The organism is Nocardiopsis potens DSM 45234 (assembly GCF_000341105.1).
Taxonomy (GTDB): domain Bacteria; phylum Actinomycetota; class Actinomycetes; order Streptosporangiales; family Streptosporangiaceae; genus Nocardiopsis_A; species Nocardiopsis_A potens.
This window is the reverse complement of sequence record NZ_ANBB01000042.1, coordinates 57672-114739: the sequence shown is the minus strand read 5'-3', so window position 1 is coordinate 114739 and position 57068 is coordinate 57672. Positions and strand designations below refer to the sequence as shown.

45 protein-coding genes and 2 pseudogenes (2 of these 47 cut by a window edge) are annotated in these 57068 nt (G+C 76.7%); 24 read left to right on the top strand and 23 right to left on the bottom strand.

Annotation, left to right across the window (positions count from 1 at the left end; all coding sequences use genetic code 11):
• From D459_RS0117045 to amiA, 4 genes are all read right to left on the bottom strand, one after another.
• Nucleotides 1–1242, bottom strand: the 5' portion of a protein-coding gene (locus tag D459_RS0117045; protein WP_017594221.1) for a YcaO-like family protein. Its footprint begins 201 nt before the window's first position; only the first 1242 of its 1443 coding nucleotides appear in the window; it begins with the start codon at nt 1240–1242; its stop codon lies off the left edge, out of view.
• Nucleotides 1239–2234, bottom strand: a complete 996-nt coding sequence (locus D459_RS0117040) for a CocE/NonD family hydrolase (RefSeq protein ID WP_017594220.1) — start codon at nt 2232–2234, stop codon at nt 1239–1241. Before D459_RS0117040 ends, D459_RS0117045 begins: the two co-directional genes overlap by 4 nt.
• Complete coding sequence (locus D459_RS0117035; RefSeq protein ID WP_017594219.1) at nt 2231–3061, bottom strand: hypothetical protein; 831 nt, start codon at nt 3059–3061, stop codon at nt 2231–2233. Before D459_RS0117035 ends, D459_RS0117040 begins: the two co-directional genes overlap by 4 nt.
• A gap of 100 nt (nt 3062–3161) precedes the next feature.
• Complete coding sequence (gene amiA, locus D459_RS0117030) at nt 3162–3353, bottom strand: streptamidine family RiPP (protein ID WP_017594218.1); 192 nt, start codon at nt 3351–3353, stop codon at nt 3162–3164.
• A 117-nt stretch (nt 3354–3470) separates the two neighbouring features.
• Between amiA and D459_RS0117025 the strand changes: the two genes are divergently transcribed.
• The 5 genes from D459_RS0117025 to D459_RS0117005 all read left to right on the top strand — a co-directional run bounded on the left by D459_RS0117025 (nt 3471) and on the right by D459_RS0117005 (nt 9619).
• Entirely contained in the window at nt 3471–4673 is a 1203-nt protein-coding gene (locus D459_RS0117025; RefSeq protein WP_017594217.1) for a hypothetical protein, read from the top strand.
• Between the two features lie 3 nt (nt 4674–4676).
• Entirely contained in the window at nt 4677–6572 is a 1896-nt protein-coding gene (locus D459_RS0117020; RefSeq protein ID WP_020380222.1) for a prolyl oligopeptidase family serine peptidase, read from the top strand.
• A 154-nt stretch (nt 6573–6726) separates the two neighbouring features.
• On the top strand, nt 6727–7752 hold the full coding sequence (locus D459_RS0117015; protein ID WP_017594215.1) for a FecCD family ABC transporter permease: 1026 nt from the start codon (nt 6727–6729) through the stop codon (nt 7750–7752).
• Nucleotides 7749–8579 carry an ABC transporter ATP-binding protein gene (locus tag D459_RS0117010; RefSeq protein ID WP_017594214.1) on the top strand — a complete coding sequence of 277 codons (831 nt, stop codon included), beginning with the start codon at nt 7749–7751 and terminating at the stop codon, nt 8577–8579. The genes D459_RS0117015 and D459_RS0117010 overlap by 4 nt, the downstream gene beginning before the upstream one ends.
• Nucleotides 8576–9619, top strand: coding sequence for an ABC transporter substrate-binding protein (locus D459_RS0117005; RefSeq protein ID WP_017594213.1), 1044 nt, complete (start codon nt 8576–8578; stop codon nt 9617–9619). Before D459_RS0117010 ends, D459_RS0117005 begins: the two co-directional genes overlap by 4 nt.
• A gap of 54 nt (nt 9620–9673) precedes the next feature.
• Here D459_RS0117005 and D459_RS0117000 read toward each other — a convergent pair whose 3' ends face one another.
• Nucleotides 9674–10603 carry a LysR family transcriptional regulator gene (locus D459_RS0117000; protein ID WP_017594212.1) on the bottom strand — a complete coding sequence of 310 codons (930 nt, stop codon included), beginning with the start codon at nt 10601–10603 and terminating at the stop codon, nt 9674–9676.
• Between the two features lie 75 nt (nt 10604–10678).
• On the opposite strand from D459_RS0117000, the gene D459_RS0116995 reads away from it, so the two are divergent.
• Complete coding sequence (locus D459_RS0116995) at nt 10679–12058, top strand: MFS transporter (protein ID WP_152523013.1); 1380 nt, start codon at nt 10679–10681, stop codon at nt 12056–12058.
• On the opposite strand, the pseudogene D459_RS31945 reads toward D459_RS0116995, so the two are convergent.
• The 3 genes and pseudogenes from D459_RS31945 to D459_RS36960 all read right to left on the bottom strand — a co-directional run bounded on the left by D459_RS31945 (nt 11970) and on the right by D459_RS36960 (nt 14009).
• A pseudogene (locus D459_RS31945) lies at nt 11970–12538 on the bottom strand (BCCT family transporter). The gene D459_RS0116995 and the pseudogene D459_RS31945 overlap by 89 nt on opposite strands.
• 126 nt (nt 12539–12664) lie before the next feature.
• Nucleotides 12665–13300 (bottom strand): carbonic anhydrase, encoded by a 636-nt coding sequence (locus tag D459_RS0116985; RefSeq protein WP_026120470.1) that lies wholly within the window; start codon nt 13298–13300, stop codon nt 12665–12667.
• A 154-nt stretch (nt 13301–13454) separates the two neighbouring features.
• Nucleotides 13455–14009, bottom strand: coding sequence for a CGNR zinc finger domain-containing protein (locus D459_RS36960; RefSeq protein WP_017594208.1), 555 nt, complete (start codon nt 14007–14009; stop codon nt 13455–13457).
• 85 nt (nt 14010–14094) lie between these two features.
• Here D459_RS36960 and D459_RS0116975 point away from each other — a divergent pair, with 85 nt between their 5' ends.
• Complete coding sequence (locus tag D459_RS0116975) at nt 14095–14967, top strand: alpha/beta fold hydrolase (protein ID WP_017594207.1); 873 nt, start codon at nt 14095–14097, stop codon at nt 14965–14967.
• A gap of 154 nt (nt 14968–15121) precedes the next feature.
• Here D459_RS0116975 and D459_RS0116970 read toward each other — a convergent pair whose 3' ends face one another.
• Entirely contained in the window at nt 15122–15655 is a 534-nt protein-coding gene (locus D459_RS0116970) for a DUF4240 domain-containing protein (protein ID WP_017594206.1), read from the bottom strand.
• A gap of 399 nt (nt 15656–16054) precedes the next feature.
• Between D459_RS0116970 and D459_RS0116965 the strand changes: the two genes are divergently transcribed.
• From D459_RS0116965 to D459_RS0116940, 6 genes are all read left to right on the top strand, one after another.
• Nucleotides 16055–16876 carry an SAM-dependent methyltransferase gene (locus D459_RS0116965; RefSeq protein WP_017594205.1) on the top strand — a complete coding sequence of 274 codons (822 nt, stop codon included), beginning with the start codon at nt 16055–16057 and terminating at the stop codon, nt 16874–16876.
• A gap of 184 nt (nt 16877–17060) precedes the next feature.
• On the top strand, nt 17061–19670 hold the full coding sequence (locus D459_RS0116960) for an outer membrane protein assembly factor BamB family protein (protein ID WP_026120469.1): 2610 nt from the start codon (nt 17061–17063) through the stop codon (nt 19668–19670).
• A 394-nt stretch (nt 19671–20064) separates the two neighbouring features.
• Nucleotides 20065–21048, top strand: a complete 984-nt coding sequence (locus tag D459_RS0116955; RefSeq protein WP_017594204.1) for a GlxA family transcriptional regulator — start codon at nt 20065–20067, stop codon at nt 21046–21048.
• A gap of 128 nt (nt 21049–21176) precedes the next feature.
• Nucleotides 21177–21779 carry an isochorismatase family protein gene (locus tag D459_RS0116950; protein ID WP_017594203.1) on the top strand — a complete coding sequence of 201 codons (603 nt, stop codon included), beginning with the start codon at nt 21177–21179 and terminating at the stop codon, nt 21777–21779.
• Between the two features lie 83 nt (nt 21780–21862).
• Nucleotides 21863–23761, top strand: coding sequence for a WD40 repeat domain-containing protein (locus D459_RS0116945; protein ID WP_152523011.1), 1899 nt, complete (start codon nt 21863–21865; stop codon nt 23759–23761).
• A 682-nt stretch (nt 23762–24443) separates the two neighbouring features.
• Entirely contained in the window at nt 24444–24785 is a 342-nt protein-coding gene (locus D459_RS0116940) for a hypothetical protein (protein ID WP_017594201.1), read from the top strand.
• A gap of 514 nt (nt 24786–25299) precedes the next feature.
• Here D459_RS0116940 and D459_RS0116935 read toward each other — a convergent pair.
• Entirely contained in the window at nt 25300–26064 is a 765-nt protein-coding gene (locus D459_RS0116935; RefSeq protein ID WP_206540782.1) for an ankyrin repeat domain-containing protein, read from the bottom strand.
• 459 nt (nt 26065–26523) lie between these two features.
• Nucleotides 26524–27387, bottom strand: coding sequence for a helix-turn-helix domain-containing GNAT family N-acetyltransferase (locus D459_RS31940; protein ID WP_017594199.1), 864 nt, complete (start codon nt 27385–27387; stop codon nt 26524–26526).
• Nucleotides 27388–27480: 93 nt separating this feature from the next.
• Here D459_RS31940 and D459_RS0116925 point away from each other — a divergent pair, with 93 nt between their 5' ends.
• Genes D459_RS0116925 through D459_RS0116915 form a run of 3 tightly spaced genes read left to right on the top strand, consistent with a single transcriptional unit; the run spans nt 27481 to nt 31174 of the window.
• The gene (locus D459_RS0116925) at nt 27481–28839 is read left to right on the top strand and encodes an FAD-dependent oxidoreductase (protein WP_017594198.1); all 1359 of its coding nucleotides are present in this window, start codon (nt 27481–27483) and stop codon (nt 28837–28839) included.
• Complete coding sequence (locus D459_RS0116920; RefSeq protein WP_017594197.1) at nt 28836–30137, top strand: MFS transporter; 1302 nt, start codon at nt 28836–28838, stop codon at nt 30135–30137. The genes D459_RS0116925 and D459_RS0116920 overlap by 4 nt, the downstream gene beginning before the upstream one ends.
• The gene (locus D459_RS0116915) at nt 30134–31174 is read left to right on the top strand and encodes a flavin-containing monooxygenase (RefSeq protein ID WP_017594196.1); all 1041 of its coding nucleotides are present in this window, start codon (nt 30134–30136) and stop codon (nt 31172–31174) included. Before D459_RS0116920 ends, D459_RS0116915 begins: the two co-directional genes overlap by 4 nt.
• Before the next feature lie 59 nt (nt 31175–31233).
• Here D459_RS0116915 and D459_RS0116910 read toward each other — a convergent pair whose 3' ends face one another.
• The 10 genes and pseudogenes from D459_RS0116910 to D459_RS34455 all read right to left on the bottom strand — a co-directional run.
• Complete coding sequence (locus D459_RS0116910) at nt 31234–31647, bottom strand: arsenate reductase ArsC (protein WP_017594195.1); 414 nt, start codon at nt 31645–31647, stop codon at nt 31234–31236.
• Between the two features lie 39 nt (nt 31648–31686).
• Nucleotides 31687–32763, bottom strand: a complete 1077-nt coding sequence (arsB, locus tag D459_RS0116905; protein ID WP_017594194.1) for an ACR3 family arsenite efflux transporter — start codon at nt 32761–32763, stop codon at nt 31687–31689.
• A complete protein-coding gene (locus tag D459_RS0116900) occupies nt 32763–33068 on the bottom strand; it encodes an ArsR/SmtB family transcription factor (protein WP_026120468.1) in 306 nt (101 codons plus the stop codon). The genes arsB and D459_RS0116900 overlap by 1 nt, the downstream gene beginning before the upstream one ends.
• Nucleotides 33069–33198: 130 nt before the next feature.
• Nucleotides 33199–34119 carry a hypothetical protein gene (locus D459_RS0116895; RefSeq protein WP_017594192.1) on the bottom strand — a complete coding sequence of 307 codons (921 nt, stop codon included), beginning with the start codon at nt 34117–34119 and terminating at the stop codon, nt 33199–33201.
• Nucleotides 34116–35303 carry a ferritin-like domain-containing protein gene (locus D459_RS0116890; RefSeq protein ID WP_017594191.1) on the bottom strand — a complete coding sequence of 396 codons (1188 nt, stop codon included), beginning with the start codon at nt 35301–35303 and terminating at the stop codon, nt 34116–34118. The genes D459_RS0116895 and D459_RS0116890 overlap by 4 nt, the downstream gene beginning before the upstream one ends.
• Nucleotides 35300–37270, bottom strand: coding sequence for a GMC family oxidoreductase (locus tag D459_RS0116885; protein ID WP_017594190.1), 1971 nt, complete (start codon nt 37268–37270; stop codon nt 35300–35302). Before D459_RS0116885 ends, D459_RS0116890 begins: the two co-directional genes overlap by 4 nt.
• The gene (locus D459_RS0116880; protein WP_017594189.1) at nt 37267–37911 is read right to left on the bottom strand and encodes a hypothetical protein; all 645 of its coding nucleotides are present in this window, start codon (nt 37909–37911) and stop codon (nt 37267–37269) included. The genes D459_RS0116885 and D459_RS0116880 overlap by 4 nt, the downstream gene beginning before the upstream one ends.
• Complete coding sequence (locus D459_RS0116875; protein WP_017594188.1) at nt 37908–39560, bottom strand: GMC oxidoreductase; 1653 nt, start codon at nt 39558–39560, stop codon at nt 37908–37910. Before D459_RS0116875 ends, D459_RS0116880 begins: the two co-directional genes overlap by 4 nt.
• An 862-nt stretch (nt 39561–40422) precedes the next feature.
• On the bottom strand, nt 40423–41067 hold the full coding sequence (locus tag D459_RS0116870; RefSeq protein ID WP_017594187.1) for a class I SAM-dependent methyltransferase: 645 nt from the start codon (nt 41065–41067) through the stop codon (nt 40423–40425).
• A 79-nt stretch (nt 41068–41146) separates the two neighbouring features.
• A pseudogene (locus D459_RS34455) lies at nt 41147–42157 on the bottom strand (NAD(P)/FAD-dependent oxidoreductase); the annotation flags it as partial.
• Between the two features lie 78 nt (nt 42158–42235).
• On the opposite strand from D459_RS34455, the gene D459_RS0116860 reads away from it, so the two are divergent.
• The 6 genes from D459_RS0116860 (at nt 42236) to D459_RS0116835 (ending at nt 54111) form a co-directional block, all read left to right on the top strand.
• Nucleotides 42236–42838: a helix-turn-helix domain-containing protein gene (locus D459_RS0116860; protein WP_017594185.1), complete on the top strand. Its 603-nt coding sequence runs from the start codon at nt 42236–42238 to the stop codon at nt 42836–42838.
• Between the two features lie 362 nt (nt 42839–43200).
• The gene (locus tag D459_RS31935; protein ID WP_020380218.1) at nt 43201–44865 is read left to right on the top strand and encodes an AMP-binding protein; all 1665 of its coding nucleotides are present in this window, start codon (nt 43201–43203) and stop codon (nt 44863–44865) included.
• A gap of 134 nt (nt 44866–44999) precedes the next feature.
• The gene (locus D459_RS0116850) at nt 45000–52391 is read left to right on the top strand and encodes a type I polyketide synthase (protein WP_026120466.1); all 7392 of its coding nucleotides are present in this window, start codon (nt 45000–45002) and stop codon (nt 52389–52391) included.
• On the top strand, nt 52388–53161 hold the full coding sequence (locus tag D459_RS0116845; RefSeq protein ID WP_017594182.1) for an alpha/beta fold hydrolase: 774 nt from the start codon (nt 52388–52390) through the stop codon (nt 53159–53161). Before D459_RS0116850 ends, D459_RS0116845 begins: the two co-directional genes overlap by 4 nt.
• Nucleotides 53158–53475 carry an acyl carrier protein gene (locus tag D459_RS0116840; RefSeq protein WP_017594181.1) on the top strand — a complete coding sequence of 106 codons (318 nt, stop codon included), beginning with the start codon at nt 53158–53160 and terminating at the stop codon, nt 53473–53475. The genes D459_RS0116845 and D459_RS0116840 overlap by 4 nt, the downstream gene beginning before the upstream one ends.
• Before the next feature lie 150 nt (nt 53476–53625).
• Nucleotides 53626–54111, top strand: a complete 486-nt coding sequence (locus D459_RS0116835; protein ID WP_017594180.1) for a hypothetical protein — start codon at nt 53626–53628, stop codon at nt 54109–54111.
• 78 nt (nt 54112–54189) lie between these two features.
• Here D459_RS0116835 and D459_RS0116830 read toward each other — a convergent pair whose 3' ends face one another.
• Nucleotides 54190–54717: an EF-hand domain-containing protein gene (locus D459_RS0116830; protein ID WP_017594179.1), complete on the bottom strand. Its 528-nt coding sequence runs from the start codon at nt 54715–54717 to the stop codon at nt 54190–54192.
• A 601-nt stretch (nt 54718–55318) separates the two neighbouring features.
• Here D459_RS0116830 and D459_RS31930 point away from each other — a divergent pair.
• The gene (locus D459_RS31930; protein ID WP_241485066.1) at nt 55319–56062 is read left to right on the top strand and encodes a TVP38/TMEM64 family protein; all 744 of its coding nucleotides are present in this window, start codon (nt 55319–55321) and stop codon (nt 56060–56062) included.
• 141 nt (nt 56063–56203) lie between these two features.
• Here D459_RS31930 and D459_RS0116820 read toward each other — a convergent pair whose 3' ends face one another.
• A complete protein-coding gene (locus tag D459_RS0116820) occupies nt 56204–56776 on the bottom strand; it encodes a GNAT family N-acetyltransferase (protein WP_017594177.1) in 573 nt (190 codons plus the stop codon).
• A 185-nt stretch (nt 56777–56961) separates the two neighbouring features.
• Here D459_RS0116820 and D459_RS0116815 point away from each other — a divergent pair, with 185 nt between their 5' ends.
• Nucleotides 56962–57068: the beginning of a hypothetical protein gene (locus tag D459_RS0116815; protein WP_017594176.1), read on the top strand. 277 nt of this gene lie beyond the right edge of the window; 107 of the gene's 384 nt are visible here — the first part of the coding sequence; it begins with the start codon at nt 56962–56964; its stop codon lies beyond the right edge, outside the window.

Sequence of the window (57068 nt, the reverse complement as noted above, 5' to 3'; positions counted from 1 at the left end):
GCGGGTGAGGATCCGGTGGCCGCGGCGGGCCAGGCGCCGGTAGACCTCGCCCATGTCCACCGGTTCCAGGGCGGTGATCGGCCGGGTCCCCAGGGCCGGCTCGGTGAACCGCCGGGCCTCCCCGTGGACGCGCGGGTCGAGCCAGAGCTGGACGTGGGCGCCCAGGTCGACGATGTTCTCGCACTGCTCGCCGGCGGCGTCGCGGTAGGAGGCGTCCTCGCGGAAGTCCAGGTAGAGGCCGCGGGCCATCAGGCCGTGCTCGACGGCGCGGAACACCCACCCGTCGGCGGCGGTGCACCCCTGGGTGTAGACCCAGGTGTGGACGGCCTCCAGGACCGCCTTGCGGGCGGCCCGGACCGGGTCGCAGGAGGCGGAGAAGCCCGCCGCGTACAGGCCGCGCTCCTCGTCGTGCACGAGCGCCGCGACGGCGGGGGCGAACTCCGAGGGCATGGCGACCAGGGAGACGCGGAGGGAGCCGCCGCGGAGGTCCTCTTCGAGGCCGGGGACGCTCGCCGGGTCGATGCCGAAGGCGGGTCCGTCCAGGTGCCACCAGAGTTCGAGGGCGTCGCGCTCGATGATCTCCAGGACGCCGCGGTCCCGGGCGTCGTCGGCCCCCTGACCGGTGGCGATGCCCGCGTAGTTCAGGTGGTGGATGCGGGGCAGGCGGCGGAAGCGCGACTGGCGCCAGTTGAGGTGGACCAGCGATGCGGGCACCCAGGTCCGGGCGCCGTCGAGGCCGGTGCAGCGCGCCCACAGGGCCGGGGTGTCCTCGGTCGGGCGCCGGTAGGGGAACCCGTCGCGGGCGTACTGCCAGGAGGCGAAGGCGGGCAGGTCCTCCAGTCCGATGGGGTCGGCGCCGGCGGCGGCGAGTTCGGCGCGCGTGGCGACGCGCAGTCCGTCCTCGGGGAGTTCGGCGGGGAGCCAGTTGCCGCAGTAGCGCTCGACCCCCTCGGCGATCGCGGCGATCCTCGCCTGGGCGGGGTCGCCGAAGGAGGTGCCCAGCGAGACGCGGTCGGCGGGCCACTCGCCGAGCCGGCGGGCGTCGGCGACGGCCGCGGTCATCGCCAGGTAGGACGGCGGCGCGCCGGCCGGCTTCGGCACCTCCCGGACGGAGCGGATGATCCCGCATTCGGGGTCGACCAGCGCCTCCACGGGCAGCCGGGGCTCCCCGGCGGGCGGTGCGCCGGAGGGTTCGCCGCCGTCCTGCCGCTCTGCGGGGGCGGCGGTTCCGGTCAGGGTCATGAGGGGGTCCTTTCGTGGCGCCAGGCCGCGGATTCGGGGCCGAGGAGGGAGCGGGTGCGGGTGCGCGTCCCGGGCCCGGGCGCGAGGAGGCGGGTCCACTCCGCCGGGGTGCCGGGCAGCCCGTTCGCGGCCAGCCACGGGTCGATGACGCGGGAGAGCCCGCCGGCGGCGGCGATGCGGGCCCGCCGGTCCGGGTCGGTGACGCCGCCGGCGAGGCGGTGCCCCCAGGGGCCGCCGGCGAAGTGGCTCGCGGCGCTCCATTCGCGGGCGAGGCGCCGGGCGTCGGCGTGGAAGAAGTCGTGGTCGCCGCTGACCACCAGCAGCGGTGCGGTGGCGCCGCGGTAGCGGGTGCGCAGGTCGGTGCGGCGGGAGGTCCACAGCCGCCGCCAGCCCGCGCGCGCCTCCGGCGGCCAGTCCCAGTCCTCGGCGGCCTCCAGGACGCCGCGCTCGCGGGCGTGCGCGGTCCGCCGGTCCAGTTCGGCGGGGGGCAGCGGGGGCGCGGGGCGGCCGGTCCGCCCGTGCTGGTGCCACCAGCCGATCCGGTGCCGGATCTGCGGTTCGCCGTCGGCGTTCCAGGCGGTCTCGGCCAGGCCGAGGGCGGGGACCAGGGCGATGACCGCCGCGACGGCGCCCGGTGCGGCGGCGCGGGCGGCCTCCAGGGCGGTGTGGGCGGCGTAGGAGGCGCCGAAGAGGACCACGGGGAGGCCGGGGTGCTCGGCGGCCACCTGCTCCAGGAGGGCGCCGCCGTCCTGCTGCTCGCGGGCGTAGGGGGCCCAGCTCCCCTGCGACCGGTACCGGCCGCGCACGTCCTGCACCAGGCAGTGGTATCCGCGCTCGTTCCACGAGCGGGCGGTGGAGGCGTGCAGGTGGGCGCCGTAGGGGGTGCGGATCAGCACGACGGCCCGGGGGTGCGCGCTCTCCCACCACCGCCCGCGCAGCACGGTGCCGTCGGGGGCCGTGCCGCGGTGGTCGCGTCCGGGGTCCGGCGTCATGACGCCCGGTCCGCGAGGGGCGGCGGGGGGTCGTAGGCCAGCACCGGGTGCTCGCCGATCTCCCCGGTGGCGGCGGCGAGCCGCCACAGCGTGCCGCGGTACCGGTCCAGGGCGCCCGCCCGCCGCGCCCAGGCGAGGGCGACGGTGAGGATCCGGGCCTCCAGCAGGGTGCGCGCCGCGCGGGGCAGCTCCCGGGCGGGGGCGGCGGAGGCGCGCTGCCAGGCGTCGAGTCCGCGGGGCGCGGGGCTCGCCGCCAGGCGGCGCCGGCGGACCTGCTCCGCGGTGGGGTCTCCGGGGGAGACGGCGATCGGGTCGACGTAGCAGACCTCGCCCTCCCGGTAGCCGCGCAGCCAGGCGGTGCCGCGCCCGGGCAGCGCGTCGAGCAGGTCCCAGTGCGCGCGCTCGCCGGGCGAGTCGGCGTAGCCGATCACGAGGTCCCAGGGCCGCTCCCGGCCGGCGGCGATCAGCTCGGCGGCGCCGGGGAAGCGCGCGGGGGCGGCGCCCCACCCGGCCAGCGCCTCGGCCAGTGCGTCGGCCGGTGCGCCCGCTCCGACCAGGGCGGTGTTCCGCCGGGCGGCCGGCCAGCGGCGCTCGGCGTCGCCGTCCTCGCGCTCGGCGGTCTCGGCGGCGAGCCGCTCGGCGTAGGCGCCGGCCGTCCCGCCGTCGGCGGGCGGGGCGCCGGACAGGGCCGCGGTGAGGCCGGGCGGCGGGTTCCGCAGCCGGAGGAAGCGGCCCGAGGCCGTGCGCACGAATCCGGTCCCGTCGTGCTGGAGGAGCACGTCGGCGCCGCTTCCCGGGACGGGGGCGATGGGGTGTTCCGGGGCCATCTTCACCTCTCGAACGGCCCGGCCGGGCGGCGCGGGGCCGCCCGACCGGGGATCGGTTCCGACCGTCGGCGCCGCGTGCGGCGCGCTCAGGCGGTGTCGGTCAGTCGAAGGGGTTCTCGACCAGGGCGTTGGAGTGCGAGGCCGACAGGTGCGCCAGCTGCTCGGCGTCCTCGATCTCGGCGGTGACCCGCTGGTCGTCGAAGGGGTTCTCGACCAGGGCGTTGGAGTGCGAGGCCGACAGGTGCGCCAGCTGCTCGGCGTCCTCGATCTCGGCGGTGACCCGCTGGTCCATGGCGATGTCCTCTCTTCACGGCAGTACGTGCCGGCACGGGGCGGCCGGCGCGTGCTCCCAGGGGAGCATCGGGCACTCTACTTGATAACGGTTTTCATTTCCAATAGCGTCCTCCCCATGACCGTGGAGCAGCTCTTCGTGGCCGACTACCGTGCGGGCCGCACCTACACCCTCGACGGCGGCGGCGCCGTCCGGGCGCGCGGCACCGGCGTCCTCGCCGAGCACGCCGGCGTCCTGGCCCTCCCCCGCGACGGCGCGACCGGCGCGGAGTGGGCGTTCATCGACGACCGGGCCGGGGCGCTGGTGGCGCTCGGGCCCGGCGGCGAGCGGCGCGTGCCCGTGGCGATCCCCGGCGAGCACCTCGCCTGCGACGCCTCGGGGCGCCACGTGCTGGTGACGACCGGCCTCGGCGCCAACCCGGCCCCGTGGAGCGACGTCGTCACCGTCGTCGACCTGCAGGCCGGCGAATCCGTGCGGTTCCGCGCGCGGACCGGGGAGCCCGGGGCGCTGGTCGTCCCGGACCAGGCCGACGGCGAACCGGCGGCCGTGCTCCGCCACCGCGAGCCCGGCGCCGTCGAGGCGATCCCCCTCGCCCGCTGCCTCGACGCCGGCGCCCACGTGCCCGCGCTCGCCGGCACCGCCGCCGGGATCGCCGACGACGGCCACGGCGACGTCGTCGACCAGCGGACCGGTATCGCCGCGACCGCGACCGGCCGGGGCCTGGAGCGGTTCGTCGTCGACCGCGGCACGCCCCGGATGATCGGCACCGTCCCCTGGCCGGCCCCCGGGCGCGCCTTCTACCTGCGCTTCGACCCGGCCACCGGCCGCGCCGTGGGCGTGGTGCGCGGCGGCCCGGCCTCCCCCGCCGGGTGGACCGAATGGACCAATCACCTGGTCGACGTCGACCTGTCCACCGGCGGCGCGCGCTCCCTGGAGCTGCCGCCGGGGCTGGCGTTCCGGTTCGCGCTCGGCGGGGGCAGGGCCGCGGTGGCCACGATCCACCCCGACGGGGACGAGCTGACCCTCGTCGAGCGCACCGGGCCGCGGCTGCGCACGCTGTACCGGAGGCCGCTGCCCGCGATGTCGCACCCGCCGGCCGCCGGACACCTGCCCTGGGACCCGGTGGGCGGCGCCCCCGCGCAGCGCCGGGCCGTCACCCTCGACCCCTCCGGCACCACCGCCGCGGTGACCCGCGGCGGCGACGCCGAACTCCACCTGGTCGGCGAGGACCGGTTCGACACCGTCGGCATGCCCGGCCCGCTCGACGAAGGCGGCCACCTGCACTGGCACGGCGGCGGCTTCGACCCGGTCGGGCGGTAGGCGATGGCGGACACCCCTTTCCCGATGACCGCCCCCTCCCTCGACGCCGCGCTGGCCCGGTGGGAGCGGCACGGCCGCCCCGGCCTCCCCGACCGCGGCTTCGCGCTCGGCAGGCTCCCGGACCGCCCCCGGCAGGGCGTCTACCGGGCCGGCGACGGCGCGCCGGTGCTGGAACCCGACGGGCACATCCTGCTCATGGCCCCCTCCCCGGACGGGCGCCGCATCGCCCTCCAGCTGGCCGAGCGCGCGGACGAGGACGCCGCCCTGGCGCTCCTGGACACCGCCACCGGCGCCCTGCGCACCTACCCGGAGGTCCGCTGCCGCTACGACCCCCTGCTCTGGAGCGGCGACTCCGCCCGCGTCGAGCTCGCCGCGAGCGGGTCGGGCCGGATCGCCGCCCTCGACGCGGCCACCGGGCGGCTCACCACCTCCGCCGCGCCGCCCGGCGTGCGGCTGCGGTACTTCCCCGGCGGGGCGCGGGGGGTGCTCGCGGAGAGCCGCCCCGGCGCGCCCACCGTCCTCACCGACCGGGCCACCGGCACCGGGCTCGGCGCGTTCCCCGCCGTCACCCGGGTCGCGGCCTACGGGGACGGCGGTGCCCTGGTCGGCTGCGGGACGGGCCTGCACGCCGTGGACGCCCGCAGCGGCGCCGGGCTCTGGTCCCGGCAGGACCCCTCCCTCCGGATCACCTCCTTCGCCGCGCACGGCGAGGAGGTCCTCGCCGCCGGCGTGCGCGCGGGCCGCAGCGTCCTGGTCCGCATCGTCCGGGGCGCGGTGGCCGAGGACCGCCCGGTGGCCTACCGGGGCGCCCCGGCCGTCGCGACCGGGGTGGGCGCCGACGCCGGCCGGTTCCACGTCCTCATCGAGGGTCCGGTCCTCCCTCCGCGAGTGGTCGCGGCCGAGGAGCTGCTGAGCGGCGGCCCGGGCGGCGGTCCCCCCGGCGGCGGGCCGCCGGACGGACGGCCCGGCGCGGCCGCACCGGCCGCCCCCGCCCGGACCGAGCGGCACGCCTTCCCCGCCGGCGACGCGGCCGAGGCACCCGTGGCCGCCGCCTCCCCGGCAGACGCGCCGACCTGCTCCGCCCGGACCGAGCGGCACTCCTTCCCCGCCGGCGACGGGGCGGATGTGCCCGTGGTGGTCACCTCGCCGACGGGTGCGACCGGGCCCGCGCCGCTCATCCTGACCTGCTACGGCGGCTTCGGCGTGCCGAGCCTGGCCGCGTTCGAGCCGACCGTCCCGGCGTGGGTCGGGCACGGCGGCCGGTACGCGATCGCGCAGATCCGGGGCGGAGGCGAGCACGGCGCGGCATGGCGCGAGGCCGGCCGGGGCGCCGCCAAGGAGCGCGGCATCGCCGACCTGGCCGCCGCCGCGCGCGGGCTCGTCCGCGCCGGGCTCACCCGGCCGGACCTGCTCGTCCTGGCCGGCGCCTCGCACGGCGGCGTGGTCGCGGCCGCCTGCGCGCTCCGATCCCCGGACCTGTGCGCCGGCGTCGTCAGCACCGCCGCCCCGCTCGACCTGCTCGGCCTCGCCTCGCACCCGCTCGGCAGGCACTGGACCGCCGAGTTCGGCGCCCAGGAGGGCCCCGAGGCGGCCGAGCGCCTCCGCCGGATCTCGCCGCTGCACCTCGCCCGGGGCATCGCCCCCGGCACCGCCCTCCCCCGCTTCCTCGGCATCGTCCTGGAGGAGGACTCCCGGGTGGCCGCCGCGGACACCCGGGCCGTGGTCGAGGAGCTGCGCCGGGCCGGCGGCGACGCGGACCTGTGGTGCGCGCCCGGGACCGGGCACGGCCGCAACCACCTCGACGGCCTCCACCGGTTGGGGGCCGCCGTCCTCGGCTTCGCCGCCGCCGCGACGCGGCCGGCGCAGAACACCCCTTCGACCGCAGGAAAGGGCTCCTGACCCGATGACCGAAACGACCAGCGGACACCCCGGGGCGAGACCCCCGGGCCGCTCCCCCGCAGTACCGGGACCGGAGCGCGGCGCCGCCCCGCCCGCCTCCGCCGCCCCGCCCGCCCCCGCCGCGCCGCGCCGGCGGGGCGCGCTCGCGGTCCGCGTGCTCGTCCCGGCCCTGGCGCTCGCGCTGGCGGCCCTCCTCCTGCTCTCCACCAGCATCGGCACCATCGAGGTGGCGCCGGCGGACGCCTTCCGGATCATCACCGGGCACCTGGTGCCCGGGATGCCGTGGATGTCGGACGGGTCGCTGACCCCGGTGCAGGACAACGCGGTGTGGCAGTTCCGGCTGCCCCGCGCCCTCCTGGCCGCCCTGACCGGCGCCGCGCTCGCCCTGGCGGGCGCGCTGATCCAGGCGGTGGTGCACAACTCGCTCGCCGAGCCCTACATCCTCGGCGTCTCGGCCGGGGCGGGGGCGGGCGCGGTGTCCTACATCGTCCTGGGGATCGGGATCGGCTCCCTCGGCATCGGCGCCTCCGCCTTCGCCGGCGCGCTCCTGGCCACCGGCGCCGTGTACCTGCTGGCCCGCAAGAACGGACGGATCGCCCCGCAGCGGCTCATCCTGGCCGGCGTCGCGCTCGGCTCCCTGTTCAGCGCGGTGACCAGCTACCTCACCATCACCACCGACGCGCAGAACGTGTTCGGCATCATGTTCTTCCTGCTCGGCTCGGTCTCGGCCGCCACCATGGGCCACCTCGCCCTCCCGGCCGCCGCGCTGGCCGCCGTCGGGGTGTTCGCCGCCCTCCGCGCCCGCGCCCTCAACGCACTCCTCGTCGGCGACGACGCGGCGGCCTCCCTGGGCGTGAACGTGAACCGGCTGCGGACCACCGTCCTGGCCGCCTCGGCGCTGCTGACCGGCGCGGTCGTCGCCGTCTCCGGCGGGATCGGGTTCGTCGGCCTGGTCGTCCCGCACGTCGCGCGGATCATCGTCGGCTCCGACCACCGGAAGATGCTGCCGGTCGCGGTGCTCGCCGGGGCGGTGTTCCTGGCCGGCTCCGACCTGCTCGCCCGGACGCTCGCGGAGCCGACGGAGATCCCGCTCGGCGTGCTGACCGCCCTGGTCGGAGCGCCGTTCTTCCTGTGGCTGCTGCGGCGCGACCGGGCCGAGGGCGCGGGGGCGGGCCGATGAGGATCGACATCGAGGACCTCGGCGCGCACCGGGGCGGCCGCCCCGTCGTGTCCGGCGTGAGCGTCTCGGTCCCCTCCGGCACGGTCCTCGGGCTGCTGGGGCCCAACGGCAGCGGCAAGTCCACCCTGCTCCGCGCCGTGTCGGGCATCGCGTCCCCGTCGTCGGGGCGGGTGCTCCTGGACGGCACCGACCTCGCGTCGCTGAGCCGCCGGGAGACCGCCCTGCGGGTGGCGGTCATGACCCAGGAGCACAGCGAGGAGTTCGAGATCCCCGTCCTCGACATGGTCCTCCTCGGGCGCATCCCGCACGGGCACGGCTTCGGCCGCGACACCGGCCGGGACACCGCCGTCGCGATGGAGGCCCTGGGCCGCGTCGGCGCCGCGGACCTGGCGCACCGCTCCTTCTCCGCGCTGTCGGGGGGCGAGCGGCAGCGGGTGCTCTTCGCCCGCGCGCTGGCCCAGGAGACGCCCGTCCTCGTCCTCGACGAGCCCACCAACCACCTCGACATCGCCCACCAGCTGGAACTCCTCGACCTGGTCCGGACCGCCGGCCGGACCGCGGTCGTCGCCCTGCACGACCTGAACCTCGCCGCGCGCTCCTGCGACGCCGTGGGCGTCCTCGCCGGCGGGCGGCTGGCCGCGCTGGGGGCGCCGGAGGAGGTCCTGACCACCGGCCTGATCCGGTCGGCGTTCGACGTCGACTCCACCGCGGTCGCCCACCCGGACTCGGGCCGGCGGCACTTCATCTTCGATTCCCGCACGTCCACCCGGCGCCGCGACGACGCGGCCCCGGCCACCCCGTCCCCGGAAGGAATCACCCTCCCATGACCTGCGTTCCGTCCCCCTCCGCCCCGTCGGGCCGCCCGCGCCGCCGGCGCCCGTCGCCCGTGCTCGCCGCCGCCGCGGCCCTGCCGCTGGCGCTGTCCGCATGCGGGACGGGGGTCAGCGGCGCCCCGGCCGCGGACGGCGGCTCGGGCGAGGCGGTGTCGGTCACCAACTGCGGCCGCGAGCTCTCCTTCGACGCGGCGCCGACCGGCGTCGTCGGCATGATGCCCTCGCAGACCGAGCTGCTCGTCCGCCTCGGCGCCCTGGACTCCCTGGTCGGCCAGGCCCAGACGGACGTCTCCCCGCTGCCGGACGACATCGCCGACCGGGCCGCCGACGTCCCGGTGCTCAGCACCGACGCCCCGCCGGCCCGCGAGGACCTCCTCGCCGCCGCCCCCGACCTCGTCGTCTCCCCCACCGAGTACGAGTTCACCGCGGAGCAGGGCTTCGCCAGCATCGAGCAGCTGAAGGAGAACGGCGCCCAGGCCTACGTCGCGACCGGCGGCTGCCTGGACCGCCGCAACGGCGCGGAGGTCACCGACGTGCTGACCGACATCGACAACCTCGGCGCGATCCTGCGCACCCCCGACACCGCAGAGGAGCTCTCCCAGGACGCCGAGGAGCGGCTGGCCGCCGTCGAGGCCGCCATCGGCGACGCGGCCCGCCCCGCGGTCGCCCAGGTCTACGTCGACGGGAACACGCTCCAGGCGATCGGCGCCGGGATCGAGGCGGACATCATCGCCACCGCCGGCGGGGAGAACGTCTTCGACCCGGACGCCCCCGAGTTCGCCGACTTCTTCGCCGCCGAGATCACCCCCGAGGAGATCATCGACCGCGACCCCGAGGCCATCGTCTTCAGCGTCTCCGGCCCCGAGTCCGAGAAGCACACCCGGGACTACCTCGAGGAGACCTTCCCGGACGTGGCCGCCGTGCGGGACGGCCGCCTCATCGCCGTCCCCAAGAGCGACCTGTTCCCCGGCACCCTCGGCAACATCGACGCCGTGGAGCAGATCGCCCGGGAGCTCTACCCCGACGCCTTCTGACCCGGCGGGGCGCCGCCGCCGGCCAGGGCCGGGCCGGCGCGGGCCGGGTGCGGGTCACTCCCCCGGTGCCCGCCGGCGGGGCGCCTGGAGGGTGGCCGCGGTGGAGCCGATCGCGTCCAGGGCCGCCGCGACCACCGGGTGGTCGCGGCGGCCCATCCGGGTGGCGGCGACGATGCGCCGGGCCGGGGCGGGTTCGCCGTGCAGCGGGATGCGCACCACCGCCCAGTCGTTGATGCGGGCGAGCCGGGGCACCAGGATGATGCCGAACCCCAGCGCGACCAGGGCCGTCCCGGTGTCCCACTCGTCGGCCCAGTGGGCGATGTCGGGGGTGAAGCCCGCGCTCATGCAGGCGGTCGTGACCAGCTGGTGGTAGGCGCCGCCGGCACGGCCGACGATCCACGGCTCGTCCGCGGCGTCGGCCAGCGTCACCCGGTCCAGCCCGGTCAGCCGGTGCCCGTCCGGCACCACCAGGTCCAGCGGGTCGTCGAGCAGGGGCCGCTGGTCGAAGCGCTCGTCTGCGCTGGAGGGCGTCTCGGCGGTGCTGATCACCAGGGCGAGGTCGGCCTCGCCGGAGAGCAGCAGGTCGAAGCAGGGCGCCGGTTCGGCCTCCATCACCCGGATGCGCACCTGCGGGTAGCGCTCGCGCAGGGCGGCCGCCGCCGGGGGCAGCAGGTGGGTGGCGGCGGTGGAGAAGCCGCACAGGGTGAACGGGCCGGCGGGCTCCCCGGTCGCCGAGGCGAGTTCGGCGCGGGCCCGCTCGGCCTGGGCGCTGAGCGCCTCGGTGTGGCGCAGCACGATGCGGGCGGCGCCGGTCAGCGCGATCCCTCGCCCCGATTGGGCCAGCAGCTCCACGCCGAGCTCCTCGGCCAGCTGGCGGAGCTGGTAGGAGACGGCCGAAGGGGTGTAGTTCATCGCCTTGGCCGCGGCGGTCACCGTCCCGTAGCGGGCGACCATCTGCAGCACCTTGAGCTTCGGATCGATCATGCGAATATTCTGCACGGTCGGCTGAGAAAACGTTTGCTTCTCTTCAGCGGTCCGCTCGGCCAGACTGCTCCCGTGATGCCCTTGAAGCAGCGCCGCGTCCCCGCCGGCGCACGCCGTCCCCGCGCCACCGGGCGCTCCCGCGAGACCACCGCCGGCGTCTTCGTGCTGGTCGTGCTCACCGCGGGCGCCTACCTGCCGAGCCCGCTCTACCCGGGCTACCAGCAGGCGTTCGGCGCCGGCGACCTGGCGATGACCCTCACCTATGCGACGTTCGCCCTGGTCAGCGCACCGACGCTGCTACTCCTCGGGCCCGCGTCGGATGCGCTGGGGCCGGTTCCGGTGCTGCGGCTGAGCATCGCGGCCGCCGCCGTCGGCTCGCTCTGCTTCGCGGCCGCCGCCGGCCCCGGCTGGCTGATCGCCGGCCGGGCCGCGCAGGGGCTGGCGCTGGGCGCGGCGACCGGCGCGGCCGGCGCGCTGATCGCCTCGGGCGGGGCCGGCGCGGGCGGGCGGCGGGCCGCGGCCCTGGCCGGCACCGCGTTCCTGGCCGGGACCGCCGCCGGCCCGGTCGCCTCCGGCCTGCTGGCCGCCTACGCGCCGATGCCCCGCGTCCTGCCGTTCGCCCTGCACCTGGTCCTGCTCTGGGCGGGGTGGCGCCTGGTCTCGGCCCTGGCCCGGACCCCCGGGGCGCGGGTGCGCCGGTGGCGGCCCACCCGCCCGCAGATCCCCGCCGCGGTCCGCCCGCACTTCACCGCCGCCGCGCTGAGCGGGTTCCTGGCCTGGGCCGCGGCCGGGCTGTTCCTGTCGGTCATCCCGGCGCTGCTGGAGCGGGGCGGGCAGGGGAGCCCGGCGGTCGTGGGGGGCGTGCTCGGCACCGTCCTGGTCTGCTCGCTGCTCGCCCGGCCCCTGGTCGCCGCGGTGGGCCCGTGGACCGCCCAGCTGGCCGGGCTGGCCGCGGTCCTGCTCGGCCTGGTGCTGCTGGCGTTCTCGGCCGAGGGCCCGGTGCCGCTCACCCTGGCCGCGGCGGTCGTGGCCGGCGCGGGCCACGGGGCGGCCTACGGCGGCGCGGCGGCCGCCGTGGAGGAGGCGGTGCCCGCGGAGCGGCGCGGCGCCGTCACCGGCGCGCTCTACCTCGCCTTCTACCTGGGCGCCGGGCTCCCGGCGATCGCCATCGGCCTGGCCTCGCTCGCGGTGCCGCTGGCGGCCGCGACCACCTGGACCACCGCGGCGGCGGCCCTGCTGGTGCCGGCGGCGGCCGCCGCGATGGTCCGCGGTGCGCGGCGCGCCGCGGCGGCCCCGGGTCCGGCGGCCGCGGCGCGGACGGCGCCTGCGCCGGGCCCGGGGCCGCGGGTGCGGCCGGTCCCCCCGCTCAGGGCCGCTTCCCGGGCGCCGGGCGGGGTGCGGGGGCGGCGGCCGCGTCCCGCCGCAGCTCGCGGAGGAACGCGGTGCAGACGATGACCAGCAGCAGCAGGAACGGCAGCCCGAGCACGATGGAGACCGTCTGGACCGCCGACAGCCCGCCCGTCAGCAGCAGCGCGGTCGCGGTCAGGGCGATCACGATGCCCCAGAGCACGACGAGCCGGCGGTGCGGGGCGAGCGCGCCGCGCTGGCAGAACATGCCCAGGACGACCGAGGCGGAGTCGGCGCTGCTGACGAAGAAGAGCGCGATCAGCGCCATCACGACGACGGAGGTGAGCAGCGGCATCGGCAGGTGCGCGAAGAGCGCGAAGAGGACGCCCTCCTCCCCGGAGTCGGCCGGCGCCTCGGAGAGCGGGGCCCGCCCGGAGAGTTCGAGGTCCATCGCCGTGCCGCCCATGACGGCGAACCAGGCCAGGCTGACCAGCGTGGGGACCACGAGGACGCCGACGGCGAACTCCGGACGGTCCGGCCCCGGGAGATCCGGGCGATGAAGGTGCCGACGAACGGGCAGTACGCCATCCACCAGGCCCAGTAGAAGACGGTCCGGCCGGACACCCGCTCTTCGCCGCCGGAGCACGGTCCGGGACCGCCGGGAGCCGAGCGGGACCCGGCCGCACCGCCCGGCCAGCGGGCCGGCGGGTTCCACTAGACGGGGGCGGAATCCCTGCTCAGGCCGCGCGAAGCGACCAGCCGCGCGCTGCCGTCGGCCAGCCGGTAGGACAGGCCCGCCACGGCGAGGCGGCCGTCGGCCACCCGCTCGGCCAGGATGCGGGAGCGCTCCAGCAGCAGGTCGACGGTGCTGCGGATGTGCTCGTGGAGGATCTCCTCCTCGTGCCGCCCGGCGGCGCGGGCCGCCAGCACGCTCGGGGTCACCCGCTCGACGACGTCGCGGACGAACCCGGCGGGCGGCTTCTCGCCGTCGGCGGCGGCGCGGGCGGCCGCGACGGCCCCGCACGAGTCGTGGCCCAGGACCACGACCAGCGGGCAGTCCAGCATGCTCGCCCCGTACTCGACGCTGCCCAGCACCTCCGAGCCGACCACGTGCCCGGCGGTGCGCACCACGAACAGGTCGCCCAGCCCCCGGTCGAAGATGATCTCGGCGGCGAGCCGGGAGTCGGAGCACCCGAACATCACCGCGAAGGGGTTCTGGGCCGGCGCGGTCTCGGCACGGCGCGCGGCGTCCTGGTTGGGGTGCGCCGGCGCGCCCCCGACGAACCGCCGGTTGCCGGCCATCAGCGTCTCGAAGGCCTCATCGGGAGTCGGTGTCTGTGTTTCGATCATGACCGCAGGTTACGACCTGCTCCAGCGGAAACGCGCGCTCGGGGCCGCGTCCGGCGCTGCGGGAAGCGCTCCAGGGCGATGGTCTTGACGCTGCGGGGGTATCAGGGCGCCCTGATACCCCCGCAGCGTCAAGTCCATCGGGAGGAGCCGCCGGCTAGCGGGCCCGGTGGCGCTGGTAGTGGCGGGCGACCCGCACGCGGTTGCCGCAGCGGGCGGCCGAGCACCAGCGGCGGCGCGGGTGGGCGGGCAGGAACAGCAGCACGCAGTCGTCGGCCTCGCACTGGCGGACCCCGGCGACCGCCGGGTCCGCCAGGAGCTCGGCGGCGGCCTCGGCGAGCCGGGCCGCCAGCCGCTCCCCCGGTGGACCGCTGCGCCGGCGGATGAGGGCGAGTCCCTCCCCGCTCCACTCCACCGCGCTGATGGCGGGCGCGGCGCGCTGCGCCCGGTTGAGCGCGTCCAGGTCGGCCTGTACGGGCCGGGTGCCGTGCCGGGCGTGTTCGAGGGCGCGGGCGGCGCACCCCCGTACCGCGTGCACGGCGTCCAGGTCGGCGGAGGTGTACCTCTCCGGCGGGTCCGGGAGCCGGTCGGCCTCCATCTCCACCCAGGCGCGCAGGTCCTCCGGGGCGGCCAGCAGATCACCGCCGGCCGGCCGGGTGTTGACCAGGTCCAGCGCCAGCGGCTCCCCGGTCAGCGGTACGAGCTCACTCATACCCCTAATGCTACATCGCCGCATTGACGCGTTACGACCGCCACTGCTATACCTAATGCACCAATTGACGGAAAAGGAGTTAGACATGTTCCCCTCGGTCCCCCGCACCGTCCACCGCCGCCTGGACGTCGACGGCGTCCGCGTCTTCTACCGGGAGTCGCTCCCCGAGCGGGAGGACGCGCCCGTACTGCTGCTCCTGCACGGGTTCCCGTCCGGGTCGCACCAGTTCAGCCGCCTCATCGACGCGCTGGGCTCGCACTACCGGCTGATCGCCCCGGACTACCCCGGCTTCGGGCGGACCGAGGCGCCGGAGGGCTTCACCTACTCGTTCGACCGGCTCGCCGACGTCACCGAAGGCTTCGTGCGGCGGCTCGGCCTCGACCGGTTCGTGATGTACGTCTTCGACTTCGGCGCACCGGTCGGCTTCCGGCTCGCCGAGCGCCACCCGGAGTGGATCGCGGGGCTGATCGCGCAGAACGGCAACGCGTACCAGGAGGGGCTCTCCGACGCGGCCCGGGGCGCGCTCACCCTGGCCCCGGAGGCCCCCGGCGCCGAGGAGGCCCTCCGGGACCTGCTCACCCTCGACGGCACCCGCTCCCAGTACGAGACCGGCGTCACCGACCCCGACCTGCTCTCCCCGGACGGCTGGACCCTCGACCAGCACTTCCTGGACCTCCCGGGCCGCAAGGAGGCCCAGCTGTCGCTCTTCTTCGACTACCGGACCAACATCGAGAGCTACCCCCGCTGGCAGGAGTGGATGCGCCGGCACGCCCCGCCCGCCCTCATCACCTGGGGGCGCAACGACCCCTTCTTCATCGAGCCCGGAGCGCGCGCCTACCTCCGGGACCTGCCCGGCGCCGAACTCCACCTCCTGGACACCGGCCACTTCGCCCTGGAGACCCACCTGCCGGAGATCGCGCCGCTCATCGCCGACTTCCTCGACCGCGCCTGGAAGTAGCCGCTCCCCGCACTCCCGCAGCGGCACGGCCGCATGCCGCGGAAGCCGGGCCGTCGGCCCCTGGCGGGCCGCCCCAAGGCGTACGCGAACGTCGGTACTCGGACAGGACCGGCCCCGCCGAGGCCCGCCCGGCGGGGCGTCTTCCGGCCGGGCTTCAGGAGGGCCGGCCCTGGGGGTTGGAGCAGGATTCGCGGGAGATGCCCGAACCGGTGACCGGGAAGGAGCCGAAGCGCTCTTCGTGCAGGTGGGCGAAGAAGTAGGCCATCTCCTCGCAGCAGGCGTCCAGCACGGCCGCCCGCGGGTCGCGGGCGACGGCGGTGTAGAAGTCGCGGCCCAGCGCGAGGATGAAGCCGCGGGCGTACAGGAAGCCGTCGTCCGAGCCGTCGGTCACCTCCTGTACGTCGGCGCGGTCGATCTCGTAGAGCAGCCGCTCCGCCGCGCGGTCGAGGCCGGTCAGTTCGCCGGAGGAGAGCTCCCGCCCGGCGGCGGCGAGGTTGTCCAGGAACCCCTTCAGCGCCCCGTCCACGACAGGGAGGTGCGGCCCGGACCAGGGGTCCTCCCCCGGTTCGGGCGTCCGGGCCGCCAGAGCCCGCCTGGCCTCGCCGACCTCGGGGCCCAGCGGGGCCCAGGCTGCCTCCACCAGCTCCCACAGCCGCTCTTCGTCCCCCGCTCGGCCGCTTCCCGCCATCACCGTGCTCCTTTCCCGGGCCTGTTCACTCCCGGGCATCGAAGCAGGGGGCTCCGACGTTCCGGGGGCGATGAGCGGCCGGGACGCACGGTCCCGGCGCCGCGTTCGACGACGAGCTCCGGATCCGGATCGGCTCGGTCCTCCCCGAGCGCGCCCTGGAGGACCTCGCCTCCTCCCTCTCCCTGCTGCGGGCCGCCGGGCACTCCGCCGACCGGAAGCGGTCCGCCTGACGGTTCCGGGCGCCCCTGCCCGGGATGCCGGAACATGCGCGGTGAAGGCGGTTTCGTCTATTCTCGGTGCGAGCAGATCCCGGTCGGAGGCGGGCCTTCCGGTGCACGAGGCGCCGGGCTCTCCCGGCGCGGGATGACTTCCCCCTTGCGCATTGAGGTAGATGCCCTTATGGCAGACGGATCGTCCTCGCCCGCCCCGGCCGGCTCCGGCCCGGCACCGCAGATCGACACCACCCTGGCCCATTCGGCCCGGATCTGGAACTACTGGATGGGCGGCAAGGACAACTACCCGATCGACCGCGAAGCCGGCGACCAGGTGATCGCCTTCTTCCCGGAGATCGTGGACCTGGCCCGCACCAGCCGGGAGTTCCTCATCCGGGTGGTGACCTTCCTGGCCCGCGAGGCGGGGATCCGCCAGTTCCTCGACATCGGCACCGGGATGCCCACCGCCAACAACACCCACGAGGTGGCGCAGGCGATCGCCCCGGAGAGCCGCGTGGTCTACGTGGACAACGACCCCTTGGTGCTCGCGCACGCGCGCGCCCTGCTGGTCGGCTCCCCGGAGGGGGTCACCGACTACATCGACGCCGACCTGCGCGACCCCGGCGCGATCCTGGAGCGGGCCGCGGAGACCCTGGACTTCGACCGCCCCGTCGCGCTGATGCTGATGGGCATCCTGGGGCACGTCCCCGAGGACGACATCATGCCGATCGTGCGCCGGCTGGTGGACGCCCTGCCCTCCGGCAGCTACCTGGCGATGTACGACGGCACCGACACCAGCGAGGCCTACAACGCGGCCATCGCGGTCGGCAACGAGAAGGGCGCGGTCCCCTACCTGCTGCGCAGCCCGGAGTCGATCACCGCCCGCTTCGAGGGCCTGGAGCTGGTGGAGCCCGGCGTGGTCCCCTGCCCGCTGTGGCGCCCCGGCCCGGTCGAGGTCGGCACCCGGCGCGGGATGGACCAGTACGGCGGGGTGGCCCGCAAGCCCTGACCCTGGACGATGCGCCGCCGGCCCCGGGCATGCCCCGGGGCTCTTCCGTGCCCGGCGGGCGCGGGGGCGCCCCCGGTCCGCTCCCTGACCGGAAGCGGCCCTTGACCCGCACTGATCAGCGGGGACGCCGTACTCTCGGCGGAGGTCCGCGGCAGAGGCCCGCGGCGGAGGGGCGGGGAGAGGGATGGCCGGTTCGGCGAAGCGGGCGGGAGAGGTCCTGCGCAGGCACCCGCGCAGAAGCGCGGCCGCCGCCGCGGTGGTGGCGCTCGCCCTGGCGGCCGGCCTGGGGGCCGTGCTGCTCCGGCCGGGCGGCGCCGGCGGGCCGGCCCTCTCGGTGAGCCCCCAGGCCTACCTGGACACCGCCGGCGACCTCGGCATGGACGAGGTGCTCGCCGTCGGGTTCCGCGGCGACTCAGCGGTGGTCATGGGGACCTTCCTGCACGGCCGGCTGCGGCTGGCGGTGGTGGACGCCGAGAGCGGGGAACCGCGCTGGGTCCGCGACACGGGCACGCTGATCGACGCCGGCGCGGTGCTCGGCGGCGCCGAATCGGTCGAGCCGCTCGCGTTCGGGGAGGTCTCGGCCCCGGTGCTGACCGGGGAGGGGGACGACTGGTCGGTGGTCGTCCCCTACGCCGTCACCGGCCGGAAGGGCGACGTCGACGACACCGCCCTCCTCGATGCCGAGGAGCGGGGCGTCGCCGCCCTGTCCGGCTCCGACGGCGCCGTCCGGTGGAAGCGGGAGACCCCCGGCGTCCCCCGTGTCCTGGACGGGGCCGGCGGCACGGTCCTGGTCGGCGCCAAGGCCTCCGCGGACCCCGCCGAGGCCGGGGAGGTGACCTCGATGGCCCTGGACGCCGAGGACGGCGGCGCGGTGCTCTGGGAGCACGAGGGCGACTGGGTGCACCGCCTGGCCGGGGACACCGCGCTCGGCGAGTCCGCCCCCGGCGACTGGGAGCCCGGCGCGGACGCCACGACCGAGGGGCACCGGGTCTTCGCGCTCGACGCCCGTACCGGCCGCGCGAAGTGGGACCTGGACGGGGTGTTCTCCGAGTCGGGCGTCGAGGACGCGACGGAGGGGTGGGCGGTCCTGTACGGCGTCCCGCGCGAGGACGGGGCGCCCGCGCGGACCGCGGTCGTCCGCACCGGTTCCGGCGAGGAGGCGCGCTCCCCCCGCGGCCACCTCGGAACGGGTCTCCCCACCTGCGCGGCCGGCGAGGACGCCCGGCTCGTCTGCGTGCAGGACGCCTACGGCTCGTTCGAGCTGATCGCCTTGGCCCCCGGCGGGTCCGGGGCGGAGCGGAGCACGGAGGCCGCGGGCCTGGAGCCGGGCGACGCGGACGGACTGCGGGTGCACGCCGTGTCCGGCGGCCGCATCCACCTGACGGCCCCTCCCCCGGACGGGGAGGAGGAGAGGAGGTCCTTCGTGATCGACCGGTCCGGGGCGGTCCTGGCCGAGGACCTGCCCGGCGAGGTCGTCGCGGCCGCACCGGACCGCATCGCCGTCGCCCCCGACCCGTCGGACGGCACCGGGCGGATCGCGTTCCACCGCACCGCGGAAGGGGACGCCCCACCCCCGCCGGGGCCCTCCCCCGCACCGGCGGCGGAGCCGATGCCGTTCGAGCCGGCGCCCCGGCTCGGCCTCTCCACCTTCGGCGCCGCCGCGCCGGACGGCACCGACGTCGACGCGGGCCTGCACCGGATCCACGGCGCCGTCCTCGCCGGCGGCTCCCTGGTCTACGCGGGCGAGGACGACGACGGGATCCTCGTCTCGGCCCTCGACCCGGACACCGGGGAGGAGCGCTGGACGCTCGGCGGCGGGGACGGGCCCGGCGCGATCGGCGCCCTCGGCGCGGATTCGAGGAGGCTCGCCGTCGCCGGCGGGGACGGCGGCGTCCTGCTGGTCCCGCACGGCCTGGACGGCGGGCGGAGCGGCGTGTCCGCGGTCTCCGCCGGGGACGGGGAGGTGCTCTGGACGGAGCCGCTCGGCGGGGGCGCCGACTTCCTCGACCGCCTCTTCGGCTCCGAGGAGGACCTGTTCGCGGTGGGCAGGACCGACTACGGGGACTCCTCCGTCACCGCGGCCCGCACCGAGGTCCGGGAGGTGGGCTCCGGGCGCCTCGTGCACACCGAGGAGGACGCCGAGGCGGCCGGGATCGGCGGCGGCGCCCTGGTGGTCGAGCGGCGCACCCCGCCCTACGGCTCCGGCCCGGACCGCGGGCCCGCCGAGGAGGTGGCGGGCGTGGACCCGCGCACCGGCGAGGAGCGGTGGAGCCTGGACGGGCGGTACGAGCGGCCGCGGGTCGTCGAGGTCGCCGGGGACCGGGCGGTGGTGGTGGAGCACGGCGGCGGCACCGCGGTGCTGGATCCGGCCACCGGGGAGGAGATCGCGTCCTCGGCGACCCGGGCGGACCGCTGCTCGGGCACGGCGGAGCCGCTCCTGGTCTGCCGGGCCGGAGCCGCCGGGTCCGGCGGCGACGGCACCCTCCCCGTGGTGGTGGAGGCCGGCGGCGCGGAGGCCTCGATCCGGCCGCTGCCCGGGCTGCCCGGACCGAAGGACCTGGCGGGCGCGGAGCGGTGGATGTTCGCCCGCGACGCGGACGCCCCCTTGGGCGAGGCCCCCGGCATGCCCGGAGAGGGCCCCTACCGGATGTTCGACGCGCACGGCCGCCCGCTCCTCGACGGCCTGCCGGGCCGGGCGATCTCCGCCGACGACGAGCACGTCGTCCTCCTCGACGGCGAACTCGGCGAACTCTCCACGGCCGGAGCCCGGATCACGGTGCACCGCCGGGGGTGACCTCCCGGGGGGGGGGGGGGCGCGGCGGTCCCGGTCCCGCACCGGGCACCCCGACCGCCCGGCGGGCCCCGGTTCGGTACACCGACGGGGTGGCCTTCCGAGGGCGCGACGGTCCCCGCCGCCGCGCCGGTCCCCGATCCCGCACCGCTCCGGCTCACCGCGCGGCGGAGCGCCCCGGTCCGCGATCCCGCCCCGGCCACGGCGGAGCACGGCCCGCTCGCCCGCCGGGCGGCCCGGGGCTGCGGCGCGCCAGCGCACGGGGCCGCAGCGCTCGGGGCCGCGTCGCCGGGGCGGAGGGGTCCGCCGGTGCTCGGGGCCGAGCCGCACCGCCGATGGCAGGATCTGACAGACAACCGTCATTGCGGCCGCGGAGCGCCGCCGCCACGATGGACCCATGCCCACTCCGCACCACGTCGTCATCGCGGTCTTCCCTGACGTCGACCTGCTCGACGTCACCGGCCCGGCCGAGGTCTTCGCGCTGGCCGAGCGGGAGTCCGGCGGGCGGGCCGGGTACACGGTCCGCCTGGCGGGGCCCGCCGCCGGCCCGGTCGCCACGTCGGCCGGGGTGCGGGTCCTGGCCGACCTGGCCTTCGCCGAGGTCGGCACCGAGGTGGACACCCTGCTGGTGCCCGGCGCGGTGGACCCGCACCCGGACGGCCCGGTGGCCCGGGTCGACGGCTCCGTGGTGGAGTGGGTGCGGGCCACCGCACCGCACGCGCGCCGGATCGCCTCGGTGTGCGTGGGCGCGCACGTGCTCGCGGCCGCCGGGCTGCTGGACGGGCGCCGGGCGACCACGCACTGGTCGACCGCCGCCCGGCTGGCGGCCGACCACCCCGAGGTCGACGTGGACCCCGACCCGATCTTCGTCCGCTCCGGGCGGGTGTGGACCGGCGCCGGCATCAGCGCCTGCCTGGACCTGGCGCTGGCCCTGGTGGCCGAGGACCACGGCGAGGAGCTGGCCCTGGCCGTGGCCCGGCAGCTGGTGGTGTACCTCAGGCGGCAGGGCGGCCAGAGCCAGTTCAGCGTACCGCTGAGCCGGCCCGCGGCGGCCCGCCGGGACATCGACGAGCTGCGCGTCTTCATCACCGAGAACCTCGGCGCCGACCTGTCGGTCCCCGCGCTGGCCGAGCGGATGTGCCTGAGCGAGCGCCACTTCGCGCGGGTCTTCCGGCAGGAGACCGGCACCGGCCCGGCCGCCTACGTGGAGGAGGCCCGGGTCGAGGCCGCCCGCCGCCTGCTGGAGACCACCGACCTGCCGCTGGAGCGGGTCGCGGCGGACACCGGGGCGGGGTCGGTGGAGACGCTGCACCGCTCCTTCCGCAGGCGGCTCGGCACCACCCCCGCCGCCTACCGGCGCCGCTTCCGCACCGCCTCCTGACCTTCCCGGCCGTTTCCCGACACTCGCCCTCTGACTCTCTCCGACCGACCGGCGCCCGACGGCCGGCCCGGCCTCCCGCGCGGGAGGCCCGCCAGGCCTGCCCGAAAACCGAAAGGAACCCGTCACCCATGAACCCCTCCGCGTCCCTGCGCAGCGTCATCGGCCTCGACGGCACGCCGCCCCGCCTCGGCGAGTCGACCCTGGTCATGATCGATTTCCAGAACACCTACCGGTCCGGGGTCATGGCCCTGGAGGGCGCCGAACCCGCCCTGGCCGCCGGGGCCCGCCTGCTCGCCGCCGCCCGCGCGGCCGGAGCGCCGGTGGTGCACATCGTCAACGACGGAGGCGAGGGCGGCCCCTACGACATCCGCGCCGATATCGGCGCGATCAGCCCCGAGGTGGCGCCCGCGGACGGCGAACCGGTGGTGGTCAAGGAGTTCCCCGACGCCTTCCACCGCACCGGCCTGGAGAAGACCCTGCGCGACCTGGGCTCCGGCCCCGACCTGGTGCTGGCCGGGTTCATGGCGCACATGTGCGTGGCCTTCACCGCCCAGGGCGCATTCAACCTCGGCTACCGGCCCACCGTCGTCGCCGAGGCGACCGCCACCCGCCCCCTGGCCGCGCCCGGCGGCGGCACCATCTCCGCCGCCGGCCTCAAGACGGCGGCCCTGACCACCGTCGCCGACCTGTTCGGCGTCGTGGTCCCCACCGCCGCGGACCTCACCGCCTGACCCGCGACGCCCCGGTCCCCGGCCGGGGGCGCCGACCGGCCCCGCGCCGGCGCGCCCCCGGCCGGGTCCGTAACCTGCTGCGGATGCGCACCGTATGGACCACGGACCCGGGGGACGACCCCCGCCTGCTCAGAATGCTTCCGCGGATCCGGGCCGACGCGGTCGCCGGCGCCGTGCTCGGCGGCGCGCCGGTCCTTGTGACCGCGGCCGGCCCGCACTACGACGGCGACTGCCCCCGAGCCGGCGAGCACGACTGCGCCGCCCCCTCGGTGCAGGTCCGGGACGCCGCGACCGGCGAGCCGGTGCGCACCGTCCCCGGTGTCGGCGGGCACCTGCTCGCCACCGCGTCCGTGCGCGGCCGCCCGATGGCCGCCGTCTGCGACTGGGACGGCGCCCCGCTCCTGGTCGACCTGGAGGCCGGGGCGGTGGCGGGCCGGCTCCCCGGCCACCGGAGCGCCGTCCGCGCCCTGGTCGCCGCCGACCTGGGATCGGGCCCGGCCGTGCTCACCGCGGACGGGGACGGGACGGTGCGGACCGTGCACCTGGAGACCGGCGAGGTCCGTGCGTTCGGCACCGGGCGGCGGCTGCACGCGCTGGCATCGGTCGCCATCGGAGGCCGCCCCGTGGCGGTGGCGGCCGGCGGCGCCGTGGAGCTGTGGTCGCCGGACTCCGGGGCGCGGATCGGCGCGCTTCCCGTCTCCGCGGAAGTGCGGAAGGCCGCCTCCTGGCCGGACGGGGGCGCCGCGGTCGCCCTGCTCGCCGCGGACGGCGGGGTGGAGGTGCGGGACGCCGCCTCCGGACGCCGGCTGGCCCGGCGGCCGGCCGGCGACCTGGATGTGGACGGCATCGCGGGGGTCCTCACCGGGGACGGCCGCCGCCTGGTGGCGGCCGCCGACGCGGAGGCGGTGCACCTGTGGGACGTCGGCGCGGACCGCCCTGCGGGCCCTCCGCTGGTCGGGCCGACCGCGTGGCCTGCACTGGCAGGCACCGGCCCGGGTCTCCTCGCCACCGCCTCCGAGGAGGACGAGGCCATCGGGGTCTGGCGGGTCGACCTGGGGGTCCCGCCCCGCGGGGGCCCGGGCGGCACCGTCCGGTGCATCGCGGTCTCCCCGGACGGGCGCGTGATCACCGGCGGCGCGGACGGCACCGTCGCCTCCTGGCGGCTGGAGGACGGCGCGCCCGGTCCGGTGCTCGGCGTCCTGCCCGCGCCGGTCCGCGCGGTCGCCGCGGTACCGCTCGGCGCGGACACCGGCGTACCGGCCGGCGCGGGCACCGCCGTGCTGGCCGGCGGCGGCGACCTGCTCGGGCGGACCGACGACCGGTTGCACCGCTGGTCCGGCGGCGGTGCGGACCGGCCGGTCCGCACCGGCCACCGCGGTGAGGTGCGCATCATCGCCACCGCCGTCGTCGGCGGCCGCGCGGTCGCGCTCACCGCCGGCTGCGACGAGGCGCTGCACATCACCGACCCCGCCACCGGGGAGCGGATCGGCGGCCTTCCCGGCCGGGGACGCCCCGACGGCGTCGCGGTCGGCGCCCTCGGCGGGCGCCCGGTCGCCGCCGTCAGCCGGGCCTTCGGCCGCTTCCGGCTGTGGGACCTGGCCGACCGCGCCCCGCTGCCCACCCCGGCCGCCGACGCGATGGAGGCCCTGGAGCGGGTGCACGCCCTCACCCGGTCGGGCACCGGGCCGGCGGTCCTCACGGTGCGCGGCGGCACCGTGCGCCTCCGGGACCTCGGCGCCGGCGCCGCGCGGCTCCTCGGCCCGGAGGACGGCGCAGAGGTGACCGCCCTCGCGGTGCACGATGCGGGGGACCCGAGGGCCGCGGTGGCGCGCGCGGACGGGTCCATCGCCCTGTTCGACCTGGAGGCCGGGGCGGCCGCCGGCGCGTTCGGCCTGCCCTGCCCGGCCACCGCGCTCGCCTGGGCGCCCGGCGGCGACCTCGTGGCCGCGTACCGCAGGACCCTGCTCCGCCTCGGCCGGTAGCGGGGCGGGACCGGAAGGCGGCGCGGGGGACCTCCGGGCCGTGCTCCTCCCCCGCCCGGGTTCCGGTTCCCCGTTCCCCCGGGAAGGCTCCGGAGACCGGACTCCGGACGCCTTCCCCGCAGCCGGCCGAGGCGGCCGGTCCGCCGGACCGGGATCAGCCGCCCGGCCGTGCCCGGTCCGCGCGGGACCGGAGAGCCGTGCTTCGCGCCCGCAGTACCCGTGATGGGCCCGGTAGAGCGCGCTCCGGCGGCGGTGGTCCTCCAGAACATGGCGCCGAGGCGTTCTCGGAGCAGTATGCGGCCGAGGCCGCCGTGGACGCGGGCCCGCAGGGAGCGGAGTTCCGGGAGGCGCCGTCCGTCCTCGTGGTAGGCGGCGGCGAGACCCGGCGGGGCGCTCGTCGGCGAAGGCGCCGGCCGGCGCGGGGACGCCGATTCCGGTGCCGGCCGGCGGGACGGAGGGGAAGGGGAACAGGCCGCCGGTCGGGCGCGGCCGCGCCGTCATGGGCGGGAGTGCGGCGGCCGGAGTGGTGCACATCCGCTGCCTCCTCGAGGGCGGCGGGGCGGTGAGCGGGGGCTTCGGCGTACCGGCCACTGCGGTCCGGCGGTGCTCCGGAACCCATGGCAGACTCATGCCGTCCGGTCCGCGACCGGATCCGATCCCCGGCCCCCGGTGAGGAGAGCGCATGGACGGCGATCCGCACATACACGTCCAGGCGAAGGTGATGCAGGACGACGCCGCCGTCCGCAACATGCTGGCGTCCTCCTTCGGGCTGGCCGGCGACCTGCCGAGCCATGTCGCCACCGGGTGCGGGCTGCAGGTGCCCCGGACGAGGACCTCTGCGGAGCCGAACAGCGTCACCTGCCTGCCCTGCCGCGAGCATGCGCAGGCCGAGCACCTGCGCCTGGCCGAGCAGGTCGAGCGGCTGAGCCGGATGCCCGGGTCGATCATCGGCCCCGCGCAGGCCGAGCTGGCCGCCGAGCGCCACCGCGACCTGGCCAGGAAATTCTCCGGCGCGGAGGACTGAGGCGATACCCGCGCGGGAGGTCCGCACGGTCCCGGCCGCGCCCCCCCGTTCCGGCGGAGACCCCTGCTCCGGACGGCCCGGGCATCCCGGGCTGCCCGGGCGCCCCGGACGGTTCAGGCGTCCCGGTGGTGCAAGAGGCCCGGGCGGGGCGGGGGCCCGTCCCGGCCGCACGGATCGTCGGCGAGGTTCTCCGCTCGCCGCGGTGCTCCGGCCGGCGGTGTCGGACCAGGGCTGCCGCTTCCGCCCGGAGCACCTCCCCGTGACCGTGTTTCCGGCCTCCGCTCAGGGCGGGGAAGGGCACTCCCCGGACTCTACGCGGGTGGGCGCAGGGGCGGCGGAGCTTCTCACATCCGAGCGGGAAGCGGCCGTCTGGGTCCGGCGGCGCCACAGGCACGTCTCCCCGGCGCTTCCCCTGCGGGCCGGGCGCCGCCCCGGGCGGGTTCCGGCAGGTACCGGCGGACCGGCCGCCTCACCGAAAGGGTCGCGGCGGGTTTCGGCGGGCGGGGGCAGCAGCTCAGGACGCTCCGGCCTCGGTGAGGATGGCGGCGATCTCGGTGTAGCCCCGGTCCCGGGCGTGCTGGAGCGAGGTGGTGCCCCAGACGCCGTCGGGGATGTCGGTGTCCACGCCGGCGTCCACCAGCAGCCGGACGATCTCCTGGTAGTCGGAGCTCCCGTCGCCGAAGATGACCGCCTCGATCAGGGCGGTCCAGCCGTGCGAGTTCATGTGGTCGACGTCGACGTCGGTCCGCTCCAGGATCGCCCGCACGTACTCGGTGTGCCCGCGTTCGCAGGCCGGGATGAGCGCGGTGCCGCCCACCCGGTTGACCTCGGTGATGTCGGGGTCGGCGGCCAGCAGCGCGTCGAGCATCCGGGTGCTGCCGGTGACGCCGGTCATCAGGAACGGCGAGTCGTGCTCCTCGTTGAGCGCGTCGGGGTCGGCGCCGGCCTCCACCAGCGCCTCGGCGACCTCGACGTGGTCCTGCACGACGGCGTGGAACAGCGCGGTCTCGCCCTGGTCGTCGGGGGCGTCGACGTCGACCCCGGCGTCCAGTTCCTCCTGCAGGGCGTCGAGGTCGCCGTCCTCGGCGGCGGCGCGCAGCCGGCCCTCGTCGCCGTTCATCGGCCGCTCGGAGGGGGCCGGCTCCGCCGGGGAGGCGGACGGGGCCGCCTCCGGCGCGGCCTGCGCCGCCTCTTCCTCCGGCCGCTCCTCGGGGGCGGCGCAGGCCGTCCCGAGCAGTAGCGCGCCCGCCAGCAGCGGAACCACCGCGCGTCGTCTCACCGCTTCCTCCTCTCACCGCCGCCCGGTCCCGGGCGGCGCCGGGGGCGCCCCGCCCCGGCGGCACCCCTTGCGACGCCGGGACGGGACTTCCGGCAGGGCGGGCGGTCGCGTCCGCACTCCGCTCCGGCCGTTGCCGACGCTCACCAGGTTGGTCGGCGGGGCCGGGCCGCGGGTCGAACGGCCGGGGGAACCGGCGGGACCGTTCGGGCGACGCGGCCGTCACCCGATCGGACGACGAGGGGGCGGCGGTCTCGGCGGCCTTGTCCGTGCGGGGCACGGCTCACCGCGGACGGCCGCCCGGCCGCGCCCGTGCCTTTCCCGCGGGCGCGGGGCGCACCGGCGCAGGGCGCGCGGGCCGTCCTCACCTCCCGGTGCCGTGCCCGGTGCGCCTTTCCGGGGAGGGGCGGGGCGGCGAGCGGTGGCGGGGCCCGTCCGCCTGCTCCGCGCTCGGCAGGCGGTTCAGCAGGCGGTGCAGCCCATGCCCGCGGCGCCCTTCCGCCGTTCGAGCAGGACGGTGTCGCGCCAGGCGCCGTCGAGGCGGGCGACGCGTTCGCGGACGCCGACGGTCCGGAAGCCGGCCGAGCGGTGCAGGGCCAGGCCCGGCTTGTTCTCCGGGAAGACCGAGGCCTGCAGGGTCCACAGGCCTTCGTCGGCGTCGGCCTCGGTGACCTGGCGGTGGATGAGGGCCTTGCCGACCCCGCGGCCGCGCTCCCCCTCGGCGACGTAGACGGAGGTCTCGGCGACGCCGGAGTAGGCCGTCCGGGTCGAGGCGGGCGCGGCGGCCGCCCAGCCGACGACCTTCCCGCCGGACTCGGCGACCCAGCGGTGCCCGGGCAGCCATGCGGAGTCCGGTTCGGCGGCCCCGGGGACCTCGCTCTCGGAGGCGGCGTCGCCGGTGGCGATGCCTTCGGCGTGGATCCGGCGCACCGCGTCGAGGTCGCCGGCCGCCATGGGGCGCACCTCCACACCGGCCGGCAGGTCGGTGGGGCAGCAGGGGCGGGAGGCGAGCAGGCCCATCACCGCGTCGGCGGCGTGCGGCAGGCCGGTGCAGCAGGCGGGGTTGACGGCGACCCGGGTGGAGGTGCCCGCCTTCTCCAGCAGCACGAAGCCGACCTCGGCGAGCTTGCGCAAGTGGTGGGAGACGGTGGGCTGGCCGATCTCCAGGGCCGCCGCCAGTTCGCCCACGGTGGCGCCGCCCGGTCGGGCTGCGATGGCGTGCAGGAGGCGCACCCGGGTGGGTTCGGCCAGGCAGGCGAACCAGGAGGCGTAGGTCGCGGCGGTGTCGGGCTCCAGTGCGGCGGGGGCCGGGGTGGTCACGCTCATGCCTCCATTATCGACCATCATCGATGGTTGCGTCCATCGATGTCCGTCGATAAAGTCCTTCTCAATCGACGAACTTCGATGAAGAGGTGTGTGATGGCAGCGGAACTTCCCGTCGTGGTGATCGGGGCCGGCCCGGTGGGGCTGGCCGCGGCGGCCGAGGCCGAGCAGCGCGGCCTGCCGGTGCTGGTGCTGGAGAAGGAGGAGCGCGCCGGGGCCGCGGTCGCCGAGTGGGGCCATGTCCGGCTCTTCTCCACCTGGCGGGACCTCATCGCCCCGGCCGCGGAGAAGCTGCTCGCCGCCACCGGGTGGCGGCGCCCGTCCGACGACGCCTACCCCACCGGCGCCGACTGGGTCCGGGACTACCTCGAACCGCTGGCCGCGGCGCTCGGCGAGCGGGTGCGCCTCGGCGCCGAAGTGGTCGGGGTGAGCCGGCGCGGCCGGGACCGGGTGGTCGACGCCGGGCGCGACGAGCAGCCGTTCACCGTCCGGGTGCGCACCGCCGGCGGCCGCGAGGAGCGCCTCCTCGCCCGCGCCGTCATCGACGCCTCGGGCACCTGGGGCTCGCCCAACCCGCTCGGCGGCGACGGCCTGCCCGCGCTGGGCGAGGCCGCGGCGGCGGACCGGATCTCCTACCGGGTCCCCGACACCGCCGACGGCGCGGTGCGCGCCCGCCACGCCGGGCGGCGCACCGCCGTGGCCGGCAGCGGGCACTCGGCGCTGACCGCGCTGGTGCTGCTGGCCGGCCTCGCCGAGCAGGAGCCCGGCACCCGCGCGGTGTGGGTGCTGCGCCGGGGCGAGGTGGGCGACGCCTTCGGCGGCGGCGACGCCGACCGGCTCGCCGCGCGCGGAGCCCTGGGCGAGCGGGCCAGGAGGGCGGTGGAGGCCGGGCACATCGAGGTGGTCACCGGGTTCCGCACCGCCGAGGTGCGCGCGACCGACGGCGGTGTGGTCCTGGTCGGCGAGGACGGGCGCGCCCTGGATCCGGTGGACGAAGTGGTGGCGCTCACCGGGTTCCGCCCCGACCTGTCGCCGCTGTCGGAGGTCCGGCTGGGGCTGGACGCGACCCTGCAGGCGCCGGTGGCGCTGGCCCCGCTGATCGACCCGAACCTGCACTCCTGCGGCACCGTCTACCCGCACGGAGCCGCCGAGCTCTCCCACCCCGAGCCCGGGTTCTACCTGGCCGGGATGAAGTCCTACGGCCGCGCCCCCACCTTCCTGGCGCTGACCGGGTTCGAGCAGGTCCGCTCCATCGCCGCCGAGATCGCCGGGGATCGCGAGGCCGCCGGGCGGGTGGAGCTGGTGCTGCCCGAGACCGGGGTGTGCAAGGGCTCCGGCCTGCCCGACGCGGAGCAGGAGGAGGCCGGGGCCGCCGCCGAGGGCGGCTGCTGCGGAACCGCGGCGGGCCCGCAGCCGGTGGAGGTGGTTCTCCCGGCCCCGTCCCCGCAGACGTGAGCCGCCGGGCCGGGGCGGCGGCCGCGACCCCGCGGGCCGCCGCCCCGCTCCGGAACCGGGTGGCGCTGGCCGCCCTGTGCACCACCGTGACCACCGGCTACGGGGTGCTGTTCTACGCCTTCCCGGTGCTGGCCCCGGCCATCGCGGCCGACACCGGGTGGTCGCCGACCACCGTGACGGCGGCCTTCTCGCTCTCCCAGGTCGTCGCCGGCCTCAGCGGGATCCCGGTAGGCCGGTGGCTGGAGCGGGCGGGGCCCCGGGTGGTGATGACGGCCGCGGCCGCACTGGCCGTCCCCGCCACCGCGGCCATCGCCGCCGCCCCCGCCCTGTGGGCCTTCTTCCTTGCGTGGGCGGCGGCGGGGGCGGCGATGGCAGGGCTGTTCTACCCGCCGGCCTTCGCCGCCATCACCCGCTGGTACGGGCCTCGGCGCGTGCCGGCGCTGACCGCCCTGACCCTCGTCGCGGGCCTGTCGAGCACGGTCTTCGCTCCCGCGACGGCCGCGCTGGAGCACGCCTTCGGCTGGCGCGGCGCCTACCTGGCCCTGGCGGCGGTCCTGGCACTGGTGGTCCTGCCGCTGCACGCCTTCGCCCCGACCCCGCCCTGGCGGCCCGCTGGGGGCGCGACCGGCCCGCCCCGCCCCGCGGAGGAAGGGGAGGGCAGGGGCGCCATCATGGGCGGGCGGCCGTTCCTCGCGCTGAGCGCCGCCCTCACGCTCGGGGCGTTCGGGGTCTACGCGGTCGTGGTGAACCTGGTGCCGCTGCTGGAGGAGCGCGGATACGGCACGGCGGCCGCCGCGTGGGCGCTGGGCGTCGGCGGCCTCGGCCAGGTGCTGGGGCGGCTCGCCTACGCGCCGCTGGAGCACCGCACCTCCCCGGTGGTCCGCACGGTCGCCGTGCTCGCCGCGTGCGCGGCCACCACCGGGCTGCTCGGCCTGGTGGCCGGGCCGTTCGCCCTGGTCCTGGTGGTCGCGCTGGCGGCCGGAACGGTGCGCGGCGTGCTGACCCTGCTGCAGGCCACCGCCGTGTCCGACCGGTGGGGCACCGAGCGCTACGCCGCGCTCAACGGCGTCCTGCACACCCCGATCATGCTGGCGGTCGCCCTGGCCCCGTGGGCCGGAGCGGCGCTGGCGGTGCCGCTGGGCGGCTACCCCGCCGTGTTCTCCGCCCTGGCCGCCATCGGCGCGCTGGGCGCGCTCGCGGCGGCGACCGGTCCGGGCGGCCGCGCGGCGCGCGGCCGACCCGGCCCTCCATCCCCCGTTTCCCCCACTGCGTCCTCCGTTCCCGAGGAGTTTCGATGACCCGTGTCCCCCTGCTGATCATCGGCGCCGGCCAGGCCGGGCTCGCGGCGGCCCACGCGGCCGCCGCCCGGGGCGTGCGCCCCCTGGTGCTGGAGGCCGCCGGTGAGACCGGCGGCTCCTGGCCGCACTACTACGACGGCCTCGTCCTGTTCTCCCCGGCGCGCTTCTCCGCGCTGCCCGGACGCCCCTTCCCCGGCGACCCCGAGCGCTACCCGCTCCGCGACGAGGTCGTGGACTACCTGCGCGCCTACGCCGAAGGGCTGGACGCCGACATCCGCTGCGGCCACCGCGTCACCTCGCTGGTCCGCGAGCGCGGCGCCCTGGTCGCGGCCACCGCCGGCGGGGACCGGTTCGAGGCCCCGGCCGCCATCACCGCGACCGGCGCCTTCACCCGACCGCACCGCCCCGCCCTGCCCGGTCTCGGCGAGTTCACCGGTACCGTGCTGCACGCCGCCGACTACCGCTCGCCCGAGCCGTTCGCCGGGCAGCGGGTGGTGGTCGTGGGCGGCGGCAACTCCGCGGTGCAGATCGCCGCCGAGCTGGCCGGGTCCGCCCGGGTGACCCTGGCCAGCAGGGCGCCGGTGGCCTGGGCGGACCAGCGCCCGCTGGGCCGCGACGTCCACTGGTGGTTCGCCCGCTCCGGCCTGGACTCCGCGCCGCTGCGCCGGATCTGGGAGAAGGGTCCCACCCTGGTCAACGACGACGGCCGCTACCGGGCCGCGTTCGCCTCGGGCAACCCCGACCGGCGGGAGGTGTTCACCCGCCTGGAGGGCGGCAAGGCCGTCTGGGCCGACGGGGAGGCCGAGCCGGTCGACACCGTCGTCCTGGCCACCGGGTACCGGCCCGCCCTGGACTACCTGGAGGGGAGCGGCGCCCTGGACGGGCGGGGCGCTCCGCTGCACCGGGGCGGGGTGTCCACCCGCGTGCCCGGCCTGGGCCATGTGGGCCTGGAGTTCCAGCGCAGCTTCTCCTCGGCGACCCTGCGCGGAGTGGGCCGCGACGCCCGCCACGTGGTCCGGAGGCTGAAGGTCGGCTGAGGCGGAGCCGCGCGGCCCGGCGCCGGGGGCGGGGTTCCGGCCCCGCCCCCGGTGGCGGGTCAGGCCCGTTTCCACACGCCCAGTTCGATCAGGAGGTCCTCGATCCGGCGGGCGATCTCGTCGCGGACGAGGCGTACCTGCTCCAGCGGCTTTCCGGCCGGGTCGTCCAGCTCCCAGTCGAGGTAGCGCCTGCCGGGGAAGACCGGGCAGGCGTCGCCGCAGCCCATGGTGATCACCACGTCGCTGGTGCGCACCGCGTCGGGGGTGAGGACCTTGGGCCGCTCGGCGGTGATGTCGATGCCGGCCTCGGCCATCGCCTGCACCGCCACCGGGTTGACCTGCTCGGCCGGGGCCGAGCCGGCCGAGCGCACCTCGACGGCGTCCCCGGCGAGGTGGCGCAGGAAGCCCGCGGCCATCTGCGAGCGGCCCGCGTTGTGCACGCAGACGAAGAGCACGGTGGGTCGTTCGGTCATGGTCTCCTCTTCTCGGTCGTTGCGGGCGGACGCCGGTTCTCAGCGCCGGTCGGCGGGGAAGCGGCGGCGCCAGGCCAGGGACACGTAGACCAGCCCGACCAGGACCGGCACCTCGATCAGCGGGCCGACGACCCCGGCCAGCGCCTGCCCGGAGGCGGCGCCGAAGGTCGCGATGGCCACGGCGATGGCCAGCTCGAAGTTGTTGCCGGCCGCGGTGAAGGCCAGCGTGGCGGTCCGGTCGTAGTTCAGCCCGATCGCCTTGCCCAGGGCGAAGGCGCCGAACCACATGAGGGCGAAGTAGGCCAGCAGCGGGACGGCGATCCGGGCCACCGACAGCGGGTCGGAGGTGATCGCGTCGCCCTGGAGCGCGAAGAGCAGCACGATGGTGAAGAGCAGCCCGTACAGCGCCCACGGGCCGATCCGGGGCAGCAGCTCCGACTCGTAGCGCCCCCGGCCCATCCGCCTCTCCCCCAGGCGGCGGGTGAGGAACCCGGCGAGCAGCGGGATGCCGAGGAAGACCGCGGTGTTGGCGGCGATCTGCCAGGCCGACACCTCCAGGCCCCCGGTGTCCAGCCCCAGCCACCCGGGCAGCAGGTCCAGGTAGAACCAGCCGAGCAGGCCGAAGACGGCGACCTGGAAGACGGAGTTCAGCGCGACCAGCACCGCGGCGGCCTCCCGGTCGCCGCAGGCCAGGTCGTTCCAGATGATGACCATGGCGATGCAGCGGGCCAGGCCGACGATGATCAGCCCGGTGCGGTACTCCGGCAGGTCGGCCAGGAAGAGCCAGGCCAGGGCGAACATGACCGCCGGCCCCAGCAGCCAGTTGAGCGCGATGGAGGAGAGCAGCAGCCTCCTGTCCCGGGTGACCGGGCCCAGCCGGTCGTAGCGGACCTTGGCCAGCACCGGGTACATCATCACCAGCAGGCCGAGCGCGATCGGCAGCGAGATCCCGCCGACCTCCAGTGCGGCCAGCCCCTCGCCCAGGCCGGGCAGGAGGCGGCCGAGGCCGAGGCCGGCGGCCATCGCCAGCAGGATCCACACCGCCAGGTAGCGGTCGAGGAAGGAGAGCCCGCCGGCGACCGGCGCCTTCGCGGGAGGGGTGTCGGTGCCGGCCATCAGCAGGCCCTCCTGGGCCGGCCGCCGGCGCGCGCGGCCTCGGCCAGGCCGGCGAGCCCGGCGGAGAGCCCGTCCAGCGCCTCCGGGCGCAGCCGGTAGTAGGTGAACCGGCCGCACGGCTCGGTCTCGACCAGCCCGGCCTCGCGCAGCACCCGCAGGTGGTTGGAGAGGTTGGTCTGCCGGGCGCCGGTCTCGGCGATCAGGTGCGTGGTGCACAGCGTCTCCGCGGAGAGCAGCTCCACGATCCGCATCCGGAGCGGGTCGGCCAGCGCCCGCAGTACATCAGTATCGACTGATATCAGCATGGGATGATGATAACCGGGGCGGGGCCGGGGCTCCGACCGGGGGCTCCGGTCCCTCTCCGCAGGCGGGAGGGGCGGGGCCGCCGCTCCGGCCCCGCCCCCCTTCATCCGGCGGGCACCGCTCCGGCGGCCGCTACTCCGGCAGGTAGTACGGCCGGTTCTGCACCGCGACCGGGGGCATGTGGTGCACCCAGGCGCCGGCGGGCTGCACGTCCTTGATGACGTCGATGAAGTCCTTGACCTTGCCGTAGGCGGCGCCGGTCCCCGGGGTCAGCACCACCCTGCCGGTCTGGCCGCTCAGGTCGTACCACTGGTAGGGCCGGAAGACGTTGAGCGGCGCGGCGAGCGCCCGGTACCCGGACTCCCCGTCCTTCCTGCTGCCGAACTCGGTGAACGGCGCCGCGCTCACCTCCTTCGCGGGGAGCTTCCGCAGGTCGGCGGTGAACCCGAAGTGGACGTCCTTCGGGTCGAAGCCGTTCTCGCCCTTCTTGCCCTCCGCGCCGCAGACCACCTTCCAGGTGTCGTACCAGACGACCGTCCACTCGTCGCCCTTCTTGACCGGGGTCCCGTTGGGCACCGGCAGGGTGACGTCGAAGTCGGCCTTGAACTTCGGCTCGTTGAACAGGGCCACGCCGGCGTTGATCGCGGGCTGGGCGTCGCAGGGCACGTGCACCCGGCAGAACCCGAGGTTGCGCGTCTGGTCCTCGCCCGCGGCGTACTGCTTGTAGGTCAGCTTCGGGATCCGGTCCTTCAGCGCGGTGGGGTAGGAGACGACGTTGAGCTCGATCTCCTGGGTGACGCCGGTGCCGTGCGCGAACTGGGCGAAGTAGACCTGGAAGTTGAAGGACAGGCAGGCCTTGCCGCCGAACTCCGCCGGGCTCAGCCTCCCCTTCGCCGGGAAGGAGTTCAGCAGCGCCTCCGCCTCCGCCTTGCCGACCAGGTAGTCGGCGCCGATGTTGATGAAGGTGCCGTAGTAGAAGGGGAGGTCGAACCCGCCGGGGATGCTCGGCAGGACGCCGCCCTCGGTCGCGGCCCTCTCCATGGTGTCGGTCATGCGAACTGCTCCCTCTTCTGCATGGTGGCGGCGGACAGGTCGATGGGCGCCCCGGGCGTCCGGTCGACGGCCTCGATGTTCTGCTCGACCTGCTCCCGGGCGGCGTCGAAGTGCCGCACCCCGAGTTCGAAGGTGGCGCTGGCGCAGACGCCCTTCTTCGCCAGGGCCGGGTCGGGGTGCGGGTTGCGGTAGAGCCGCTCGGCCCGGTCGCCCAGCTCCAGCATGGTGGGCACGGCCAGGCACATCAGCCGCGGCCATCCGTCGAAGGCGCTGTCCAGGTAGCTGAGCAGCGTCGCGTAGCACTGGTTGAACGCGACCGCCTCCTCGTAGACCCGGCTCGTCTCCTCGTACTCCTTGTAGTCGGCGACCTTGGAGTCGCCGTGGATCTTGTAGGCGTCGTCCCAGGTGACGTCGAGGAGGGGCCCGCTGGGCGGGGTCCTCGGGGTGTCGTGGCGGCCGTAGGACCGGCCGGTGCGGATCTCGTTGAACCGGAAGTAGTGCGCGAGCTGGCGCTCCTCGCCGAAGAACTTGTCGTCGCTGTCCCAGATCGAGTCGTCGGCCCCCTCGCCCTGCTCGCTGATCACCTCGATCGCGGTGAGCGCGCTCTTCAGCCCGGCGATGGGGAACGCCTCGCCGCCGGAGTTGTAGAAGTCCTCCGGCCCCACCTGGCGGGCGGGGTCGCCGGTGAACACGGCGGCCTCCCCCTTCTCCTCGACCAGGGCGCGGAGGCCGTCCGCGATGGCGGCGTAGAACTGGCCGATGGAGGTCCACCCCTCGCCCTCCTCGGGCGGGACCAGCGAGCGGGGCCGCTCGATGGTCAGGAAGGTGTCCAGGGCCTTCGGGGAGAAGTGCCGCAGCCCGATGAGCGGCAGCTCGTCGCTGCTGAACGGCAGCTTGGCCGGGTACTCCGCGACGAACTCCGGGTGGGCCACGTTCGGCTTGCCGCCGACCGCGTTGAGCAGGTTGGCGGCCAGCGTCAGGTGCAGCATCTCCTCCAGGACGACGCTGCGGATGGCGTAGTAGGCCAGCCGGTTGGTGTCCGGGCGGATGGTGTACATCCCGGTCATGTAGACGGGGATGGTCAGGTGCTCCACCTCGATCGCGGCCTGCAGGTACTTCCGCAGTTCCTCGATGGTCCGGGGCGGTTTGAACCCCTGGGCGTGGAGTTCGGTCGCGGTGATCACGCCGGCACCTCCGTCTTCTGCGTCCGGGGCCGGGGCAGGACCGCCCCGTGCAGTTCGGCCAGGTCCTGGTGGATGCGCTCGGCGCTGCGCAGCGCCAGGGCGGCCATGGTGACGGTGGGGTTGCTGGTACCGATCGAGGGCATGCTGCCGCAGCCCACCGCGTAGAGGTTGGGGTGGTCGTGGGTGCGCTGGTGGGAGTCGACCACCGAGGTGCTCCGGTCCGCGCCCATGACGTGCGTGCCGGCGCCGTGCCCCGCGCCGTGGTAGGCCAGGTGCACCTCCCCGTCCACCGAGTCGTCGGTCGGGTACACGAAGTGGCCGAGCGGCGGGAGGCCGCCGACCGGGCGGAAGTCGGTGCGGTTCTGCGCGCCCATCTCCGCGAAGATCCGCCCCGCCACCAGGTAGGCGGCGTACACCCCCTTGCGGGTGTGCTCGTCCAGGTCGTAGGCGATGACGGGGCGCGGGTTGCCCATCGCGTCCCGGTGCTTCCGCGGGTCGATCGTCACCCGGTTCTCCGGGTCGGCGGCCTGCTCGACCGCGCACTGGAGCTGGAGCTGCCGGCCGATCGTGGAGCCGAGGAAGCGGCGCAGCTCCGGGCCGAAGATCCCCTTGTCCCGCACCTCCCCGGCGGCGTCGCCGCCGACGCCGAGCGCGGTGGCGACGTTGCTCATCGGGGCGCCGTTCGCCCAGCCCCACCCCCAGTTGCCGATCTCGATCCGGAACGGGGCGCGGGTGCCGCGCGCGTCCCCGAAGCGGAACTCCTCCCAGCCGGAGGTGTGCCCGGGGCCGCGGAACGGCCCGATGTTCCCGTCGGCCTCGGCGGTGAGCCCCCAGGCGACCATGGTGGGGTGGTCCATCAGGTTCCGGCCCACCTGGTCGCTGCCGTTGGCCAGCTCGGAGAAGAGCAGCAGCCGGGCGTTCTCGATGGCGTGCGCGGCCAGCACGACCACGTCGGCCTCGGCGGTGTAGCTCCGGCTGACCGGGGTGGCCGGGTCTCCGTAGGTGCGGTACTCCACCCCCCGCACGTAGGCACCGCGGCCGCGCAGCACCCGAGTGACGACGCTCCTGGTGGCGACGGTGACCGAGCCGGAGAAGCCGGCCTGGATCCGCAGCGGGGTGGACCTGGCCTGGACCGGGCAGATCGGGACGCAGCTGGCGTTGCCCACGCAGCGCTCGCCGTAGTTGGCCAGTCCGACCGCGCCCTTGGGCCGGTAGCCGGCGCCGCCGGCGTAGCGCGGGTCGGGGGTGCTGTTGCGGGCCTGGGGCAGGCCGGTGATGTTGATGGTGTAGGTCTCGCCGGCGACCTCGTCGTGGATCTCGTGCCCGCCGACCCGCTTCTGGCAGTAGTCGTCGATGTGGCTCTGCGGGATGCCGTGCATCGGGTAGACGTAGTCCGGGTCGGTGACCACGCCCAGTTTCCGCTGCTCGTCGGCGTCGCCGGCGACGCCCATCGCCCGCTCGGCCTCGGCGTAGTGGCGCTGGAGGTCCTCGGCGCCGATCGGCCAGTCCCGCCCGTAGCCGTAGTCCGTGTCGGTGCCGAAGTCATCCGCGTGCATCCGCGGCACCGCGCCCAGCCAGTGCATCCCGGTGCCGCCCAGGGCGCGCAGGTAGTCGGTGCCGTAGGGCAGGGCGCCCTGCTGCACGAGGTACCCGTTCGCGGTAAACTCCGGCTTCCCCGGCTCCGGGTCGCGCACCGGCGCCAGGTCGAGGACGTCGGGCGAGGGCGCGGCGGTGTTGCGGCGGTACGGGGAGTTGGGCACCTTCGCGACCGCCGAGTGGAAGGTGCGGACCGCGTCGAGGTGGCCCTCCCAGGTCTCGTCGCCGCCGTTGCCGGCCTCCAGGACCAGCACCTGCCAGCCCTTCGCGCCGAGGCGCTCGGCGATGAGGCTGCCGGACCACCCGGCGCCGACGATGATCGCGTCGTAGCGGCGCCGGTCGGCGTCCCATGCCGCTGCCGTGCCGTTCATGCGCGGACCTCCTTCTGCTGCTGCGCTGCTCCGTCCGCCTCCGGCGCCCGGGCGGTGGGGACCTCCGAGGGGGCGATGTCCCGCGAGGCCCGGAAGGCGGGCAGCAGGTCGTGCGGGACCTCGTCGAGCGCGACCGGCTCCTCCATGCCGACCCGGTACGCGCCGGCGGGCTCCTCGGCCTGCTCCTCCTGGGCCTCTCCGGTCGCGGGGACGTCGGGCGGCTTCGCCGCCCAGGTGCCGAAGCCCGGCGCCTTCGCCCCGGCGGGGTGCCCGTGGAAGGTCCGCCACACCAGTCCCTCGGTGTAGGCGGCGGGCGCGGCCATGAACTCGGTGTTGGCCTGCTGCCTGCGCAGCTCGGCGTGGGCGGCGGGGGCCAGCCTCGGCCAGGCGCCGGTGTACCAGAGGTAGGTCAGCGCCCGGGCGGCCTCCAGGTGGGTCGGGGTGAGGGTCTTGAGCCCCTGCGGGTCGTCCAGGGCCTTCTTCAGCGCGGCCCAGAACACGGCGAACCGGTCCTCGCCCACCTGGTCGCGGGCGGTGCCGAGGAAGAGCCCGGCCATCCCGGTGCCGTAGAGGTCGTACTCGGTGAAGCCGGTGAGCCGGACGCAGGTCCGGACGAACTCCTGTTCGCTGATCCCGGTCACGACTTCCCCCCTTCCAGCAGGTGGTCGGCGAGGCGGTGGCCCAGTGCGACGGCGGCCAGGGTCGGGTTCCAGGACCCGGAGGTGGGGAAGGTCGCGGCGCCGCCGACGTAGAGGTTGTCCACGCCGTGCAGCCGGCAGTCCAGGGTGGTGACCGACTTCTGCGGGTCCTCGCCCATCCACAGCGTCCCGGACTCGTGCACCAGGGCGTCCTTGAGCCGCCCGGCCGGCGGGTCCGGCTGCCACCCGCCGGGCTCGGTCGCGGTGCCGGGGCGCCAGTACTCGATCTCCTTCTCCGGGACGTTCGCCGCCAGTACCTCCTTGACCAGCCGCAGCGCGGCCGCGTCCATCTCGGCGCGGAGCTTCCTGTCCTTCTCTGCGGGTTTGATGGCCAGCACGGTCTCCCCGCCGTCCACCCGCACCCTGCTGCCGGTGGCGCTCCCCTGCTCGCTGCGCCACTCGCCCAGGCAGTGCACCAGGAAGCCGATGTGGTCGGGGCTGCTCAGCTGGGCCAGGAACTCCTGGTCGAAGGAGTCCGGGATGAGCCGGTAGAGGTCGGCGGTGGCGCCGGCCGGCTCGGGGTTGGAGGCCCCCATCAGGTGGACGTGGAAGTCCCGGGCGTAGGCCTCCACCCGCCCCTTGAGGTAGGCGCAGCCGATCTGCAGCTCCTTGCCCAGCCCCTTCCAGGCGTGCCGGGGGACCCGGGCGGAGAACCAGGAGGCGACGTGGCCGCCGAGGTTGGTCCCGGCGAACCCGGGCAGCTCATCGGGGAAGGATCCGAGCAGCAGCCCGGTGGGCTCGACGACGCCGTTGGCCAGCACCAGCCGGGCGCCCTTCAGGTCGAGCGCGCCCCGGGTGGTCTCCAGGGCGGTGGCGGTGCGGAGCCGCCCGTTCCGCGTGTGCCCGATCCGCTTCACTTCGCAGCCGGTGACCAGGTCGATCCGGCCGGGGAAGTCCTCCGCGGCGGCCAGCAGCACCGGCACCGGGCTGAACTTGCGGTAGCCCAGGGTGGAGGCGGTGGCCTTGGAGGCGAGCGGCACCTCCAGCGCGTCGGGGTCGTCGTAGGGCAGGAAGTGGTCGATCCCGCCCAGCCGGTCCAGGAGGCGCTGGAGCAGCCGGGGCTGGAAGGCGGTGAACTCCGGGCCCATCCGGCTGGGGCGGACGGCGCCCATCAGCCGCTCGGCCTGCTCCCAGTACCTCTTCTCGTCCAGCTCCTTGAGCACCCGCTCCGGCCAGCCCGGCATCTGCTTGCGGGTGGGCCGCGGGATCCAGGTGCTCCAGAACAAGGCCCGCCCGCCGATGTAGGGGACCTGTGGGGCCAGGTCGAAGGTGGTGCCCGGTTCGAGTTTCCAGGGCTTGGCCACCGCCTTGGCGATCAGGCGCTGGTACTGCGGTGCCAGGTTCTGCACGTGCTCGGGCAGCAGGAAGGGGCCCTTCTCCAGAACGAGCACGCGGAGAGCCCGCTCGGGTCCGGCCTTCCTGACCAGCGCGTCGGCGACGGCGGCCCCGACGGCGCCGCCGCCGACCACCACCACGTCGTACTTCTCGCCCTGGACCTGCTCCAGGGTCTTGCAGTAGTGCGCGGCGACCGGGTCGAGGTCGGCCGCCGGCGGCGGTGCCGCGGCGGCCGGCACCTCCTCCAGGTCGAGCATGGTGATTCCCTCCGCCGCCCGCGGAGGGGGTTGGACGTTCTCCGGCACGAGTGGGTTCTCCTTTCTCGATGCCACTGTCTTCTCGGTGCCACTGCGGTCTTCTCGGTGCGGCTTTCTCGGTGCCACCGCGGAATCGCACCACCGCCGCCCCGCATTGATTCGCGGGCTCATCGGCCGGCCGGGAAGCGCTCGCCCGTGCGGCTCCGCGGACCGGGGCCGGTCGACGAGCCCGGGATCAACACAGAGGCGGGACGGCCGTGGAAGCAGAACCGGGCCCATCGAGGCGGGCATCGGGGTTTTCCGGACGGGCGCGCGGATCGTTCTCCATCAAAGCCTCTTCCTGGAACGAGTTCCATTGGGAGACACCCGGAAAGTGAAGAGACCGACCTCCGGCGGAGAAGAATTCCCCGGAGGCCGTACACGTTTTTCAGTCTACCCGGAGCGGCGGTTCCCAATAGGCTTTCGCCGTTCCGGTCCGTTTTCCACGCGGCCGAAATCGCATCGCATTCGCGCGGCAAAACCGGCCATTCCCCGGAATCCGGCGCCGTTCAGCCGTATTTCCGGCTCCGGGCGCCCGGCTCCTCCGGCGCACCCGCGTCCACCTGGGGGAAGGCCGGGGAGGGCGGGGTCCGGCACCGGGGGCGGAAAATCACCGGATCGGCGGGGGCGGGCGACATCGCGGTCCCGGCGCGCCGCGGCGGCGGGACCGGGCCGCCGCGCCGGGGCGCTCCCCCGGCCGGGGCCGAAAACCGCTCCGGCCCCTCCCCGGCGGGCGGGGAGGGGCCGGAGCGGTCCCGACGGCGGCGGGGCGGCCCGCCCTCCCCCCGGGTTCCGGTGGGGAGGGCGGGCCGCCCGGCCCGGTTCAGCCGCGCCTGCGGGCGCGGAGCACCGTGTCGCTGAAGGTGATCTCGGATCCGTCGGGGGCGGAGGCCCGCCGGGTCCTGGACTCTGCGACGGCGACCTCCCAGCGGTCCGGGTCGAGGCCGGCCGCGGCCTCCTCGGCGGTGAAGTGCACGTCCGGCGCCGAGGTGTGCTCGGCGCTGTGCCGGTCACTCGGGTGGTGGCCGACGATGACCAGGGTGCCGCCCGGGGCGACCGCGTCCGCCAGCCGCCGGAACAGGGCGTCCCGCTCCCCCGCCCCGGCCGGGTGCACGTAGTGCGTGCACACCAGGTCGTAGCGGCCGGCCTCGGGCTCCCATCCGGTCAGGTCGGCCTGGACCCAGTCGATCCGCCCCGCGGTTCCGGGGCCGTGCTCCTCGGCGCGCTTCCGGGCCCGGTCGAGCGCGGCGGCGGCGATGTCCACCGCCGTCACCCGCCAGCCCTGCCCGGCGAGCCAGAGGGCCTCGGCCCCCTCGCCGCAGCCGGCGTCCAGCGCCGTTCCCGGTTCGAGGCCGGACGCCTCCGCGACGAGCTGCGGATTGGGCCGCCCCCCGTGCCCGTGGCCGTGCCCGTGGCCGTGGCCGCTGTAGCGCTCTTCCCAGTACTCCGCGCTGAACTCCTCGGTCACCGCGTCCCCCTTGCAGGTCGTTTCCGTCTGTCGTTTCCGTCTTCGGTGCGCCCGGCCGGCGCGTCTTCGCCGCGCGTCCCCGCCGGTCACCGGCGGCGCGGCCGCTCCCCGCCCTCGGCGGGGGCCGCCTCCCGGCGGGCCGGCGGGCGGCGACCGCCCGCCGGGTGTCCTCGGCGACCAGGTCGCCGTTGATCTGGGCGCCGGCGGTCAGGCCCGCCGCGGCGGCGAGCGCGACCTGGGCCATCAGGTCGGTGGCGTTCCCCGCGACCCATACCCCGGGGACGGCGGTGCGCCCGGTCGGCTCGGCGGGGATGTGCTCGCCGACCCCCGAGGGGTGCTCCACCGGGTGCAGCCCCAGATCGGCGAGGAACTTCGCCCGCGCGACCATCCGCGGCGCGACCGCCAGCGCGTCCCGGGCGACCACGGTTCCGTCGGCCAGCCGCACCCCGGTCAGCCGGTCCCCGGCGGACTCCACCGCCGCCACCTCGCCGGCCACCACCCGGACGCCGCGGGCGGCCAGCTCCTCGGCCTGCTCGGCTGCGGGCTCCCCCGTGGTGTGCGCGAAGAGCACCACGTCCTCGCTGAGCTGCCGGAACATCAGCGCCTGGTGCACCGCCATCGGGCCGGTGGCCAGTACTCCGATGGCCTGGTCGCGGACCTCCCAGCCGTGGCAGTAGGGGCAGTGCAGCACGTCCCGGCCCCACCGGGCGCGCAGCCCCGGCAGGTCGGGCAGCCCGTCGGCCAGGCCGGTGGCGACCAGCAGCCGGCGGGCGCGGACCGCCCGGCCGTCGGCCAGCACCACCCGGAACCCGTCGCCGTCGCGCGCGGCCGAGGCGACCTCGCCTCGGACCACGTGGCCGCCGTAGCCGCGGACCTCGGCCCGGCCGCGCTCCACCAGTTCCTCCGGCGGGACCCCCTCCCGGCCCAGCAGGCCGTGCACCCCTTCGGCGGGGGCGTTGCGCGGGGCGCCCGCGTCGATGACCGCGACCGACCGCCGCGATCTGGCCAGGGGCAGCGCCCCGCTCAGCCCGGCGGCGCCGCCGCCGACCACCACCACGTCGTAGCCGTCTCTCAACTCGTCGAACACCATGACCACCTCCGCGTCCGAGGATGCGCCACCGCCCGCCGCCCGGGCAAAATTCGTTGCCGGTCTGGCAAAATGGCGGGCATGGACGACGATCTGGACCGCGCCCTGGACTCGGTCGGCCCCCGGCTGCGGGCGCTGCGCAAGCAGCGCGAGACCACCCTGACCGCCCTGTCCGCGGCGACCGGCATCTCGGTGAGCACCCTGTCCCGGCTGGAGTCCGGGGCGCGCCGGCCCAACCTGGAGCTGCTGCTCCCGCTGGCCCGGGCGCACGGCGTCACCCTGGACGAGCTGGTGGACGCGCCGCCCACCGGCGATCCCCGGGTCCACCTGCGCCCGGTCTCCCGGAACGGCATGACCATGGTGCCGCTGACCCGCCGGGCCGGCGGCATCCAGGCCTACAAGATGGTGCTCTCGCCCGATTCTCGCGGGGAGCCCGATCCGCAGGTGCACGAGGGCTACGAGTGGCTCTACGTGCTCAACGGCCGGCTCCGGCTGGTCCTGGGCGAGCACGACCTGGTGCTCGCCCCGGGCGAGGCCGCCGAGTTCGACACCCGGGTGCCGCACTGGTTCGGCGCCGCCGGGGAGGATCCGGTGGAGATGCTCAGCCTCTTCGGCCGCCAGGGCGAGCGCGCGCACCTGCGCGCCCGCCCCAGGAAGCGGAGCCCCGGCGGGGACGGGGACTGACCCGCCCCGGGAAATCGAATGTCCACCGCCGGAACGGGATTCCCGGCGCCTCGTACGAAAAGCACCGGCACCGGCCACCGCCGCCGGCACGGGAACGGGTCCGGCCTTCCCGGGGCCGGGCCCCGAAAGTGAACCGCATTCTGCCCCGGGGCCGGAAAAAGACCCGTATCCTCCCGCGACAGACGGAAAAAACGGAAAATACCGAACGCCTGGAGAGGCTTTCCAGTCCGAAATGAAAGACGGTGGCGACCGGTCCGCCGGACCGAAACCGAAACCTCCCGCATTCCCTTCACCACGCGTAGTAGTGTCCGTTCCCGTGCAAGCCGCCGGACGCGCCGGTGCGGGAATTCCAGGGGGTCGCGATGGGACCGAATGCGGCGAGCGGACCGGAGCGCTACCGGGCCGAGGGCTGGTGGCGCGCCGAGCTCCTGGACGACCTGGTGCTGCGGCACGCCGCGGACGGGGCGGGCGGCGCGGACCGGCCCGCGGTCGCGGGGCCGCGCCCGCTGACCCACCGCGGGCTCGCCGAGGCCGTCGACGCCGCGGCGCACCGCCTGGCCGGAGCGGGCGTGCAGGCCCCCGGCCCGGTCCTGGTGCAGCTGCCCAACTCCGTCGAGCTGCTCGTCCTCGCCCTCGCGCTGATCCGGGCCGGCCGCCCGCCGATCCTGGCCCACCCCGCCCTGCGCGAGCACGAGCTGGAGCCGGTCGTCGCCGACCTCGCCCCGGTGGCGGCCGCGATCCCGGCCGCCACCGGGAGCACCGACCACCCGGCCATGCTGCGAGGACTGCTCCGGCGCCGCCCCGGGCCGCACCCCCTGCTGGTACTGGGCCCCGGCGAGCGGCGGCCGGACGAGGCCGACCTCGCCGCGCTGTGCGCGCCCGGCGGCGCCCCCGCGCCCCGCCCGCACACCGCCGACCCACGCGACACCGCCCTGTACTTCCTGTCCAGCGGCACCACCGGGCCGCCGAAGCCCATCCCCCGCACCCACGAGGCGCTCGGCTCGGTGCTCCGCGCCGCCGCCGACGCGGCCGGCCTCGGCCCGGACTCGGTCTACCTTGCGGCGCTGCCCGCCACGCACAGCTTCACCTGCGCCCACCCCGGGATGCTCGGCGCGCTCGCGCAGGGCGGCTCCGTCGCCTTCGCCGCGACCGCCGACGCCGACGTGCTGCTGGAGCTGGCCGAGGAGCACCGCGCCACGCACACCGCGCTGGTCCCCGGCCTGGCCGAGCAGCTGCTCTCCCGGGCCGCCGACTCCGGCGCCGCACCGCGCTCGCTGCGCGCGGTGCAGGTCGGCGGGGCCCGGCTGGCCCCGGAGACCGCCCGCCGGATCAGGGCCGGGCTCGGCTGCCGCGTCCAGCAGGTGTACGGGATGAGCGAGGGGCTGCTGACCTTCACCCGCCTGGACGACCCCGAGGACGTCGCCGACCTGACCCAGGGCCGCCCGGTCGCCCCCGGCGACGAGCTGCTCGTGGCCGGGCCGGACGGCCGCCCGGTCCCGCCCGGGGAGCAGGGCGAGCTGTGGACCCGCGGGCCGAGCACCATCACCGCCTACGCGGGCCGCGCGGCCGGCGAGCCGGGCCGGTTCGGCCCCGAGGGGCACTACCGCACCGGCGACCTGGTGCGCATCGACGCCGCCGGGAACGTGGCGGTGACCGGCAGGGTCAAGGACGTCATCAACCGGGGCGGCGAGAAGATCGCCGCCGACGACCTCGAAGCCGTGATCGCCCGCCACCCCGGGGTGCGCGCGGCCGCCGCGGTCGGCTTCCCGCACCCCCTCTACGGGGAGGGGGTGTGCGCCGTCGTCGTCCCCGGCGGCCCACCGGACGGGGACGCGCCGCCCACCCTGCGCGGCCTGCGCGCGTTCCTGCGCGGCGAGGGCGTGGCCGCGTTCAAGCTCCCCGACCGGGTGCTGGCGGTCGACGCCCTGCCCACCGCCGGGATCGGCAAGGTCGACAAGGAGGCGCTCCGGCGCCTGGCCGCCGACCGCACCACCGACCGCGCCGCCGGTCCGGCCCGGGCCGGCTGACCGCCCCGGCCCTCCGCTCCCGCCGCGGCGGAGCCGGTCCCTCCGTGCTCCCCGCCCTCCCTCCACCGACACCGTGTGCGCGGTGCGCGCCGGGCCCGCCCGGGCGCACCGCCGAACCAGACCGAAAGGGCAACATGGAACAGTCGCCGACGACGGGGAAGGACGCCGTCGCCGTGATCGGCGCCGCATGCCGCCTCCCCGGCGGCATCACCGACCTGCACGGCCTGTGGGAGGCGCTCCGGGACGGCCGCGACCTGGTCACCGAGGTCCCCGCCGACCGCTTCGACCAGGCGTGGTTCCACTCCGCCGACCCGGACCGCCCCGGCAAGAGCTACACCTTCGCGAGCGGGGTGATCGAGGGGCTCGAGGAGTGGGACCCCGGCTTCTTCGGCCTCTCCCCCCGCGAGGCCGCGCGGATCGACCCGCAGCAGCGGATGGCGCTGGAGCTGGCGGTCGAGGCGTTCGACGACGCCGGGGTCGACCCGGCCGGGCTGCGCGGCTCCGCCACCGCGGTCCACCTGGGCGTCTACTCCCTGCCCTTCGGCGTCCTGCAGGCCCGGGACACGGCCTCGATCGACGTGCCGACCGCGCTGGGCAGCAGCGGGACGGCGGTGGCCAACCGGGTCTCCTACCACTTCGACCTGCGCGGCCCCAGCACGGTGACCGACACCGCCTGCTCCTCCTCCCTGGTCGCGCTCCACCGGGCCTGCGAGGAGCTGCTGTCCGGGCGGACCGGGCTGGCCCTGGCCGGCGGGACCAACCTCCTGCTCGACCCGTACGAGTACATCGTCACCGCCAAGGCGCGGATGCTCTCGCCCACCGGCCGCTGCCGGGCCTTCTCCGCCGGCGCGGACGGCTTCGTCCGCGCCGAGGGCGGCGGGATGCTGCTGCTCAAGCGGCTCTCCGACGCGGTCGCCGACGGCGACCGGGTGCACGCGGTCGTCCTGGCCAGCGGGACCAACTGCGACGGCCGCACCCCCGGCCTCGCCCACCCCGGCGAGGAGGCCCAGGAGGAGCTGCTGCGCCAGGTGCACGCGCGCGCCGGGGCGTCGCCGGAGGACCTCGGCTACCTGGAGGCGCACGGCACCGGGACCCGGGTCGGCGACCTGGTCGAGTGCACCGCGATCGGGCGCGCCCTGGGCACCCGCCGCGGCCCCGCCGGGCCGCTCCCGATCGGCTCGGTCAAGACCAACGTCGGCCACCTGGAGGCCGCCGCCGGGATGGCCGGCCTGCTGAAGGGGATCGCGGTGCTGCGCCACCGGGAGATCCCGCCGTCGCTGCACGCCGAGGTCCTCAACCCCGAGATCGACTTCGACGGGCTGGGGCTGCTGCCGGTGCGGGAGCGGCGCCCGCTGGGCGGCGGGGAGCGCCCACTGGTCGGGGTGAGCTCCTTCGGCGCCGGCGGCGCCAACGCCCACGCCGTCCTGGCGGCCCACGGGTCCCCGGACCGCCCCGCCCCGGCCGAGGGTCGGCGGCTGCCGGTCGTGGTGTCCGGCCACACCGGGGAGGCGCTGCGGCAGGCGGCCCGCGCCCACGCCGAGCGGCTGCGCTCCGCCGCCCCGGAGGAGTTCTACGACATCGCCCGCACCGCCTCGGTGCGGCGCGGGCGGCACCGGCACCGCGCCGCCGTGCTGGCGCAGGACCCGGCCGGGGCCGCGGAGCTGCTGGACGCGGTCGCCGACGGGGCCCCCGGGGCCGACGGCGCGAACACGGTGGGCACCGAGGGCGGCCGGGCCGCCTTCGTCTTCTCCGGCAACGGCTCGCAGTGGGCCGGGATGGGCGCCGGGCTGCTCGACTCCGAGCCCGCGTTCCGGGCGGAAGTGGAGCGCGTCGACGCCGCGCTCCGCCCCCACCTGGAGTGGTCGGTCGTCGACGAGCTGCGCGCCCCCGCGGAGCGCTCCGCGCTGGCCCGCACCGAGGTCGCCCAGCCCGCCCTGTTCGCGGTCCAGGCCGGCCTGGTCGCGGCCCTCGCCGAGCGGGGCGTCCGCCCGGCGGCCGCGGCCGGGCACAGCGCCGGCGAGGTCGCCGCCGCCTACGCCTGCGGGGCCCTCGATCTGGACTCCGCCGCGCGGGTGATCGCGGAGCGGAGCCGGGCCCAGGGGGCGACGGCCGGAACGGGCCGGATGGCCGCGGTGGGCCTGTCCCCGGCGGAGGCGGAGAAGGAGCTGGCGCCGTTCCGGGGCCGGCTGGAGATCGCCGGCGTCAACGGCGACACCGACGTCACCGTCTCCGGCGAGGCCGAGGCCCTGCGCGAACTGGGCGAGAGCCTGGCGCTGCGCGGCGTCTTCCACCGCGAGCTGGACCTCGACTACGCCTTCCACAGCCGGATGATGGACCCGGTCCGGGCCGGCCTGCTGCGGGCGCTGGACGGCCTGGCCCCGCGGGCCCCGCACACCCCGATGGTCTCCACCGTCACCGCGTGCCGCCTGCTCGGCGGCGAGCCCGACGCCGCCTACTGGTGGCGCAACGTGCGCGAGCCGGTGCTGTTCGCCCAGGCCGTCCGGGCGCTGGCGGCCGAGGGCTGCGACGTGTTCGTGGAGGTCGCGCCGCACCCGGTGCTGGGGGGCTACCTGCGGCGGGCGGCCGGGGCCGGCCGCGGGCGGGCCGCGGTGCTGCCGACGCTGCGCCGACCCGCCGAGGGCGAGGAGGCGGACGAGCGGGGCGCCCTCGACTCCGCCGCCTGCCGGGCCATCGCCGCGGGCGCGGCCGACCTCTCCGGCTTCTTCCCCGCCCCGGGGCGGGTGGCCGACCTGCCCGCCGTCCGCTGGCAGCGGGAGCGGCACTGGAACGGCGACGGCTCCTGGTGGGCGCCTCCGACCGGGGCCGGCCGCGGCCCCTACGAGCACCCGCTGCTCGGCCAGCGCGTCCCCGGCCCCGACCCGGCCTGGCTGGGCGAGGTGGAGCCGGCCCGCCTGCCGTGGCTGGCCGACCACCGGGTGGGCGGCGCCGTGGTGATGCCCGCGGCCGCCTTCGCCGAGATGGCGCTGGCCGCCGGGCGCCGCGCGCTCGGCGGCCCCGCCGAGGCCGCCTCCCTGGAGATCCGCCGGCTCCTCTCCCTGCCCTGGGAGGACCCGGCGATGGACGTGCGCACCCAGGTCTCGGTGCCGGACGGCGCCGGGGCGGTGCGCATCGCCGCCCGGACCGGCGGCGACTGGCGGGTGCACGCCGAGGCCCGGATCCGGCCGCCGGCGGGAGGCCCCCCGGAGCCGCTGGACGTGGAGAAGGCGCGCGCCCGGTGCGGCCCGGACCAGGGCACCGGCGGCCACTACGCCCGGATGGCTGAGGCCGGGATCGAGTACGGTCCCGCCTTCCGCCCGCTGCGCGGCCTGCACGCGGCCGGCGGCGAGGCCCTGGCCCGCTACGAGATCGCCGATTCGGCCGGGTTCGAGGTCTCCCCGGCCCTGATCGACGCCGCCCTGCAGACCACGGCGGCGCTGCGCGGCCCGGGACCGGACGAGGACGCGTTCTTCCCCGCCGCCATCGGGGCGGTGCGCCGCTGGCGCCGCCCCGCCGGCTCCGGGTTCATCCGCGCCCTGCTGCGCGAGGCCACCGCCGACGAGGTCGTCTGCGACCTGCTCATCACCGACGAGGACGGGGCCGTCTCGGTCGAGATCGAGGGGTACCGCGGCCGAAGGTTCCGCGCCGGCTCGTCCCGCCCGGTCCACTACTCCACCCGGATGCGCGCGGCGCCGAAGACGCCCCCGCCGCCCGCCGCCCTGCCCGGCCCCCGGGAGCTGGCCGGGGCCGCGGCGCCCGGGATCGGGGAGGCCCAGCGGGAGTGGGACCGCTCCGGCGGCCCCGCCTCCGACGCCGTGGCCCTGACCGTGACCGCGCACTACGCCGCCCGGGCCCTGGCCGGGCTGGCGGCGGGCGCCGAGTCCTTCGGCACCGCCGACCTGATCGCCGCGGGCGTGCTCCCGCACTACGACCGGCTCCTCGGCGTCCTCGCCTCGGTCGCGGAGGCGGAAGGGCTGCTGGAGGACGTCTCCGCTGACGGCGAACCGCCCCGCTGGCGGGTGTGCGGGCCCATCGACCCCGGACGCGCCATGGAGGCGTCCGCCTGGGGGTGGCCCGAGGTCGCCCCGGCCCTGATGCTCTACGAGCGCTGCGGGCGGCGCCTCCCCGAGGTGCTGCGCGGCGAACTCGACCCGGTGGAGCTGGTCTTCTCCGACTCCGGCGCCCGCCTGGCCCGGTACCTCTACGAGTCGATCCCCTCCTCGCGCGCGGCCAACCGGTACGCCGCCGCGGCGGTCGCGGCGCTGGCCGAGCGCTGGCCCGCCGGCCGCCCGCTGCGCGTCCTGGAGGTCGGCGGCGGCACCGGCGCCACCACCGCCGCGCTGCTCCCGCTGCTGCCCGCCGAACGCACCCGGTACGTCTTCACCGACGTCTCCCCCTCCCTGGTCACCGAGGCCCGCCGCCGGTTCGCCGACCGCGGCTTCGTCGAGTACCGCACCTTCGACCTGGAGGCCCCCGCCGCGGGGCAGGGGCTCGGCGAAGGCGAGTTCGACCTGGTGGTGGCGGCCAACGTGCTGCACGCCACCTCCGACCTGCGGGCGGTGCTGGGGCGGCTGGCCGGGGTGCTCGCCGACGGCGGCCGGCTCCTCGCCGTCGAGCACCACGACGCCGGGCAGCTGGCGATGGTGTTCGGCCTGCTGGACGGGTTCTGGTCCTACACCGACACCGACCTGCGCACCGGTTCCCCGCTGCTGTCCATGGAGCGGTGGGCCGCCGTGGCGGAGTCCTCCGGTTTCGAGGAGGCCGTCCGGCTCAGCGAGGCCGACGAGCGGTCGTCGGTGTTCCTGGCCCGGCGCTCCGACCGCTCCCCCGCACCGGCGGACCCCGCCCCCGCCTTCGGCGGCGCCCGCGTGCTCATCGCCGCCGAGCCCGGCGCCGAGGAGCACGCCCGCGCGCTCGAAGAGCGGCTCGCCGCGGGCGGGGCCGGCACCGAGCGGACCGGCCTCCACCGGTCCACCGCGGACTGGACCGAGGCCCTGGGGCAGGACGCCCCCGCCGAGATCGTGCTGCTCCTGGGCGACCGCCCGGAGGACGCGGAGGGTGGCGTGGAGGCCGCGGTGGAGCGCATCGCCGCGCTCCGGGCCCTGGTCCCGGCGCTCGAAGGCCGCGCCGCCCCGCCCCGGGTGTGGACGGTGACCCGCCCCTCCGGCGCGCTCCCCGCCCCGGAGCCCTGCGCGGCCCCGGCGGACGCCGCCACCTGGGGGGCGGCCCGCGTCCTCGACGGCGAGCTGCCCTGGCTGGACCTCAGGCACATCTCCCTGCACCGCACCTCCGATCCCGGCGCCGACACCGCGGCGCTCGCCGCCGAACTGGCCGACCCCGGCGACGAGGACGAGGTGCTGCTGAACGGGCAGGGGCGGTTCGTCCCCCGCCTCACCCCGCTCCCCCCGGCCGCGGGCAGGCCGGGGCCGGGCGAGGCGTGCCGGCTCAGGCTCACCGACCCCGGCCCCTCGCCCCGGCTGGAGTGGGTGCGCTCCGCCGCCCCGGAGCCCGCCGAGGGCGAGGTCCTCATCGACGTGCGGGCGGTCGCGGTGACCGCGCGGGACACCGCCGAGGCGCTGGGCGAGGCGCCCGCGCGCCCCGCGGACGGCGGCGGGTACGCCCTGGGACACGCCTGCGCCGGGGTGGTGGAGGCGGTCGGCGCCGGCGTCGACGGCCTCGCCCCCGGCGACCGCGTCTACGCCTTCGCCCCGGGGGCGTGCGCGACCCGGGTGCGCGCCCGCGCCGACATGGTCGGGCGGATCCCCGCCGGGACCCGGTTCACCGAGGCCGCCACCCTCCCCGCCTACCTGGCCGTGCAGCACGGCCTGGAGCACCTGGCCGGCCTCTCGGCGGGCGAGGTGCTGCTCGTGCACGGCGCCGGCGGGGGGACCGCGGCCGCCGCGATCGCCCACGCCCGCGGCGCCGGGGCCCGGGTCATCGCCACCGCCGAGCACCCCAACGGCCGCGAGCTGCTGGGCATGCTGGGGGTGGCGGACGTGCTCGACACCGGCGACCCCGACCTGGCCCGCAAGGTGTCCGCGCTGACCGGCGGGCGCGGCCCCGACGCGGTCTTCAACACGGCCGCCGGCGCCGCCGCGGCCCGCGCCCTGGAGCTGCTGGCCCCGGGCGGCCGGTTCGTCCAGGCGGCCGGCGGCCCCGCCCTGCCGTCCCCGATGCCGCCGCTCCGCGGCGACCTGGTCTTCGCCTCGGTGGACCCGGTGCGCACGGCCGCCGAGCGGCCCGCCGCGGCGGCCGAGCGGTTCGCCCGCCTCACCGAGCGCGTCGACGCGGGCGCCTACCGCCCGCTCCCGCTGGACCTGCACGAACCGGAGGGCGCCGGGGACGCCTACCGGGCGCCGCGCGCCCCGGCGAGCGCCGGGTGCGCGGTGGTGTCCCTGGAGCGGCCCCCCGCCGCGCTGCTCCCGCCGCGCCCGGCCGCCTTCGACCCGGACGGCACCTACCTGATCACCGGCGGGACCAGCGGGCTCGGCGCCGCCACCGCCCTGTGGATGGCCCGGCGCGGCGCCCGGCACCTGGCGCTGGCGAGCCGGCGCGGCGGCGCGGCCGAGGGGGTCCCCGCGCTGCTGCGGGAGCTGGAGGCGCTCGGCGCGCAGGCCTCCGCGCACGCCCTGGACGCGACCGACGCCGCGGGCGTCCGGTCGCTGATCGCCCGCTTCGCCGAGGAGGGCCGCCCGCTGCGCGGCGTGGTGCACGCCGCGATGGTGCTGCACGACGAGCCGTTCGAGGACGCCGACGACGAGCGGACCCGGGCCGTGCTGGCGCCGAAGCTGGGCGGCGCGCACGTCCTGGACCGGGCCACCCGCGGCATGGACCTCGACCTGTTCGCGGTCTACTCGTCGGTGACCTCGGCCATCGGCAACCTGCGCCAGGCCGGCTACGCGGCGGCCAACGCCGCCGCCGAGGCGGTGGTCCGCACCCGGCGGCGGGCCGGACTCCCCGGCATCGCGGTGCAGTGGGGCAGCATCCGCGGCGTGGGCGCCCTGGCCGAGGAGGACGTGGCCCGAGCCGTCGGCCGGCGCGGCATGGGCCTGGTCTCCGCGGACCGGGCGTTCGCCGCCCTGGAGGAGCTCATCGGCCGCGGCGCCGAGGTGGCCGCGGTGATGGACATCGACTGGGAGCGGCTCGCCGAGATCCGGCCCTACGTGGCGGAGCGGCCGCGGCTGCGGGACCTGGTCCCGGAGGCCGCGGTGTCCGACGCCACCGCGCTGGAGAAGGCCCGGCGCCGGCTGGCGGAGGCCCCGCCCGAGGAGGCCGAGGAGGTCGCCGCGGAGATGCTCGCCCGGGTGGTGGCCCGCGTGGTGGGCGCGCCCCCGGAGGGGATCGACCGCGGCCGCACGCTCGACCACCTCGGGTTCGACTCGATCATGGCGACCGAGCTGCTCGGGGCGGTCCGCAAGGAGTTCGGCTGCGACCTGGCGCTGGTGGAGATCGCGTCCGGGCCGTCCGTCACCGAACTGGCCGGGCGCGTGGTGGCCCGGCTGCAGAACGCGAAGGGAGAGGCGAAGTGAGGCTCGAAACCCGAACGTGGGGGGAGGGCGAGCGGACCGCGCTGCTGGTGCACGGGTTCGCCGGCGACTCCGGGACCTGGGAGCACGCGGCCGGCGCCCTGGCCGGCCTGGGCTACCGGGTGATCGCCCCGGACCTGCGCGGGCACGGCGGGAGCCCGCGCGGCTACTACAGCCCGCAGGCGCTCGCCGGCGACCTGGCGGAGACGCTGCCGGCGGGGGCCGACCTCGCGCTGGGGCACTCGGTGGGCGCGGCGCTGCTCGGGCTCGCCGCCGCCGAGCTGCGCCCGGCGCGGCTGGTCTACGCCGAGCCGTACTGGGGGATCCGGGCCGTCACCGACCTCCCCGACCCCCGGTCGGCGGCCCGGCTGGTGGGCATGACCGCGGAGGAGATCGCCGAGCGCAACCCGGGCTGGTCCCGCGCGGCGGTCGAGGCCGAGGCGCGCGCCCGCGCCCTGTGGGACCCGCGGACCATGGTGGACATGCACACCTTCGACATGCCGGCGCTCCCCGAGTCGACGGCGGCGCCCTCCCTCATCCTGCTCGCCGAGCGGCAGGGGCTGATCCCGGAGATCGACGGGTCCGGCGGGGAGGCGCGCGGCTTCGACGTCCGCACCGTCCCGGGGACCGGCCACATGCTCCACCTCGACGACCCGGAGGGGTTCTTCGCGGCGCTGCGGGGCTGGCTGGAGGAGACCGGGGCGGCGCATCCGGCGCACCCGGCCGGGGCGTCCCCGGGCGCCGGGGGGCGGGAAGCGGAGAGGACGGCATGACCGCCGATGCACGGCCGCTGAAGGCGCGGCTGGCCGCGATGCCCACGGCCGAGCGGGAGCGGCTGCTGCTGGACGTCGTCACCGAGTGCACGGCCGCCGTGCTCGGCCACCCCGACACCCGGGACCTGGAGCCCGACATGGAGTTCGCCGAGGCCGGCGTGGACTCCATCGCCGCGGTGGAGATCCGCACCCGGATCTCCGCCCGGCTGGGCGCGCCGGTCCCGCGCGATCGGTTGAACGCCGCCCCGACCTTCGCCGAGGCGGCCCGGGTCCTGCAGGACCTGTTCCCCGGGCCGCAGGACCGGACGCCCTGATCCGCTCTCCCCGATGGTCTCGGCGCCGCGGGGGCATCAGAGCGCTCCGATGCCCCCGCGCAGCGCCGGGATCACCGCCCCGGGCCCGCCTCCCCGCTCCGGCGGGAGGGCGGGCCGTCCCGATGAACGACCCGACCGACGAGGGGGAGCATGTCCGTTTCCGAGCCGGCCGGCCCGGTGTGGGCGAGGGTGCCGATGTCGCTGACGGCGGCCGTCCCCGTGGGCACCGGCCCCGAGGTCCTGGCCCGGCTCCTCGCGGACGCGGCGGCCGCCGTGGAGCGGGCGTCGACCGGGGAGGCCTGCCCGGGCCGGGCCGAGGTGCTGCTGCCGCCGCCGCACGCCCGCCCCGACGGCCCCGGACCGGCCATGCGGCGGGGCGCGGGGCGGTGCGGCGCCGTCACGGTGCTGCTGTGGTGCTGGGCGGAGCGGCGGTGGGGCGCGGGGGAGGCGTCCGCCGTACTGGCCGATTTCCGCCGGGCCGCCGCCGCGGCGCTGGCCCGGGCCTGGCCGGACGGCCCGGCCTGGTCGCCGCTGGTCCTCCCGGCCGACCCGGTGCTCCTGGAGGCGGCGGCCCGGACCGGGGTCGTCGTCCGCACCCGGGAGCCCGCCGGGGCGTCCTCCGGCCCTCCGCGGTGACGGCGGGGCGGCGGAGAGGCGCACGGCGGAAGGGCCGCGCGGGGCGATCCCCGCGCGGCCCTTCCTTTCCGGCGTCGCTCAGCCGACGCCGAGCAGCGGGGCGTTCTGCCTGCCGAAGACGTAGTCCTGGACCGCGTCGGCGAACTCGTCGACGGAGAGGTAGCCGCTGCCGTCCCTGTCCAGCTGCTCGAACACGTCCGTGGGGTCGGCCTCGCTCATCCCGATGGCCTGGAGCCACTTGCGGAACTCCGGCTCGCTGATCTGCCCGTCGCCGTCGGTGTCCAGCACGGCCGCGAGCGCCTCCACGACCGGGCGCGCCCGCTGGGTGAATTCGCTGTCGCCCAGGCTCAGGATCGACTCGTCGGAGAGCCGGATGAAGTCGTCCTTCGAGATCCGGTTCTTGCCCACGGCCTGGGTGATGCCGTCCCACATCTCCAGGTAGGCGTCGATGAACCTCTTCCCCTTCGGGCTGTTCTGCTGGCCGAGCGCCTGCACGACCCGCTGCGTCTCCTGCTCCATGTCGGAGCGGTCGACCACCCCGTCCCCGTTCTTGTCCCAGAGCTCGAAGCGCTTCTCGAAGCGGGCCTTCTCCTTGCCGTTCGGCATCGTCTTCTCCTTGAAAAAACGGAATTGGTCTCCCATGAACGGAACGCGCCCGGGGCAGCGCCGCACAGACGTGTCCACGACCGAAAAAGTACCTCACCTCTCACACCGATAAACCCCCGGCCACTCAAAGGGCGAAGATTTTCTCCGCACTCGCAGCAGAGATCGGGCCAGGGGAATGAATGCACCATGGGGCACAAGCGTGCGATATTTCCAGGAGCCGGCCGTGGACACCGATCCACCGCCGCACAACGGCACAAAATCCGACTAGGCCCCGGAGCGGACACGAATCCCATTCCCCTTCAAAGCGCCGAAGCCAGAATTTTCAAGCGAACCGCACCGATCAATGAGCGGGCACCCTTGCCGGGCATTTCAAAGCAGAAGAGCATCCATTTTCCCGCCCTTGAATTCGGCAATTCCAGGTAATTTCCTCGGCGCTCTCCCCCCGACTCCGCCGAGCGGCGCGAACCGGACGGCATGGACCGGGCGGCATGGACCGGACGGCGCGGACCGGGCGGCCCGCGCGGTCGGGGATACTGGGAGGCCGGTTCGGCTCGGGAGCGGGGAGGCTGCGGACGGGATGCGCTCGGCGGTTCGGCCGGGGGTGCGCGCTGCGGTCCTCGCGGCCGCGGTGGCGGCGGCCGTCGCCGCGGGGTTCCACGCACCGGGCCCCGGCGAGGTGCGCGCCTGGATCGAGGCGGCCGGGCCGGCCGCGCCCGCGGCCTACCTGGTCTGCTATGTCGCGGCGGCGCTGGTGTACGTGCCGCGCCCGGCGCTGAACGCGGCGGCCGGGGTGCTCTTCTCCCCCTGGCTGGGGGTGCCGCTCGCACTGGCCGGAGGGGTCGCCGCCGCCCTGGCCCAGTTCTGGCTCTCCCGGTTCCTCGCCCGGGACTTCGTCGCGGCGCGGCTGCCCCGGGGCGCGGCCGAGCGCCTGGACCGGCTCACCGAGCGGCACGGCCTGCTCGCGGTGGTCCAGCTCCGGCTGCTCCCGGTGCTGCCCTTCTCCGCGGTCAACCACGGCCTCGGGCTGACCTCCCTGGGCGCCGTCCCGTTCACCGTCGGGACCGCGCTGGGCGGCCTGCCGGCGACCCTGGCCCTGGTGCTGCTCGGCGACGCGGCCGCCGACCCGCTCTCCCCCGCCTTCCTGGCCTGCGCCGCGCTGTTCGCGCTGCTGTGCGCGGCGGGCCCGGCCCTGCACCGGTGGCGGCGCCGCTCCGCGCGCCCGGGGACCGCACCCCCGATCGCCGGGCCGCCCCCGGAGGACCCCGCCGAAGAACCGGACGCGGCCGCCACCGGGCCCCGAAGCACCACGGGGCATCGGGACGCCGCCCCGCGGCCGGGGCGCTGAACCCGCCGCAGGCAGAGCCCGGCGCCACCCGTCCGACCACCCGATGAGGCGTGCGGCCGGGCGCTCCGAAGGCACCCGGACGCCGCCCTGCGGCCGGCCGGCGCCGCGGAACCGGTCCTCTCCGAGCGCGCCGGCGGCGGGTCAGCCGGCGCCGGGCCGGTCGGCGGTGCGGGCGGCGCGCCACTCCGGGGCCAGCACCGACCAGACCTCGGTGTCCTGCCGGACCCCGCGGTACAGGGAGTCCTCCCGCAGCACCCCGTCGCGGACCATGCCCAGCCGCTCGGCCACACTGATACTGGCCTTGTTCTCCGAGGCGACCAGCCACTCCACCCGGTGCATCCCGCGCTCCTCGACCGCCCAGTCGATGATCACCCGCACCGCCCGGGTGACCAGGCCGCGGCCGGTGGCGGCCGGCTCCAGCCAGCAGCCGGCCTCGCAGGTGCCCTGGGCCGCGTCGAAGACCCGGAACAGCACCCCGCCGACGAGCCGCCCGTCCAACCGGATGCCGTACAGCCGGCCGGTGTCGGCGGCGGCCTTGTCCGCGTAGTTCTGCAGCCAGGCCCGCGCCGAATCGAGATCGGTCACCAGGTCGGGGAGCCCGACGTAGCGCCCGATGTGCTCCCGGCCGCGCTCCATGTGGGCCAGCAGCTCCTCGGCCTGCCAGGGCTCCAGCGGCCCCAGTTCCGCCCCGTCGCCCAGGGGAATGGCGAACATCGTCCTCGTCCTCCGCGGTGGTCGTATCGGTGGACGGATCCTCCCACGCCCCCCGGACGGCCCCGACCTCCGGATCCCACCCGCCGGAAGGCGGCGCCGCACGGTTCCCACCGGCGCCCGGCCGGCCGGGCCGCCCGCGTCCAACGGGACGGGCCCCGGCCCGGCCCGTTCAGTACGATGCCCTGATGTGCCTCTACGCCGCGGCCCGCTACAAGCTGCACTACGTGTGCGTCTCGTGCCGCATCGGCTTCAAGCGGCATGCCGATCCGCAGCGGGAGCAGCCGTGCCCCGG

Coding starts and splice junctions, on each gene's coding strand:
- D459_RS0117040 (WP_017594220.1), bottom strand. CDS start 2,234: ATGACGCCGGACCCCGGACGCGACCACCGCGGCACGGCCCCCGACGGC.
- D459_RS0117035 (WP_017594219.1), bottom strand. CDS start 3,061: ATGGCCCCGGAACACCCCATCGCCCCCGTCCCGGGAAGCGGCGCCGAC.
- amiA (WP_017594218.1), bottom strand. CDS start 3,353: ATGGACCAGCGGGTCACCGCCGAGATCGAGGACGCCGAGCAGCTGGCG.
- D459_RS0117025 (WP_017594217.1), top strand. CDS start 3,471: ATGACCGTGGAGCAGCTCTTCGTGGCCGACTACCGTGCGGGCCGCACC.
- D459_RS0117020 (WP_020380222.1), top strand. CDS start 4,677: ATGGCGGACACCCCTTTCCCGATGACCGCCCCCTCCCTCGACGCCGCG.
- D459_RS0117010 (WP_017594214.1), top strand. CDS start 7,749: ATGAGGATCGACATCGAGGACCTCGGCGCGCACCGGGGCGGCCGCCCC.
- D459_RS0117005 (WP_017594213.1), top strand. CDS start 8,576: ATGACCTGCGTTCCGTCCCCCTCCGCCCCGTCGGGCCGCCCGCGCCGC.
- D459_RS0117000 (WP_017594212.1), bottom strand. CDS start 10,603: ATGATCGATCCGAAGCTCAAGGTGCTGCAGATGGTCGCCCGCTACGGG.
- D459_RS0116995 (WP_152523013.1), top strand. CDS start 10,679: ATGCCCTTGAAGCAGCGCCGCGTCCCCGCCGGCGCACGCCGTCCCCGC.
- D459_RS0116985 (WP_026120470.1), bottom strand. CDS start 13,300: ATGATCGAAACACAGACACCGACTCCCGATGAGGCCTTCGAGACGCTG.
- D459_RS36960 (WP_017594208.1), bottom strand. CDS start 14,009: ATGAGTGAGCTCGTACCGCTGACCGGGGAGCCGCTGGCGCTGGACCTG.
- D459_RS0116975 (WP_017594207.1), top strand. CDS start 14,095: ATGTTCCCCTCGGTCCCCCGCACCGTCCACCGCCGCCTGGACGTCGAC.
- D459_RS0116970 (WP_017594206.1), bottom strand. CDS start 15,655: ATGGCGGGAAGCGGCCGAGCGGGGGACGAAGAGCGGCTGTGGGAGCTG.
- D459_RS0116965 (WP_017594205.1), top strand. CDS start 16,055: ATGGCAGACGGATCGTCCTCGCCCGCCCCGGCCGGCTCCGGCCCGGCA.
- D459_RS0116960 (WP_026120469.1), top strand. CDS start 17,061: ATGGCCGGTTCGGCGAAGCGGGCGGGAGAGGTCCTGCGCAGGCACCCG.
- D459_RS0116955 (WP_017594204.1), top strand. CDS start 20,065: ATGCCCACTCCGCACCACGTCGTCATCGCGGTCTTCCCTGACGTCGAC.
- D459_RS0116950 (WP_017594203.1), top strand. CDS start 21,177: ATGAACCCCTCCGCGTCCCTGCGCAGCGTCATCGGCCTCGACGGCACG.
- D459_RS0116945 (WP_152523011.1), top strand. CDS start 21,863: ATGCGCACCGTATGGACCACGGACCCGGGGGACGACCCCCGCCTGCTC.
- D459_RS0116940 (WP_017594201.1), top strand. CDS start 24,444: ATGGACGGCGATCCGCACATACACGTCCAGGCGAAGGTGATGCAGGAC.
- D459_RS31940 (WP_017594199.1), bottom strand. CDS start 27,387: ATGAGCGTGACCACCCCGGCCCCCGCCGCACTGGAGCCCGACACCGCC.
- D459_RS0116925 (WP_017594198.1), top strand. CDS start 27,481: ATGGCAGCGGAACTTCCCGTCGTGGTGATCGGGGCCGGCCCGGTGGGG.
- D459_RS0116915 (WP_017594196.1), top strand. CDS start 30,134: ATGACCCGTGTCCCCCTGCTGATCATCGGCGCCGGCCAGGCCGGGCTC.
- D459_RS0116910 (WP_017594195.1), bottom strand. CDS start 31,647: ATGACCGAACGACCCACCGTGCTCTTCGTCTGCGTGCACAACGCGGGC.
- arsB (WP_017594194.1), bottom strand. CDS start 32,763: ATGGCCGGCACCGACACCCCTCCCGCGAAGGCGCCGGTCGCCGGCGGG.
- D459_RS0116900 (WP_026120468.1), bottom strand. CDS start 33,068: ATGCTGATATCAGTCGATACTGATGTACTGCGGGCGCTGGCCGACCCG.
- D459_RS0116895 (WP_017594192.1), bottom strand. CDS start 34,119: ATGACCGACACCATGGAGAGGGCCGCGACCGAGGGCGGCGTCCTGCCG.
- D459_RS0116885 (WP_017594190.1), bottom strand. CDS start 37,270: ATGAACGGCACGGCAGCGGCATGGGACGCCGACCGGCGCCGCTACGAC.
- D459_RS0116875 (WP_017594188.1), bottom strand. CDS start 39,560: ATGCTCGACCTGGAGGAGGTGCCGGCCGCCGCGGCACCGCCGCCGGCG.
- D459_RS0116860 (WP_017594185.1), top strand. CDS start 42,236: ATGGACGACGATCTGGACCGCGCCCTGGACTCGGTCGGCCCCCGGCTG.
- D459_RS31935 (WP_020380218.1), top strand. CDS start 43,201: ATGGGACCGAATGCGGCGAGCGGACCGGAGCGCTACCGGGCCGAGGGC.
- D459_RS0116850 (WP_026120466.1), top strand. CDS start 45,000: ATGGAACAGTCGCCGACGACGGGGAAGGACGCCGTCGCCGTGATCGGC.
- D459_RS0116840 (WP_017594181.1), top strand. CDS start 53,158: ATGACCGCCGATGCACGGCCGCTGAAGGCGCGGCTGGCCGCGATGCCC.
- D459_RS0116835 (WP_017594180.1), top strand. CDS start 53,626: ATGTCCGTTTCCGAGCCGGCCGGCCCGGTGTGGGCGAGGGTGCCGATG.
- D459_RS0116830 (WP_017594179.1), bottom strand. CDS start 54,717: ATGCCGAACGGCAAGGAGAAGGCCCGCTTCGAGAAGCGCTTCGAGCTC.
- D459_RS0116820 (WP_017594177.1), bottom strand. CDS start 56,776: ATGTTCGCCATTCCCCTGGGCGACGGGGCGGAACTGGGGCCGCTGGAG.